Raw genomic sequence first — 57,671 nt, 5'->3', positions numbered from 1 at the left:
GACGGCGCCGCCGAGGCGGACGAGCTCGAGACGCACGGGACCGCGTGGGGCGCGGCGATCTCGTCCTTCTGCTTCTTCGCGTCGGGCGCGGTGGTGCCGGTGCTGCCCTACCTGTTCGGTCTCGACGGACTCGTCGCGGTGGTCGTCGCGACCGCCCTGGTCGGGCTCGCGCTGCTGGTGACGGGCGCCGTCGTCGGCCTGCTGTCCGGGACCTCACCGCTCACCAGAGCGCTGCGCCAGATCGCCATCGGCCTCGGCGCGGCGGGCGTCACCTACGTGCTCGGGCTCGTCTTCGGGGCTACGGTCGGCTGATCCAGACAGTTCACCCGCAGGTTCGTGACCCGGCTGGACCATGCCGATTGGCGCGAGATCGGTGAGATGACGCGAGTTTCCGACATGTCGCGGTTCTGAGCACAAAATCTTTGATCCGCAAACCGCAGGTGTGCGGTTGCCGATCTCCGTGACCCCGAGCAGATTAAATGTGAATGCATGTCTGCTGGCGGCCCGCTTCGGGCCGGAGAGCGGGAGACCGATGTCGAAGGACGCGCTGACGAGCACGGGGGGCCACCTCCGTCGCGCCGTCGCGCGCGCCGTCGGATCCGTCGCCCTCGGTGCAGCAGGTCTCGCCCTCGGGGTCACGCTCGCGGCCCCCTCGGGCGCCGCGGAGCGCGACCTGCTCGGCTCTGCCCTCAGCGGCTCGGTGGAGGCGACGGCGCAGACCGTCACGCGAACCACGGACACCCTCGGGCTGACCAGGCCTGCGGCAGATCCCGCAGATGCGGCCGATCAGGTCACCGGTCGCCCGGCGGCAGCGGAGCCGCCTGAGCTGGAGCCGCTTGCTCCCGCGACCAGAAAGGCCACTGAGCCTGCGCCGCAACGCGCACCCGCTGCGCCGTCCGCCGAGCCGGCCGGGAAGGTGGACGGGCCGGCTACCGGAACGGTCGAGGGCACGCTGACGCCGATCACTGACGGTCTGCTGAAGCCGGTCACCGAGCAGGTCCGCACGGGGGTGACCGAGCCGGTGGGCGAGGCCGTCGCGCAGCTCACGGAGAAGCCCGTCGGGCACGCCGCCGAGATCGTCGAGCAGGTCTCCGACCCGGTCCTCAAGCCCGTCGCCGAGCAGGTCGGTGAGGTCGTCGAACCGGTGACCGGTTCCCAGGGCGGGCTGTTGACGCCGGCGACGGACCTGGTCCGACAGGTCACCTCTCCGCTCGCCCCTGTGTCCGACGGCCTGCTGAAGCCGGTCGTGGGCGCCGTCTCTCCGGTGACCGACGTCGTGGGCGATGTGACGACCCCGATCGTGCGGGCGCTCGAACCCGTGACCGCTCCTGTGACGGAGACGGTCCCGCCCGTCGTGCTGCCCGTCGGCGAGGTACTCACTCCGGTCATCGAGCCGCTCCCTCCGGTGCCCGGCGTCCTGGTGCCGGAGCCTTCCACCCAGCCCGCGGTGCCGGGCGGCGTCAGCACGGTGGTCCCGGTCGAGCAGGTCGCCGGCGCCGAGCCGACGTACCCGCCAGCGCTGCGGGCTCCCGGTGACGTCGCGGTCATGGTCCGGGCCTCGACCGGAGTCCAGCACGCGACGCTCGACCCGATGCGGATGAGCGTTCCCCGGGGCGCCACCGCGGCGGACACCACGCTCGCCCTGCGTGTCGCGACGGCGGGTGTCGTCCGAGCGGGTGGCGCGGGCCCCCTCGGCGCGGGCTTCCCGTTCGCCGCCGGGGGCGCGGGAAACGCGGTCGTCGCGGGTGCCGGCGGACTCCTGGGTGGCGGTGCGCCGCAGCTGAAGGTGCTGGGCGGCGAGGTTCTCGCGGTGCTCTCGGCCCTGCTCCTCTTCCGGGCGCGCTCCTGGCGCGTGGCGACCGACGAGTCGCGCGGCAAGCTGTCGAGCAGCTATACGGATATACCTGTCTCTCCTGCCTGACCTGGCTGGGCCGCGCCTTCGCGTGCGGCACCTCCCGACGGCGAATCTGCCGTCGGCTCCACGCCAGGCAAGGAGAGAGTCATGGACAGAAACATCCGGCGAGTGCTGTACACGGCACTTGTCGCGGGTGGCCTCGTGGTCGTCGGCGCCTCCTCCGCGTACGCCGCAGGGGACGGGCTGTCGGATCCGGTCGTGGCCGCGGTGGTCGACGGGACGCTGGGTGGCGACGGCCTGGTCGACGACCTGCTGACGGGTGGCCTGCCGGGCGGCGCCGAGGGGCTGCTGCCGGAGGGCCCTGACACAGGTCAGCCGGGCACGGATGAGCCGGGTACCGACCCCGGCACCGATGGCCCCGGGACCATCGACCCTCCTGGAACGGAGGAGCCGGGAACGGAGGAGCCTGGAACGGAGGAGCCTGGAACGGGCGAGCCTGGAACGGGCGAGCCGGGGACGGGCGAGCCGGGGACGGGCGAGCCGGGGACGGGCGAGCCGGGAGCCGACGCTCCTGGAGCTGACCGACCCGGAACGGGTCGCCCCGGGAGCGGTGGCCCCGGAGCGGACCATGGAACTGATCGTCCAGGTACCGGCGGTCATGATGCCGGACCTCGTACGGAGCGTCCCGGCACGGGCAAGCCTGGGACCGACGGACCTGACATCACGGAGCCGCACACCACGGAGCCGCGCACCGCGCAGCCACGCACCACTGAGCCGCACACCGGGTACTCCGGTGGCGAGCTGCCCAGCGGGGGAGCGGCCGGGCCGATCGTCGTCGGCCCTGGTTCAGGTGGCTCCAGCACCGGCACCCCGAGCACCGACGACTCTGGGCCGAGAGCCCAGGAGGACCACGGCAGGCCCGCTGCTACGCCTGGTCCGGGCGAGTCCCTCCCCGCCGGGGGAGTCGACCTCGCGTGGGGCGGCAAGGCCGGTCCTGTCCTGACGTCCAGCAGCGGGACCATGCTGGCGGGCGGCCTGGACGAAGACCTGCGTGGCACATCGACCGAGCCCGAGGCGGAGGCGGAGCCGGCACAGCAGGTGCCCGACGCATCCCTCGCCGAGACGGGCCACATGATCACGGGGCAGCTCTCGCTGATCTCGCTCCTTCTGGGGCTGGGGATCGCGGCGCTCCGAATGCGTCGCCGGTAGAGCGTGGCTCGACCACGCTCTACCGGTCGGCAATCGATCCGGGTTCGGCCTTCGTCCGTGAGCCATCAAGGTGGCTCACGAACGAAGACCGACCCAGGCCCGGGTCGGTAGGTTCGAGGGTCGGGGCGCCGCTGGGGGGCGCCCCGGCCCGCGGACCAGGACAGTACAGAGCGGGGCTCAGGACATCGGGGGGTGTCCTGAGCCCCCGCTCTGGCGTGCACGGGAGGGGCATCTCACTCCGACGCACCCGGCCGTACACCGGACGAGGCCTACGATCGGGGCACCATGCGCCATCTGCTCGCCGACATCACCCCGCTGAGGGTGTCACCGGACTACCGGCGTCTGTGGATCGGGCTGTCGATCTCGAACATCGGCACCCAGGTGACCATCGTGGCGGTGGGCCTGCAGATCTACGCCCTGACCGGATCCACCCTCGCGGTAGGTCTGCTGGGCCTGTTCTCGCTGGTCCCGCTCGTAGCGCTCGGCCTGTACGGCGGGGCGCTCGTGGACCACTACGACCGGCGCAAGGTCTCGCTCCTGTCCTCGTCGGTCCTGTGGGTCGTCGTGGCGGCCATCGCGGCGCAGGCCTGGTTCGAGGTCGAGTCGGTGGACCTGCTGTACGGGCTGGTCGCCCTGCAGAGCGCGGCGTTCGCCATCAACAACCCGGCCCGGTCGGCGATCATCCCGCGCCTGCTCCCCAAGGAGCTCCTGCCGGCGGCCAACGCGCTGGCGACGCTCTCCATGAACGTCGCGCTGACCGGAGGGCCGCTGATCGGCGCCGTGCTGGTGGCCCAGCTCGACTATGCCTGGGCCTACACGCTGGACATGGTGCTGTTCCTCGCGGCGCTCTGGTCGGTGTTCCGGCTGCCGCCGGTGCCGCCGGAGCGTGACGCCGCCGTCGGCGTCGTGCTGAACAGCCGGGGCCGCGTGCGGGCCGTCGGGCTGCGGTCGGTCCTGGACGGCCTGCGTTACCTCGCCACCCAGCCCAACGTGCGCACCACGTTCCTCGTCGACATCTGCGCCATGGTCCTGTCCTTCCCGCGCGTCCTGTGGCCAGCTGCCGGCGTCGTCTACCTCGGCGGCGGCGAGACGACGACGGGTGTGCTCGCCGCGGCGTTCGCGGTCGGCGGCGTCCTCGCGAGCGTGTTCTCCGGCGGGCTGACGCGCATGCGCATGCAGGGGCAGGTGATCATCTGGGCGATCACGGCGTGGGGTGCGTCGATCGCCGCCTTCGGGCTCGTCCTCGTGCTCGTGGGCCGAGGCTCACCGGACGGGGTGATCGTCTGGGCCGTCGTGGCGGCGGGGATCGCGCTCGCGTTCGCTGGCGGGTCCGACAGCATCTCCTCGGTGTTCCGGCAGAGCATCCTGCAGACCGCGACGCCGGACCATATGCGCGGGCGTCTGCAGGGCGTGTTCATCGTGGTGGTCGCCGGCGGGCCGCGCCTCGGGGAGATGGTCCTCGGCGTCGAGGCGACGTGGTTCGGCGAGGGCTGGGCTGCCGTCGTCGGCGGCCTCACGTGCCTGGTGCTGCTCTGGCTGGTGGTCCGCCTGACCCCTGACTTCTGGCGCTACGACGCCCGCCACCCGACCCCCTGACCGTTGAGTGCCGGGCATCTGTTGGCTCAAAAACGTTCGGAGCCGACGGATACCCAGCACTCGACGGTTCGGGAAGTGGGTCAGTTCTTCCCGGCTGCCCCCGGGGCCTCGGTGGGGGCGGCGCCGTTGGTGGGGCCGGCCAGGTTCGAGATGAGCTGGTTGATGTCCACGCCGGTGAGCTGCTTGATGACGCCCTGGCCTTCGCCGATCACGGACGCCACGTTCTTGGTGATGGCGGAGGCGCCGTCGGTCGAGATCACGGTCATGCCCTGGATCGAGGCCATGGGCTCGGCGGCGGCGCGGACGATGTCGGGCATCCGCTCGATGAGCTCCTGCACCAGGGCTGCCTCACCGTACTTGCGCAGTGCCTCGGCCTTGGCGTCGATGGCGGTGGCCTCGGCGAGGCCCTCGGCCTCGACGGCGATGGCGCGCGCCCGGCCCTCGGCCTCGACACCGGCGGCGAGGGCGACCTGCCGGTCGCGCTCGGCTTCACCGGCGCGGCGCACCGACTCGGCGGACGCCTCGGCGTCCTGCAGAGCTGCCGTCTTGTTCGCCTGGGCGATGGTGGTGCGCTTGTACGCCTCGGCCTCCGTGGCCGCGTTCTCGGCGTCACGGCGGGCGTTGGCGCCCTGCACCTCTGCGTAGGCCTGAGCCTCGGCCGGCTTGCGGACCTCGATGTCGAGGCGCTCCTGCTCCACGCGCGCCTTCTCGGCCATGGCCTCGCGCTCCTGCTGGGCCACGAGCCGGTCCTGCTCGGCACGGGCGAGCTGGCCGGCGGCGTCGGCCTCGGCGTTCGCCTTGTCCGTCACGGCCTTGATGGTGGCCTTCTTGAGGTCGAGCGCCTTCTTGCGCTCTGCGATCTGCTCGGCTGCCTCGATCACGGCGAACTCGGAGGCACGGTTGGCCTCCGCCTCGGAGACCTCGGCGAGCTGCCGGGCGTTGGCGGCCTCGGCGCGGCCGAGGTTCGCGAGGTAGTCCGATCCCGGGGTCGAGATGTCGGAGATGTTGAGCAGGTCGACCTGGAGGCCCTGCTCGGAGAGGTCGGTCTTCGTGGACTGGACCACGCGGTCGGAGAGGCCCTTGCGGTCCGAGATGATCTGCTCGATCGTCATGTCGCCGACGATCGACCGCAGCGAGCCCTCGAGGGACTCCTTGATGATCTCGGTCAGCAGGTGCTGCTGCGACAGGAAGCGCTGGGCCGCCCGCCGGACGCCCTCCTCGTCACCGCGCACCTTGAAGTTGATCGACGCCTTGATCGCGATCTTGATGCGGTTCTTGTCGACACCCTCGACGGTGATGCCGATCTGGCGCTGCTCCAGAGAGATCGCGAAGCCCTGCTGCAGCACCGGCCACACGAATGCCCGGCCGCCCACGACGACGCGCTGGCTCGCCAGCTGGGCCTCGGACTTCCCGGCGCCACGGCCCACGATGATCAGGGCCTCGTTCGGCGGTACGCGCCGGATGCGGCTCGCGACGAACGCGAGGACGAGGAAGATCGCGAGCACGCCTGCTACTACGGCGATGACGCCCACTAGTTGACCTGTCAGTTCCATGCCGGCTCCTGGGGTTTGGGGTGGCCAGGCACGCGGATGGTCCCGGCCGGATATGTGGTTGTGCGGGGAGAGGGGGACTGCTGGTGCCCGGGACTCAGCGCGGCACGGGCTCGACCTTGACGCGCGCGCCGTGCTGCTCGACGACGACGATCCGCGTGCCGTGCTCGATGGGCTCGTCGGAGAAGGCCAGCCGGGTCTCGAGCTCCGTGACGGCATCGAGAGAGACCTCGCCGTGGCCACGGTCGACGTCGGACGTGACGGAGCCCTGAGCGCCCACGAGCGACACGGGGGCGCCGTCGTCACCCGCCTTGAGGCGCTTGAGCAGCACGTTGACGAGGACGATCACCAGGATCGCGACGACGAGCCCCGCCGGGTAGGCGACCCACGGCTCGAGGCCGGAGGAGAGCACGACCATGCCGGTCGCGCCGAACAGCATCCCTCCAGCGCCCAGCGAGGTGCCCGAGAGGGCGCCGTCTGCCAGGTCCAGGAAGTCGCCGAACACGAGCGAGGCGACGGCGATCGCGAGCCCGAGAAGACCGATGATGATGAAGACGAGCATCCCGGTTCCGTTCGTGAAGATTTGGAAAAGTCGGATGCAACGTATCAGGCGGGCGCTTGCCATCTGGGCGTCAAGAGGGTGAAGTGCGGCGCGCCCGTCAACGCCCCGCCGACTGGCGCCGGAGCGTGCGGCTCGCGGCCAGGGTCAGCAGGGTGGCGAACCACGCAGCTCCCACGGTGACGAGGAAGCCCGCGTCCGCCCCCGCGGCCTCCACGCGTGCCCCGGCGAGCCATGCGCCGAGGGAGGCTCCGATGCCGATCGAGGTGCCTACCCACGTGAGGGCCTCGGTGAGCTGGTGCTTACCGACCATGTCCTGCACCAGGCCGTTCCCGGTGATGATGGTGGGCGCTGCCGCCAGCCCGGCCACGAACAGCACGACTGCGAGGGTCCAGAGCGAGCTCGCGAGGAAGTACAGGGACATCCCCGGGCCGAGCGCCGCCATCCCGATCACGAACCGACGCGCCGCAGGGCTGGTGAAGTGCCTGGCACCGTAGGTGAGTCCGGCGAGCATCGAGCCGAGCGCGAAGATCGCGAGCACGACGCCGGCCATCCCCTTGTTGCCCAGCTCCTCTGCGAACGCCACGGTAGCGACCTCCATGGAGCCGAAGATCATGCCCATCGCGACGAAGACGAGCACCATCACCGGCATGCCGGGCGTGAGCACGACGGGGCGGCTGCGCACCTCGGCGTCGGGCACCACGACGGGCGGTTCCGTGGCGCGTTGCACCAGGAACAGCAGGCCGCCCACCACGGCCACCGCCAGGGCGAGGACCAGGGCCGACGGCGGCGCGACCGCCGTCGCGAGCACCGTGGCGAGCACCGGGCCGACGATGTAGACCAGCTCGTCGATCGACGACTCCAGCGAGTAGGCGGTGTGCAGACGGCGCGGGTCGTCGAGCGCATGGTTCCAGCGTGCGCGGACCATGGAGCCGTACGAGCCCTGGCTACCGCCGGCGAGCACGGCGAACGGCCACAGCACCCACTCGGGAGCGCCCAGCACGGCGGCGGTGACGAGCCCGCCCAGGCCGACGGCGGACACGGCGAGTGCGGGCAGCAGCACCGTCCGCTGGCCACGGCGGTCCACCCAGCGCGCGATCTGTGGGGCGATGAAGGCCTGCGCGAGCCCCAGCACCGCAGCCACCCGGCCTGCCATGGCGTAGCTGTCGTAGAGGCCCTGCACCATGAGCACGGCGCCGATGCCGACCATCGACATGGGCAGACGGGCGAGCGAGCCGGCCGCGGAGAACCTGAGCGCTCCAGGGGTGCGCAGGACCGCTGCGTACGGGTTGGAGCGGGGTGGAGCCGCGGTCTCTGGCACGGCTCGAGTGTCCCACCGGCCACTGACACGCTCGTGCTGTTTTATCGCAGGCGTCGGGCCGGCCACCGAGGGCGGGTGGCGTGCGGCCGCCTCCAGGGCACACGATTGTCGGCATGACCGACGAACCGCAGGTGACAGTGGCCGACAACCCCGAGAAGTCCCGCTTCGAGGTGAGCATCGACGGCACCCTGGCCGGCTTCGCCGCCTACGAGGTCGATTCGGGGACCGTCACCTTCGTGCACACGAGGGTGTTCGAGGAGTACGAGGGTCAGGGCCTGGCGGGCCGGCTCGCGAAGGAGTCGCTCGCCATGGTGCGCGCGGCGGGCGGCACCGTCGTGCCGGAGTGCTCCTACATCCGTGCGTACGTGCGGAAGCACGCGCCCGAGTACGACGACCTGCTCCGGGACGGCCCCGAGGAGTGAGCCCGCGGGCGCCGGCTACCCCGCGTCCGCACCGAGCAGCCGGAGCACGCGACGGGCGGCGTACAGCCCGCCCAGCCCGTGCACCCCGGGTCCTGGCGGCGTCGACGACGAGCAGAGCAGGACGTTCGGCGCTCCGGTCGCGTAGGGGTCCCGGTACCGCGCGGGGCCGGACAGGAGGCGCGGGATCGTGAGCGCGCCGCCGAGGATGTCGCCGTCGACCAGGGCCGCGTTGTGGCCGGACATCCGCGCGGCCGGCACGCAGCGTGCGGCGACGACGACATCCCGGAACCCGGGGGCGAACCGCTCGATCTGGCGGATCACCGCCTCTGTGACGTCCACGTCGGAACCGGCCGGCACGTGGGCGTAGGCCCAGAGGGGGCGCAGGCCACCGACCTCCCTGCCGGGATCGCTCACTGCTGGGTCCGAGACCAGGCACACGGGCCGTGCGGCGTGCCGTCCGGCGGCGACGTCACGTTCGGCGGTTGCGGTCTCGGCCCTGGTCCCGCCGACGTGCACGGTCCCGGCGCGTCCGACGTCGGGCACGGTCCAGGGGATTGGACCCGACAGCACGAGGTCCACCTTGGCGGCGGCGTTGCCGTGCCGGAACCCCATGAGCCGACGACGCACGCGGGCCGGCAGCTCGTCGCCGAGGACCTGCGCGACGACGCCGGGCGGCGTCGCGAAGACGTACGCCCGGGCCGGTGGCAGGTCCGCACGGGTGCGCACGGGATGGCCGGTCACGAGGGTGCCACCGTGCCGCTCCAGGTCACGGATCAGCGCCTCCGTGAGGGCTCCGGAGCCGCCCCGTGGAACGGCCCAGCCGCCCGGGGAGTGTGCGAGGGCAGCGAGCACGAGAGCCACCGCGGCCGCGGGGACCGATGGCAGCGGGGCGATGGCGTGCGTGGCCACGCCGGAGAGCAGAGCGGGCGCCACGTCACCACGGAACCTGGCTCCCCACGCCGGTGTGCCCTGCTCCAGCACGCCCAGGGCGAGCCGGGTGAGCAGCGGCAGGTCGCGCGGGTGTACGTCCCCCGGCACGCGCTGCAGGTCACCGAGCCCCAGCTCGACCAGGCGGTCCCACCGTCGAGCGAGCTCGCCCAGCAGGCGTTCCCATGCCGGACCGTCCGCGCCGAGGCAGGCCACCGTGGCGGAGAGCGACCGGTGGGCGATCCCCGCCCGGCCGCCGGGCAGCGGCTGGGCGTAGGACACGTCGGGCGTCAGCAGCTCCACACCGAGCGACGCCAGGTCCAGCCCGCGAAAGAAGGGCGAGGCGGCCGCCATCGGGTGCACGGCCGAGCAGATGTCGTGCACGACGCCGGGTGCGAGGCCCAGGTCGAGCGTCCGGGCTCCGCCGCCGGCGGTCCCCTGCTCCTCCAGCACGGTGACGGGGACGCCGGCGCGGGCGAACGTGACCGCCGCCGCCAGCCCGTTGGGCCCGGAACCGACCACGACGACGCCGTCGCTCATCCGTGTGCCACCGGTACGTCCCGGGTGCTCGCCGGCCCGGCTCCGGGTGCGGCCCCGGCCCCGGGCCCAGCGCGAGGGCCCGTCCTGGCTGCTCGACGCAGGACGATCCTGTCCCGCAGCGCCGCCCACCCGGTCGGTACCCCGGTGGCGAGAGTGACGGCCCACACGGTGAGCCACCACGGTGCGTAGTCGAGCCCCAGGCACACCCAGATGGACAGGTGCATGGCGGTCACGGCACCGGCGAACACCAGCCGGGTCGACCGCCAGCACAGGAGGAGCGGTGCGCCGAGCTCCAGGGCCAGCGCACCGCCGGCGAGCAGCCGAGGTAGCACAGGGGTCTCGGCCAGCGCGCGCACGAGCTCGGGGCTCACCGGTGACGAGTCGGCGCCCTGCAGGAGCACCCATGACATGTTGTCGGAGAATACCCAGGCCAGGCCGCTGTGCCGCAGCTTCTGCAGGCCGGTCAGGAAGTAGACGCAGCCGACCACCGCGAGCGCGGCCCGTGGCGTCCATCCCCACGTGATCGCGCGGGCGGCCCTGTCCACATTGCCGGCGGCAGGCCGGTTCGAGCGGTTCGGTGCGCGCGCGAACAGGACGGGAAAGGTCGCGGTGAGCAGCAGGAGGTCGTTGTGGTGGAACTTTCCCGACGCGCCCCAGAGCCCGGCGAGGACCAGGAGCGAGAGCCACGAGAGGACGAGGCCGGCTCGGGGAGCTCGGCGGACCACCACGAGCGCCACGCCGGCGAGCCCGACGACCTGGATCGCGACGAGCACCGACGGGGGCAGGCGCGGCAGCCAGCCCAGGATCCAGAGGTGTGAGGTGAGCTCGACGGGGCGCTCCGCGACGAGGCTCCAGTCGTGCGCCAGCAGGCGGAGCGCGATGATCAGGGCAAGGGCCACCCGGAGCAGGGCCACGGGGCCGGGGCGGCCGGGGGCGACGACGGCGGCGTCGAACCTGCGGCCCAGCCATCCGGCCAGCCTGAGCGTGGCGCGGACGAGGTGGCTCACAGGACCTCGTTCCACACCGTGGTCAGGGCGGTCTCGGTCGTCACGTGCGTGACCGGGTCGACGGCGCGGTCCACCTTGTCGATGCGGACCCGCACCACGTCGGCGCCGTCGATGTTGCAGTCGGCGAACCACGTGCCGAGCATGACGTCTCGGGTCCTGGTGTCGACGTCGGGCAGCCTGGGTACGAACCGCATGGTCTCCCGCAGCACGGGATGGTCGACGCAGCTCACCGCCTGCTCCGTGCCGTCGCCGTAGCTCACCATCAGCCGCTGGCTCGAGGTCGCGTCGCTACGGACGGTGCTGAACAGGCGGTAGGCCGAGAACGGCCAGAAGTCGACGCCGACGAGGGCTACCACCAGCAGCAGCGCCGGCGCGCCGTAGGCGACGCCGCGCGCGAGGTGCCGGGCTCGGGTGACCGGGTTCATCATCTGTTCTGTCACGCGCTGTTCACGCGCGACCGTTCGCAAAGGTTGTTGGTGAGGAGGCGTGAAAATAAACTCCACAATCTCGATCGCACTGCAAACTTCACATCCGGAGCGACATGTGCGAGAGTTTCCCCACGGCGTCGCCCGGTGGCATTGTTCGTCACCGCACTGTTCCGGACCGGCGCCGGCCAACGTAGCAGCTTGCCGCAGCACACCGCACGAACACAACAGAGAGCACCACGGCACCAACCCCCAGCAGCCAGTACCGGAGGTCAAGCACGTGAGGCAGCCCGCCAGCCATGAGGCGACACCCACGCCCGCCTATGCGCGCACCACGTCGCACCCGCCGGCCAAGCTGTCCGGGCTGACGTCGGGGTTCGGCCGCCGTGAGTTCCTCACGATGGCGACGGCGGGCACTGCCGCGGCGGCGATCAGCATCACGATCGCTGCCCTCGACCCGGCGACGGCGCTCGGCGCTCCGGCCATGACGGGGAACGCCACGCCGCAGCCGTCGTCGGCCGCGGACCTCAAGCGCGAGCTGCGAGCCATGTGGATCGCCTCCGTGGTCAACATCGACTGGCCCTCGACGAGCGGCCTCGACGCGGACACCCAGAAGGCCGAGTTCCTGCACTGGCTCGACGTGGCGGAGGAGAACCGGCTGAACGCCGTGTTCGTACAGGTGCGGCCGACAGCCGACGCCTTCTACGAGAGCCCGTACGAGCCGTGGTCCCAGTACCTCACGGGCACGCAGGGGCAGGACCCGGGCTACGACCCGCTCGGGTTCATGGTGGAGGAGGCGCACAAGCGCAACATCGAGCTGCACGCCTGGTTCAACCCGTACCGCGTGTCGATGCAGACCGACCCGGCGCAGCTCGTCGCTGACCACCCGGCGCGGCAGCACCCGGACTGGGTGTGGGCGTACGGCGGCAAGCTCTACTTCGACCCGGGCATCCCCGAGGCGCAGGAGCACATCCAGCAGGCGATCCTGCACGCCGTCGAGAACTACGACATCGACGGTGTGCACTTCGACGACTACTTCTACCCGTACCCGGTGGCCGGCCAGGTGCTGCCCGACGCGGGAACCTACGAACAGTACGGTGCCGACTTCGACACGATCGAGGACTGGCGGCGGGGGAACGTCGACCGCTTCGTCGAGACGATGAGCGAGCGGATCAAGGCGACGAAGCCCTGGGTGAAGTTCGGGATCAGCCCGTTCGGCATCTGGCGCAACTCCAGCACCGACCCTCTGGGCTCGGACACCGGCGGCTCGGAGTCGTTCGACGACCAGTTCGCCGACACCCGCAAGTGGGTGCTCGAGGGCTGGCTCGACTACATCAACCCGCAGATCTACTGGCAGATCGGGCTCACGGTCGCCGACTACGCGGTCCTCGTCCCGTGGTGGGCAGAGGTCGCGGCGCAGTCCGGCACGCAGCTCTACGTCGGTGAGGCCCTGTACAAGATGACGAGCGGGGTCTTCACCGACCCGGAGGAGCTCACGAACCACCTCGACCTGTGCCGTGAGGTCAGCCGCGACGTCGGCCCGGTCCACGGCAACGTCTACTACTCCGCGAAGCACATACCCGTCGACGCGCAGGGCGGCATGTCGAAGGTCGTCGAGGACCACTACCAGTACCCGGCGCTGATGCCGCCGATGCCGCACCTGCCGGCCGAACCCGTGGTCACCCCGGTCCTCGCGAACGCCCGCCGGGTGCGTGGCGGCGTCCGCCTCCACGTGGCGGACATCGGCACCAAGGCCGCGAGGGCGACGTCGTTCGCGGTGTACCGCGTGCCCGGCGCCGCGCGCTTCGTGGACACGAACGACCCGGCGAACCTCGTGGGGACCTTCCGCTCAGCGGGCGGGCGCGTCCAGTCGTGGCTCGATACCTCGGCTGAAGCGGGCACGGACTACACCTACGTCGTCACCGCGCTGGACCGGGTCTGGAACGAGACCGACCCGAGCCAGCCCCGCACCACCAGGTAGCGCGTCGGGGCGGGCCCAGGGCGGTTCAGCGCTCGACGGGCAGTCCTGCACCCTGCCAGGCGACGATCCCGCCGTCGAGGTTCGTCGCCTCGAAGCCCACCGCCTCGTTGAGCCACTGCGCCGCGCGTGCCGAACGGCCGCCGGAGTGGCACATGACCAGGACCTGCGAGTCGGCGTCCAGCTCGCCGTACCGCGCGGGGAGGTCGCTCAGCGGGATGTGCACGGCGCCGGGGGCGTGGCCGGAGTCCCACTCGTCCTGCTCGCGCACGTCCAGCAGGGTGGACTCGTCGGGAACGGGGGAGGTCGGGTCGAGCTCGCTGGGGTGGACCGTGGGGACCTCTGGCAGCATCGGCGGGAACACGCCTCCAGCCTACGACGGCGACCCGAGGTCCCGATCGCGACGGACGTGCCCGGTAATCACGACGGACGTGCCCGGTACCTGGCAGTATCACCTGCATGGATGCGCGTGCCGGTACCCCCGCCCAGCCCAGCGACCTGATCGACGTCGACCAGGTGGTCGGCGCCTACTACGACCTCTCGCCCGACCCGGACGACCCTGGCCAGCAGGTCGCGTTCGGTACCTCCGGCCACCGCGGGTCGAGCCTCGACCACGCCTTCAACGAGGCCCACATCGTCGCGATCACCGCCGCGATCGTGGAGTACCGGCGTGGTCAGGGCACTGACGGCCCGTTGTTCATCGGCCGGGACACGCACGCGCTGTCCCGCCCGGCCTGGCAGACGGCGCTGGAGGTGCTCGCAGCGGCCGACGTCGACGTCATGGTCGACGCCCGCGACTCCTGGACGCCGACCCCCGCCGTCAGTCAGTCGATCCTGCTGCACAACCAGACGCGGTTCGCCGAGGGGACGCCCGGCCTGGCCGCGCCCGGTGCCGGGCTGGCGGACGGGATAGTCGTCACGCCGTCGCACAACCCGCCGCGCGACGGCGGGTTCAAGTACAACCCGCCGCATGGTGGCCCCGCCGACTCCGCCGCGACCGGGTGGATCGCCGACCGGGCTAACGAGATCCTGCGCACCGGCGTCGGGCAGGTGAAGCGGGTGCCCCTTGACACCGCGCTGGGTTCCGACCGGACGCACCGCCACGACTTCCTGTCCTCCTATGTGGACGACCTCGGCGGCGTGCTGGACCTCGAGATCATCCGCGCGTCAGGCGTGCGGATCGGCGCCGACCCCCTGGGCGGGGCGTCGGTCGAGTACTGGGGCGAGATCGCTGACCGGTACGGCCTCGACCTCACCGTGGTGAACCCGCGGGTCGACCCGCGGTGGGCGTTCATGACGCTCGACTGGGACGGCAAGATCCGCATGGACTGCAGCTCGCCGTACGCGATGGCGTCGCTGGTGCAGCGGATGACCGGTGGCGTGGACGGCTCGACGGGGCAGGCGCCCTTCGACATCGCGAGTGGCAACGACGCAGACTCGGACCGGCACGGCATCGTCACCGCCGACGGCCTCATGAACCCCAACCACTTCCTCGCGGTGGCCATCGAGTACCTGTACGGCGGGAACCGGCCGAGCTGGCCCACCGGTGCCGCGATCGGCAAGACGCTCGTGTCGTCAGCGCTCATCGACCGGGTGGCCGGAGGACTGGACCGACGCCTCCTGGAGGTGCCGGTCGGCTTCAAGTGGTTCGTCCCGGGCCTGCTCTCCGGCGAGATCGGGTTCGGCGGCGAGGAGTCGGCGGGGGCGTCGTTCCTGCGCAAGGACGGCCGTGTGTGGTCGACGGACAAGGACGGGATCCTGCTCGCGCTGCTCGCCTCCGAGGTCACGGCGACCACGGGCAGGACGCCGTCCGAGCACCACGCCTCGCAGGTCGAGCGTTACGGGGAGAGCTGGTACGCCCGGGTCGACGCGGCGGCCACCCGGGAGCAGAAGGCCCGGCTCGGCGCGCTGTCGCCGTCGGACGTCACGTCGACCACGCTCGCCGGACAGGAGATCACGGCGAAGCTCACCGAGGCCCCGGGCAACGGGGCGAAGATCGGCGGGCTCAAGGTCACGACGGCGGACGCGTGGTTCGCCGCGCGGCCGAGCGGCACCGAGGACGTCTACAAGATCTATGCGGAGTCGTTCGTGTCCGCCGAGCACCTCACCGAGGTGCAGGAGGCCGCGAAGGCACTGGTCGACGACGCCCTCGCCTAAACGTTTCGCGTGCTTCCGCCGGCAGCGGCGTTCTTCCTAGCGTCACGCGGGTACACCTCGGCCGGTCCGGCCGGGGTGAACCCGACCGAACGGAGAGCGCCATGCCTCGCGTACGACGTCGTACCCGGACGGCGGCCCTGGCCGCAGCCCTCGCCCTCATGACCACCGGCGCCATCGCGGTGTCGCAGACCGCTACGGCGGGAGTGACCAGCCTGAGCGCTGCGGAGGCCGCTGCGCCGGACCTCTACGTGGACCCCACCACGCAGGCGTACGCGGCCTGGGAGGCGGCGAGCGGCCAGGACAAGGACCTGCTCGCGAAGATCGCCCTGACCCCGCAGTCGTACTGGGTGGGCAACTGGGCGGACGCCGACCACTCACGTGAGGAGGTGGCGGACTACACCGGCCGTGCCGCGGCCGCCGGGCAGACCGGCGTCCTGACGGTGTACGCGATCCCCGGCCGCGACTGCGGCAACCACTCAGGGGGCGGAGTGCCCGAGAGCGAGTACGCGCGGTGGGTCGACACGGTGGCGACCGGCATCGAGGGCAACCCCGTCGTGATCCTCGAGCCCGATGCGCTGGCCCAGCTCGGTGACTGCGACGGGCAGGGCGACCGTGTCGGCTACCTGCGGTACGCGGCAGCAGCCCTGACCGACGCCGGCGCGCGCGTCTACATCGACGCGGGGCACTCCGGGTGGCTGAGTGCGAGCGACGCCGCACGGCGGCTGCAGCTGATCGGGTTCACGGACGCCGTAGGGTTCGCGCTCAACACCTCGAACTACCAGACGACAGCGGACACCCAGGCGTATGCCGAGCAGGTGTCGTCGCAGGTGAACGGGCGGCCGTACGTGATCGACACGTCGCGCAACGGCAACGGCTCCAACGGGGAGTGGTGCAACCCGCGCGGACGCGCGCTGGGCGAGCAGCCGCGGCTCGTCGACGACGCGACGTCGCTCGACGCGCTGCTGTGGGTCAAGCTCCCCGGCGAGTCGGACGGCGCGTGCAACGGCGGCCCCGCGGCCGGCCAGTGGTGGCAGGAGATCGCCCTGGAGCTGGCGGCCAACGCGAGCTGGTGAGGCTCAGTCGGCGGTCGTCACCAGGAGGTTGACGAGCTCGCTCAGGACGGCGGTGTCGGGTGCGGCATCGCCGTCCTCGGCCGTCGGGCGTGCGACCACGGCGGCCCGGGCGGACGACTCGTAGATGCTGAGCAGGAGATCGACCGCCGTCCGCTGATCGACGGTGAACCGCAGGCCCAGGTCGGCGAGGATCCGCTCGATAGCGGCCCCGACCTCGGTGCGGAGCATCTCCTCCTGCGCCAGGAACGGCCGCCCGACGGCAGGGTCGCGCATCGCGAGCAGCTCCAGCTCCGCGCGCATCAGCGACCACTGCCGCGCGTCCCCCGGGTCGGTCACCACCACCGAGAGGATGGTGCGGATCGCGTCCTGGTCCACGCAGCCGCCCCGGACGATGTCCGGCTCGAGCTCCTTGCCGATCGACTCCAGCGAGGCGAGCTGCTGGCGCATCGCCCGTTCGGCGAGCGCGAGGAACAGCTCCTCCTTGCTGCTGAAGTTCGAGTAGAAGGCACCGCGGGTGAACCCGGCGGCCTCGCAGACAGCCTCGATGGAGGCGCCGCGGATGCCGTGGTTCGCGAAGACGGTGAAGGCGGCGTCGAGCAGGCGCTCGCGGGTTCGTTCACGTCGGGGGGTCAGCGCCGTGGCGAGCGCACGTTCGACGGACGACCCGGAGCCGACGTCGGTGGTGGGCTCAGAGGTCACGGCAACTCCTTGGGGTGTCAAGGGGCCAGTCTATCAATACGCCCGTGTATTGGATGCACTCGTGTATCGGATACAGTGGTGCATCGACCAGCCCGTCGTTCCCCGCCACGTCCAGGAGCCTGCGTGTCCTCCGTTCTCTATTCACTCGGCCGCTGGGCCGTCCGTGCCCGTCGGCTCGTCGTAGCCGGATGTGTCGTGGTGCTCGTCCTCGTGGGCGGTGCGGCCGGCCTGCTGCAACAAGGCCTCAGCAACGAGGTAACCATTCCCGGCACGGAGTCCCAGGAGGCACTCGACCGCCTGGCAACGACATTCCCGCAGGTCAGTGGCGCCTCTGCCCAGGTGATCGTGGTCGCGCCCGAGGGTGAGTCCATCGAGGACGAGCCCATGCGCTCGGCCATCACCGACGGCGTCGAGGCCATCGGCGACGTCTCGCAGGTCGCCGCGGTCACCTCGCCCTTCGACGAGCTGATGCCGGCTTCGGTGTCCGACGACGAGCGCGCGACGCTCCTCACGATCCAGCTCGACGGCGACCAGGGGTCCGTCACTGACGCGACCAAGGACGCGCTGGGCGAAGAGGCGGACGCGCTCGCGCGGGCTCTGCCCGATGGTGCGGAAGCGCAGCTGGGTGGCCAGCTCTTCTCGTCGGAGCTCCCCGAGATGACGCTCACCGAGGGCATCGGCCTGCTGGTTGCGCTCGTGGTGCTGGTCCTGACACTCGGCTCGCTCGTGGGTGCCGGCCTGCCGCTGCTCAATGCGCTGCTCAGCGTCGGAGCGTCGATGGGGCTCCTGTTCGCGGCCACCGCGCTCGGTCCGATCAACTCGACGACCCCGTTGCTGGCGGTGATGCTCGGCCTGGCGGTCGGTATCGACTACGCCCTGTTCATCGTGTCCAGGCACCGAGAGCAGCTCGCCAAGGGGCTCGCGGTCGACGAGTCGATCGCGCGGGCGACCGGGACGGCCGGTTCCGCGGTCGTGTTCGCAGGTCTCACCGTGATGATCGCGTTGGTCGGCCTGGGCGTGGCGGGCATTCCGTTCCTCACCACCATGGGCGTGGCGGCGGCGGTGACGGTGGGTATCACCGTGCTGGTGTCGCTCACGCTGCTGCCGGCGCTGCTCGGGTTCGCGGGGGAGCGGCTGCGGCCCAAGCCTTCGCGGCGGGCCCGGCGCACGGCCGCCAGGACGGCCAGCGCCGCCAGGGCTGCTGCCACGTCCTCCGAGGCGACCCGTCCGCGTGCGCTGCAGCCCGCGGACGGGGCGGACACCGCCACGACGCTGCCCGAGCAGAAGCCGAACCGGTTCTTCACCGGCTGGATCCGGGCCGTGACCAAGATTCCGGCGCTGACCGTCGCGCTGGTCGTCGTCGCCATGGGGGCGCTGAGCTACCCCGCCCTGGACCTTCGTCTCGCTCTCCCGGACGCGGGCGTGATGGCCGAGGACGAACCGGCACGCGTCACGTACGACCTGGTCTCGGAGCACTTCGGTGACGGCTTCAACGGCCCGCTGATCGTGACCGGTTCCATCGTGACCAGCACCGACCCGGTCGCGCTCATGAACGAGATCGGGGAAGAGATCGACGGCATGCCGGGTGTCGCGGACGTGCCGCTCTCGACTCCGAACGAGACGGCGGACACCGGCATCATCCAGGTGATCCCCGAGGGCGGCCCGACGTCCGCCCAGACGGAGGACCTGGTGCGCGAGATCCGCGCGCAGCACGACCACTTCCTCGACGAGTACGGCGTGGACCTCTCCGTCACCGGTTTCACGGCCGTCGGCATCGATGTCTCGGACCAGCTCGGCGACGCGCTGCTGCCGTTCGCCCTCGTCGTGGTGGGCCTGTCGCTGATCCTGCTGACCATGGTGTTCCGCTCGATCGCGGTGCCGATCAAGGCGACGGTGGGCTACCTGTTCTCCGTCGGCGCGGCCTTCGGCGTGGTCTCGCTCGTGTTCGAGCACGGCGTCTTCGCTGAGGCGCTCAACGTGTCCCGCACCGGTCCGGTCATCAGCTTCATGCCGATCGTGCTCATGGGCATCCTGTTCGGGCTCGCCATGGACTACCAGGTCTTCCTCGTGTCCCGCATGCGCGAGGACTACGTGCACGGCGGCAGTGCCAAGCACGCCATCACCACCGGATTCCAAGGCTCGGCCAAGGTCGTCACGGCCGCGGCGATCATCATGATCGCGGTCTTCGTGGCGTTCGTGCCGCACGGCGACATGAACCTGAAGCCGATCGCGCTCGGCCTTGCCGTCGGTGTGGCCGTGGACGCGTTCATCGTCCGCATGATCTTTGTCCCGGCGGTGCTCGCGCTGCTGGGTGAGAAGGCCTGGTACATGCCGAAGTGGCTCGACAGGCTGCTGCCCTCGTTCGACGTCGAGGGTGAGGGGCTGGCCCGCGAGCTGTCGCTCAGGGACTGGCCGGAGCCCGGTGCGACCGACGCGGTGGCCACCGGCGACCTCGAGGTGCGCGGCCGGTCCGGCCTCATCGTCGGTCCGGTGAGCGTCCGGGTCCCTGACGGCGGCACGCTGCTCGTGCGCGGTGACGCTACTGCGCCGGTCAGCGCGTTCCTGCTGGCCGTCGCCGGCCGGCTCAAGCCGTCCGGAGGTGTCGCGAAGACGGCGGGCCTGGTACTGCCCGAACGCGCGTCGGCAGTGCGGCACGAGGTCGCGGTCGTGGATGCGGCGGCCGAGGGCGGGCATCCCGCCGAGGCGGTCCGCCGGGCCCTGCGCGACAAGCCACGCGTCCTCGTCGTGGACGCCACCGAGACGGTGGGCGACCTGACTGCGCGCGCCGAGCTGGCACAGGCGGTGGCCGGTGCGCAGCACGCCGGTGTCGCGGTGCTGCTCGGCTCGACGGGCTCCGCGGCGACCGACCTGGCGCCGTCCGGGACCCCGGTGCTCGACGTCGGCCCGGCCGCTCGCGCCGAACGCCGCAGTACAGAACTTGACCACCCAGCGAACGTGACCGAGCAGGAGGTGCGGGCATGAGCACCGCAACAAGATGGCTGCGGCCCGAGCCGTTTCGCAACCCATGGCGCGCCGTGGCGGTGGCGCTTCTTCCGCTGATGATCCTGGGGCTGCTGATCTCCGCCCTGTGGAACCCGCAGGACCGGCTCGACACCGTCAAGGCGGCGATCGTCAACCTCGACGAGCCGGTCAAGGTCGGCGGCCAGACCGTTCCGCTCGGCCGTCAGCTCGCCGCAGGCCTGGTGAGCGGCGGCGAGACGGCGGACGCCGAGGCGGGCGAGGCTGCGGCGGTGCCCGCGTCCGACGCGAGCTACGACTGGCAGATCACCGACGAGGCGGGTGCGGCCGACGGCCTCGCCGACGGTACGTACGCCGCAGTCGTCACCATCCCCGAGGGCTTCTCCGCCGCTGCGACCTCGTTCGGCGGCGACGACCCGGCGAAGGCGCGGCAGGCCACCATCGACGTCGCGACGCCGGCCAACGGCCGTGTGCTCGACGACGCCCTCGCGCAGGTGGTGGCACAGACCGCTACCGGCGTGCTCGGCAGCACCCTGACCGAGACCTACGTGGACAACGTCCTCGTCGGCTTCTCCACCCTCTCGGAGGAGCTGGGCAAGGCCGCCGACGGCGCGGACCAGCTCGCCGACGGGGCGACGGAGGCAGGCAAGGGTGCCGAGGAGCTGGCCGACGGGGCCCACCAGACCTCTGCCGGCGTGGCCGGTGTGGGCGACGGCGTGTCGAGTCTCGCCGGCGGTGCCGGCGAATGGGCCTCCGGTGCGGGCCAGTGGGCTGCGGGTGCTGACCAGGCCGCAGCGGGTGTTGGCCGGCTGGCCGACGGAGCGGGGCAGTCGGCAGCGGGTGCCGCCGACCTGGCGTCGGGCGCTGATGAGCTCGCGACCGGTACGGCGGGGATCGCCGACGGCGTGAAGGGCCTGGCAGGCGGTCTCGCGGAGACGTCGGCCTCGCTGGAGGGCACCCGCGAGACCCCTGGGCCAGCGGCGGCCGCTACGCAGCTCGCGACCGGCGCTGCCGGGGTGTCGGACGGGGTTGCCCAGCTGGTCGCGCAGCTCAAGGACACCTGTTCAGCGCTCGGTCCGGTCGCGCCTCCGGACATGTGCGGGCCCGAACAGATCCAGCAGCTGGAACAGCTGCAGGCCGGCGCGGCGCGGGTCGCGGGCGGGACTTCGGGGCTCGCCGGAACACCGGGTGCTGAGCCGACCGGTCTCTACGGGCTGCAGGCCGGGATCGCTGGTCTCGCCCAGGGTGCGAACGAGCTTTCGGGGGGTGCGGAGCAGGTGTCGGGCGGCGTTTCGGAGCTGGCCGACGGAGCACACCAGCTCTCGGGCGGGCTCGCGGAGCTGCAGACCGGTGCTGACCAGGCTGCGGCAGGCGTGTCCGAGCTGTCCACCGGCGCACGCGAGCTGTCCGGCGGAGCCGGCGGCATCGCGTCCGGTGCCACCGAGATTGCCAGCGGCGTCGGTGAGCTGGAGACCGGCACCAGCCAGATCGCTACCGGCGTGGACGGCCTGGCCGACGGCGTCGGCGAGCTGGCCGGCGGTGCGGAGGACCTCTCGGACGGCCTGGGGCAGGCCACCGAGGAGATCCCGTCGTACACGGAGCAGGAGCGTAAGTCGCTCGCTTCCGTGGCGGCCGACCCGGTCGCCACCGATGGTGCGGTCACCGACCTGGACACCGGCGCGACGGGCCCGATGTTCGCGGTCCTGGCGCTCTGGCTCGGTGCGCTCGCCCTGATGATCGTGTTCACTCCCGTCCCGCTGCACGCCCGCGGTTCGACCAGGGGAGCCCTGCGGCTCACGCTCGAGACGCTCGCGATCCCCGCGGTGGTCGGTCTGGTCACCGGCCTCGGGACCGGTGCGGTGCTGGCCGGTATCGAAGACCTCGACCTCGGCGGATGGATCGCGACCATGGGCTTCGGAGCACTGGTCTCGGTCGCCTTCGTGGCGGTCAACCAGGCGCTGGCCGCCGCGTTCGGCCATGTCGGCCGCGGGATCAGCCTGCTGATCGCGGTGCTCGTCATCGCGACGGGCGTGGTGTCGACGGTGCCGGCCCTGCTCGAGGGCCTCGCGGCGTTCCTGCCGGTCGGCGCGGGCCTCGATGGCCTAGTGGGTCTCATCGAGCCGGGCGTGGGTGGTGTGGGGATGGCGATCGCCGCGGCCGTCCTGTGGTGCCTGGCCGGGCTCGCCGTGACGACGGCCATGGTGGCGCGACGGCGCACGGTCCGGGTCCGGGAGCTGCTCCGGACGGCCTGATCCGCTCTGTGGTCCCAGGCGCGGATGAGATCGGCCCGTTGCCCTGAGATCGGTCCATCAGGAGACCGATCTCAGGGCAACGGGCCGAAGTCGTAGGGCCCGGTCCGTCGTCCGGCCGGGCTCTCGTCACCTCACCGGCGTCAGACCTGGCGCAGGCGGCCCGCCGTGTCCGGCCAGGGGACGAGCACCCGCTTCGTGGGGGCCAGCGACTTGGACAGGAACGCGTCGCGCAGCACGATGCCGTCGGGCGCGAGCTCGATGACCGCCAGCTCAGGACCCGCGCCGTCGAGCACCCAGTGCTCCGCCAGCTCACGCAGACCGCGTTCGAGCACCAGTTCTTCGGCCACGTGATAGTCGTGCGCATCGCCGACGGCATGGCCGAGGCGGTTGCGCGGGATCACGTCGGCGTAGTCGGCGGTCAGCGGCTCGAGGTAGCCAACGGTCTCGCCGTCCTCGCGCGTGACGGCGAGCCAGGTGTCGATGGGGGCGGTCTCCGGCGTCGTCATGGCCTGACCATAGGGCCGACCGCTGCGGGCGGGCCTCCTGTTTTTGACCATGTACCTGCTGCCAGTTCGGGCCGGAAGCTGGCAGCAGATGCATCGGCGGCGTCAGTCGAAGTACGCCGGCACGTCGACGGCGCCGCCCTCCTCGGCGAACTCCGCGTGGACGGCGGCGCGCAGGTCGGGGTCGTACAGGTAGTCCAGGGCCGTCGACGCGAGCCCGGCCGCGCTGTCGACGGCAGCGGCCACGGCCGCCGGGGTCGCCGCGGCGGCCGCGAACTCAGCGGTGTGCAGCGCGACGTCCGGGTCCGAGACCCGTACGAGCGGGTGGATGCCGGGGATGCGGAACGAGAAGTTGCCGAAGTCGGTGGACGCCGCGAGAGTCTCCGACAGCACGCCGGCAGGCAGGGGGTCGCGCCCACGACGGCGCTGGGCCGCCACCCAGCGGTCGGTGAGCACCCGGTTGCCGCGCACCGGCAGGCTCGGGTGGGCGCCGTCGTCCCAGGTGATCTCGACGTCGGTGCCGGTCATGCGGGCCGCGCCGTGCGCGATGTCGTCGAGGCGACGCGACAGGTCACGCAGGGTGTCCACGTACTTGGACCGCGCGTACAGGTGCACGACGGCTCGCTCGGTGATGATGCTCGGCCGCGTGCCGCCCTCCGCGATCGTGGCGTGCACCCGGTCCACCGGCGGCATCTGCTGCCGCAGCAGGCCGATGCCCTGATAGGCCAGGCTGGCGGCGTCGAGCGCGTTGCGGCCCATGTACGGCTGGGCTGAGGCGTGCGCGGGGCGCCCGGTGAACGTCCAGGTCAGGAGTCGACGACCGAGCCAGACCTGGTCGGCGACGTCGAGCCCGTACGGGTGCATCATGATCGCCGCATCGATGCCCTCGAGCGCTCCGTTGCGGGCGAGGACCTCCTTGCCGCTGTGGCCCTCCTCAGCGGGAGTGCCGAGCAGCACCACGCGGCCGGCCGGGGCGTCGGCGGAGGCCATGACCTCGCGCAGGGCGAGGAAGGCGCCGACCCCCGACGCCGCGATGACGTTGTGGCCGCAGGCATGCCCGATCCCGGGCAGCGCGTCGTACTCGGCGCAGATGGCGATGGTGGGACCAGCGGGGTCGCCCGCCTCGGCCCGGAACGCCGTCGGTACCCCGTGGACACCGGCCTCCGCCTCGACGCCGTGCCGGGCCAGCACCTCGACCAGCGTCGCCACGCTCCGGTGCTCCTCGAAAGCCGGCTCGGGGTGCTCGTGCAGCCGCCGGACGATCTCCGCGAGCTCCGGCTCGAGCAGCCCGGCCGCCTTCTCGACCGCGGCGACCACGGCGGCGGGCGCGCCGCCGTCGGGCAGAGCCGTTCCAGGGTGACCGATGTCGCCCGGCCCACCCGCGGAGGTCGCGCCGGCCAGCGACTCCCGCCGGCCGGCGGTCTCGGCGACGAGGTGGTCGAGGTATGCGGTGCTTGGCGGGGTGACGCGGCTCATACGGTCCATCGTATGGAGGCCGTGCCGAGTCAGGCTTCCAGGTAGTCCTTCACCAGCTGCTCCGCCAGCCCCGTGTACGTGTCCGGGGTCAGGGCGGCGAGGCGGGCTGCGACGTCGTCGGGCAGGCCGAGGCCGGCCACGAACTCGCGCATGCGCACGCCGTCCACGCGCTGGCCGCGCGTGAGGTCCTTGAGGCGCTCGTAGGGGTTCTCCATGCCGGGCACGCCCGCGACCGAGGCCGCGCGCATCGCGGACTGGACGGGCTCGCCCAGCACCTCCCAGTTGGCGTCGAGGTCCTCGCGCAGCAGCGTCTCGTTGACGGCGAGCCGGTCCAGACCGCGCGCCACGTTGTCGATGGCGAGCAGGCTGTGGCCGAACGCCGGGCCGATGTTCCGCTGCGTCGTCGAGTCGGTGAGGTCGCGCTGCAGGCGGCTCGTCACGAGCGTCGCCGAGAGCGTGTCCAGGAGCGAGCACGAGATCTCGAGGTTGGCCTCGGCGTTCTCGAACCGGATGGGGTTCACCTTGTGCGGCATCGTGGAGGAGCCGGTGGCCCCCTCGACCGGGATCTGCGTGAAGAAGCCGAGCGAGATGTAGGTCCACACGTCGGTCGCGAGGTTGTGCAGGATCCGGTTGAAGCGGGCGACGTCGGCGTAGACCTCGGCCTGCCAGTCGTGCGACTCGATCTGCGTGGTCAGCGGGTTCCAGTCCAGCCCGAGACCCTCGACGAACGCCTTTGACACGGCGGGCCAGTCGGCCCCGGGGACCGCGACCGTGTGCGCGCCGTAGGTGCCGGTGGCGCCGTTCAGCTTGCCCAGGAACTCGGCGCCCTCGATGCGCCGCAGCTGCCGGCGCAGGCGGTGCGCGAGCACGGCGAGCTCCTTGCCCAGCGTGGTCGGCGTCGCGGGCTGGCCGTGCGTGCGGCTGAGCAACGGCACCGCAGCGTGCTCGCGCGCCATGCCCGCGAGCTGGTCGACGACGGCGGTCGCGGCCGGGAGCCACGCGTCCCGGACCGCACCCCGGACCATCAGCGCGTACGACAGGTTGTTGATGTCCTCGCTGGTGCAGGCGAAGTGCACCAGCTCGCTCGCTGCGGGGAGGCTGGTGGTGCCGAGCGCCTCCGGCGATGCGGCGATGCGGCGCTTGATGAAGTACTCGACCGCCTTGACGTCGTGCACCGTCTCACGCTCGATCTCGGCCAGCTCGGCGATCTCGTCCGCGCCGAACGCCGCGGGGATCGCGCGGAGGTAGTCGATCTCCCGCGACGACAGCGTGGGGGCGCCGGGGACCACGGGCGACGGGCTGCCTGACGTGCCGTTGCACAGCGTGATCAGCCACTCCACCTCGACGTGGATGCGCTCGCGGTTCAGTGCGGCCTCGCTCAGGTGGTCCACGAGCGGGGCGACGGCCTTGCGGTACCGGCCGTCGAGCGGCCCGAGCGCGATGGCCGGGCTCACCTCCGCCAGCGTGACGCGGGTGACAGGGCTGGCAGGGCTGGCGGCGGGCGCGGTCGTCTCAGGCACGTGCTCCAGTCTCCCACGCCGTCCTGGCCGTGCCGCAGCGGAGAACTGTTGTCATGTGATACATGTTACGTTACGCTCGTCCCGTCACATTGTTAGCGCTCACATCAATGGGAGGAACAACAGATGACAGATCACAACGGCGTGATCCGGTTCGTGCGCCGAGGTCCACTCCTTGTCGGTGCCGCGTTGGCGACATCGGCGTCGCTGACACTCTCGGCAGGTGCCCAGGGCGCCATCCCCGAGACGACGGACGGTACGGGTGGGCTCGAGCGCCCGTTCGCCATGCCGGGCTACACGGAGCGCGACGACAACGGCGCGCTGTTCGTCGGGGAGGGCGAGAGCAGGTTCACCATGCGGGTGAACCTGCTGACGAGCGGCGGCCGCCTCGTCCGGGAGAACCAGGGGCTGATCCCGTACGTCGCGGACGTCGGCCCGGCGACCGTCGACGGTTCCTACTACGAGGTCGAGGTCGGCAGCGACGACCGGAAGATCACCCCCGAGCAGCTCGGGGCCCTGCGGGAGATCCTCGACCGCCCCGACGACTGGTCCGCCGACCAGGTGGCTGAGGCGCGCGAGCTGCTCCCGGTGATGGAGGAGCGCTACGAACAGACGCAGCGCGACATGCAGACGATCCGGATCCGGTTCGCGCGCACGGCACCCAACGTCCTGGTGGGCGCGGTGACGGCGTCGGCCGACGACACGACGGTCTTCCTTGAGGCCGCGCCGCCGTGGGACGAGCCAGGGACCTACCAGGTCACGGACCAGGGGATCCGTGCGAGCGGCGCCGGCGTGGAGGATCCGGAGGAGACCGGTCACTTCGCGCTCACCCCGAGCGTGCGGCCGGACAGCGGCGCGTCGTACGCGTCGGAGGACGACCTGGTCGCGGCGATGGAAGGCGAGCAGGGAGCCCCTGGCCAGGCGGCCGCCGCCCTGCGCTACACGCTGGACGCGAACGAGACCGTGACGTTCACGTCGACCGTGTCCGGAGCCCCGGTGGAGGCCGGGTCCGCCGAGAGCGGCGAGCGCGAGATCCTCGCGATCCTCGACCGCGCGGAGGCGCGCGCGGACGCGGGCACCCTCAGCGGTGAGGGACCGGCAGGCAGGGCGGCGACGGTGATGCGCTCCGCCATCGCCCTCAACGCCAACTACGACGAGACGTTCCAGCGGAGCTTCCTCGTCTGGGGCTGGGGTCGTGGTGGCGCCGAGAACGACACCATCTTCACCGGCTGGGACTCGGCGTGGGACGCCATCATCGCGCTCACGGTCGATCCAGGGCTGGCCCGTGAGCACGAGCGGGACCTGTTCGACGCCGGCGGGCCCCGCTACGACCAGCTCCACTCCGGACCGATGCACGCGTACGCGGTCAAGCGGATCCATGCGGCGACCGGGGACCGGGAGCTCGTCGAGCAGGCCTACCCCGCCCTCGTGGACTTCTTCGACAAGCTGCCCGAGTGGGACGTGAACGGTGACGGGCTCCTCGAAGCTCCGTACGATGCCGACGCGAGCAAGGTCGGGAACCACCTTGGACTCGACGACCTACCGGTCTACCAGGCCGCCAACCGCATCCCGAAGAACGGCGGGAGCGGCGACGAGCGCGACAACACCGACCTCACCGACGTAGCGCTGACTTCCTACTACGCGCTCATGGCGGAGTCGCTGGCCGAGCTCGCCGACGTGCTCGACCGGCCGGCGGACGAAGAGCGCTTCCGCGCGGTCCTCGGCACGGTGAAGGAAGTCGTCAACGAGAGGCTGTGGAACGACGAGGAGGGTATGTACCTCGACCGGCACCTCGACGGGACCTGGGGCAAGGTCGTCACGCCCACGGTCTTCTACCCGCTCTTCGGCGGAGTGGCGACGCCGGAGCGGGCACAGCGGACCGTCGAGGAGAACCTGCTCGACCCGGAGAAGTTCGGCGGCGAGTACGGCATCCCGAGCATCAGCCGGTCCGACCCCGAGTACTGCGCGAACGGCCTGGACCGTCCGAACGACTCGCAGCACTACCGGTACTACCTCGCGTGGGGCGACGAGAACTCCTGCGAGCAGTGGCGCGGTGCGGTGTGGCCGCCGATGAACGCGACCGTGTACGACGGCGTCAAGCGGTACGGGCTCGACGCCGCCGCGGGTGAGCTCGCGTCGAAGAGCACGCGGATGTGGCTCGACAGCTGGGACAAGAACAGCTGGTTCCCCGAGTACTTCGATCCCGAGCCGGGCCAGGTGATCAGCGCGTCGGCGGTCGACAGCGCGTGGCGCTACTACACGTGGTCGAACGTGATGCCGTTGATGGCGGTGCACGAGCTGGTCGCGGAGGATCCGTGGGGCGAGCCGGGATCAGTCACGTTCGGGTCGTGGGACCTGTCGGGCCGGAACGCAGTTGACGACGTCCGCGTGCACGGGCACCGGTACGCCGCAACGGTCAGCCCCGAGCGCACCGAGCTGCGACAGGACGGCCGCAGGGTGTTCCAGGCCGTCGGCGGGCGGGTCGTGGTGCGTGACTTCACGTGGTCCGCCGACGGCGCCTGCTTCGAGATCAACGCAGAGGACCAGGTTCGCCTCCAGGTCTTCCCCGAGCGTGGCGCCGCGCACCGGACCACCGTCGAGGCAGGTCGCACCGAGATGTGTCTGTAGCAGGTACCGACGCCCTGCCCCTGCCCCTGGACCGTGGTCCGGGGGCAGGGCATCGGCCGTCGTGCCAGTGCCTCCGTCGCGCGAACGACCCTCCCGACCGCGTTCAGCGGGTGCGAGCCCGACCACACCTCCGATCTCCGGTCACTTGTGAACAGGTGGCTCGGCCGGCCCGACGCGAGGCCCGGCCGCTCCGTAACGTCGGCGGAAGAGCCGACCGGCTCGATGCACGTGGGGGCGGGGAGCGTCGATGTACGGAGCGTGTCCATGAACGACGGGCGGTCACCCGTGCCGGACCACGACAGGTGGGAAGCCGGCCCGACGTCGGCGCTCGCCGAGGCGGTCGGGCTGGTGGAGCAAGCGACCGACCGGATGCGAGCCTCCGGTGACGTCGAATGGGAGGCCAGGGCGGCGGAGCTGTACCGCGCAGCGGTCGCCGAGACGCTGCAGGTACTCGTCCAGGCCGGAGAGCTGCTCGACGCGACGGTGCAGCAGGCGCGCGCGTGCCAGGCGATGAGCTCCGGGCACTCCGACAGGCCGGGGCAGGCACGGAGCGCTGCCGTTCCGTACCCGGACGGTGGCCGGCCGTGGTGAGCCCCCCGGACGCGCCGCTCGCGCCGGTGGACACCGTCACCGTGTATGGCGGGGTGGGCCCGTCGGCCGTCGACCTGGACTCCGTGCGTCGGGCGGCGGCGCTCGCAACCGGTGCCGCCGACGACCTGCGGGCGGCGGCCGTGCGCTGCCTGGGGGTCAGCGGCGACCTCGTCGTGCCCGGAGCGGGTGTCGTCGAGGCGACCTGGCGGCTACCCGTCGAGGCGGTGGCAGAGGCGATGGCCCGTGCTCGCGCGCTCGAAGCCGCTGCTCAGGACGCCGCACGCTGCCTCGTCGCGTCCGCCGAACGGTGCGACCTGCTGGGCTGGCGCCTGCTCCGGGCGGCCGGCCTGTACCTCGAGGCGGAGTCGACGGCGCAGCGGGTCGTCGGTGCGCTGGTTACCGCGGGATCCTTCGGTGTAGGTGCGGCGTTCGGTGGCCTGGGCTGGGCGGGCCTCGCAGGTGCCGGTGTCGTGGGCGGTGCGGCAATGGCGGGGTACGTCGCCGGCGGAGTCCTCTCGGGTGGCGCCTCGTGGGCGGTCACCGGGCAGCTCGGGACCACGGCGACGAGGGGCCTCGCCCCGTTCTCTGACGAGGCCTTCACCGGTCTGGGCAGCGGCGTCGCGCTGGCCCGGCCCGGACTCGCGCAGGGGCGCTCCGGCGTCGGGGGCGGGGCCGGAGCGCTGGCGCACGTGGCCCGTGAGCTGCCGGTGCTCGGGAACGACGACCAGGGGGTGCGGATCACACGGCTCGGCGCCGAGGACTTCGCGGACGGTGCGGTACCGGCGTGGTCCGACACCGGGGCGCGGTCGGTACAGGAGGCACTGGGCCGGATCGACAGCCTCTACCCCGAGCACGGCGGCGCGCCGGCGGGCACTGTGGCGGTCCAGAAGGTGACCGGGTCCGACGGCGCGGTGTCCTGGACGGTGCTGATCCCCGGTACCCAGTCGGCGTTCCCGGCGGAGCACCCCTTGGACGGTCGGACCGACGTCGAGCTCGTAGCGGGCCAGCCGGACGGCGCGACCGCTGCTGTCGAGCGTGCGCTCGCGGACTCCAGCGTCGGGCCTGGTGAGCCGGTCACCTTCGTCGGGCACAGCCTGGGCGGGATCGCCGCGGCCGCTCTGGTGTCCCGGGCGGGCTTCGCGGAGCGCTACCGGGTCGGCGGGCTCGTCACCGCTGGGTCACCGACTGGTTCGCTCGCCACACCGACCGGTGTCCCGGTGCTGCACCTGGAGACGCCGGAGGAGATCGTCTCGCACGCCGACGGCCGGTCCGCGTCGGAGAACCCCCGCACGCCGGACCGGGTGACGGTGGTCCGGTCGCTGCGGGACTCGACCTCCGCTGCCGACCGCGCGGCGTCGGGCAGCGTGGTGCAGGCGCACGCCGTCACCACGCACGTGCGCACGCTCGACCTCGCGATAGGTCTCGGCGACCCCCGGGTCACCGAGGTGACAGACCGGATCGGCCCGCGGCTGGACGGAGAGGCGGTGAGCACCACGTTCTATCGCGCAGAGCGGGCCGGCACCTGACCTTGTTCGGTCCGTGCCTCCGGTCAGTCCGAGATCCTCTTGGGCAGGATCGCCAGCAGGATGGTCTGCACCACCGAGATCACGAGCGCCGCGAGTACGAACCACCAGAAGCCGCCGGTCACCTCGAGGCCCCAGTTGGGCTGGTCCGAGAACCAGGACTGGTTGGTGATGAGCGTCGTTATCCACAGCATGAGCGTGTTCACCAGCAACGACACGAGGCCGAGCGTGAGGATGTAGAGCGGGAGCGAGATGAGCTGGACGATCGGCTTCACGATCATGTGGACCAGGCCGTAGACGACCGCGACCACCACGGCAGCGAGGATCGTGCCGAGGGTGGTGCCGTCGCTGACGACGTCCATGTGGGAGCCGAGGATCAGGGCTGACAGCCCGATCGCGAGTGCGGTGATGAGGATGCGCGCCACGAGCTTCATCTGGTCATCGTGGCATGCTGACCCTCGTGGATGACGCATTCGTACCGCTCCGGCCTGCCGTGTCGGCACTGCCCGCCTACGTACCTGGCGCGCGCGCCGGGTCGAGCGCCCCGGCGTGGAAGCTCTCGTCGAACGAGAACCCCTACGCGCCGCTGCCGTCGGTCCAGGCCGCGATCACGCGTGCCGCGGCCGAGGTCAACCGGTATCCCGACCTCTACGCCGACGAGCTCGTCGGCCGGCTTGCCGCGCACAGCGGTGTGGCAGCCGGGAGCGTGGTGGTCGGCAACGGCTCGGTGGCGCTGCTGTCGCACGTCCTGAGCGCGGTCGTCGACCACGGGGACGAGATCGTGTTCCCGTGGCGCTCGTTCGAGGCCTACCCCATCGCGGCGGCGGTGTCCGGCGGCAGGGCCGTCACCGTGCCGCTCGAGGAGGGCACCGGCCGGCTCGACCTGCCCGCGATGGCGGCGGCGATCACGCCGCGTACCCGTGCGGTGCTGGTCTGTACGCCCAACAACCCGACCGGCCCCGCCGTGCACGTGGGAGAGCTCGAGACGTTCCTGGCCGCGGTGCCGAAGGATGTGCTCGTCGTGCTGGACGAGGCATACCTCGAGTTCGTGCGGGACCCGGAGGCGCCGAACGGTATCGACATGTTCACCCGCCACTCGAACGTGCTGCTGCTGCGCACGCTGTCCAAGGCGCACGGCCTGGCGGGACTCCGCATCGGCTACGCGATCGCCGAGCCACGCCTCACCGCGGGGATCCGCAGCGTGTCCACGCCGTTCGGCGTCTCGATCGTCGCGCAGGCGGCCGCGCTGGCGACGCTGGAACCGGAGGCACAGAGCCAGCTGACGGAGCGCGTCGAGGCGCTGGTCGGCGAGCGCACCCGCGTTGTCGAGAGCCTGCGTGACCAGGGCTGGGTGCTGGCGGAGACCCACGCGAACTTCGTGTGGTTCGACCTGGGCGAGCGGACCATGGATCGCGCCGCCGCGGCGAAGGCGGCCGGCGTCCTGGTGCGCCCGTTCGCCGGTCACGGGATTCGCGTGAGCATCGGTGACCCCGAGGCGAACGACGCGTTCCTGCAGGTCGCTGCGAACTGGCGCTGACACTCCGAGTGGTCGGCAGGACGTCAGGTGATCGGCAGCCAGAGCTGCCGATCACCTGACGTTCTACCGACCACCCAGCTGGCCCACCCGGCCCAGCCCACCCGGCTCCCGGACGCGTCCCGGGCCGAGACGCAGGCGCCGCGCGGTGGGTGTGAAGGGCCGGTCGCCGAGACTCCGTCGCGCGGCTTGGTGGAACCCGACAAACAGTCGCCCGAGAGATTGGGCGACATCGCGGCAGACCAACCTACGGTTCCGTAGCCTACGCTTGCGTAGGCTACGACAGCGTAGGTTGCGGATCGGCTAAATTTCCGGCTGGACCCGTGCCAGGATGGAAAGGTCCCCGGAACGGGCCGGGCGTCTCCGCAACAGCGGGCGCTCGCGTCCGCAGTTGAAGGAGGAAGCGTGACTACGACCAACGGCTCCAACGAGGCGATCCCGACGTTGCAGCTACTCGATCCCCAAGGGAACCGCGTCACGACGCGCGGCACCAAGGGGTACCGTGACCGAGCCGCTGCCCTGACCGCGGAAGACCTCCGTGGCATGTACCGCGACATGGTCCTCACTCGCCGTTTCGACGACGAGGCAACCTCGCTCCAGCGACAGGGCGAGCTCGCCCTGTTCGCGCCGGCTCGTGGCCAGGAGGCCGCGCAGGTCGGCAGCGCCCACGCCCTGCGACCGCAGGACTACGTCTTCCCGTCGTACCGGGAGCACGGTGTCCTGCAGGTCCGAGGTCTGGACCCTGTCGATCGGCTGCGGTTCTTCCGCGGTTCCGACCACGGTGGATGGAACCCGAACGAGAGCAACACGGCCGTCTACACCATCGTCATCGGCGCGCACACCCTGCACGCCACCGGTTACGCCATGGGCGTCCAGCGTGACGGCACCCCGCACGACAAGCACGACGGCACCGCGGTGATCACCTACTTCGGCGACGGCGCCACCTCGCAGGGCGACGTCAACGAGTCCATGGTCTTCGCCGCGGTGAACGAGGCGCCGGTCGTGTTCTTCCTGCAGAACAACCAGTGGGCCATCTCCGAGCCGACCACCCGGCAGGCGAAGACCCCGCTGTACAAGCGGGGTGAGGCCTTCGGGCTGCCCAGCCTGCGGGTGGACGGCAACGACGTCCTCGCCGTGTACGCCGCGACGCAGGAGGCGCTCGAGCGGGCCCGTCTGGGCAAGGGCCCCAGCTTCATCGAGGCGTTCACCTACCGCATGGGCGCCCACACGACGTCGGACGACCCGACCAGGTACCGCACCTCCGACGAGGAGGAGCAGTGGCGACGTCGTGACCCGATCGACCGCCTCGCCGCGCTGCTGCGGGCAGAGAACGCGCTCGACGAGGACTTCGAGGCCGAGATCAAGGCAGAGGGTGACGAGCTGGGCGCAGCGCTGCGCACCGGTGTCCGTGCCCTCGACGGCGGCTCGGCCGTTGAGAGCACGTTCGACGACGTGTACGCGACGCCCCACGGCGTCGTCGCCGCCGAACGTGCCTGGTACGAGGCCTACGACGCCGGTGACCCGCCGGCCTCGCAGTATGCGATCGCGGACTCAGCGCAGGGAGGCGCACGATGACAACCATGGCGGAACGTACGCACACCACATCCAGCGACGCCCCCGACGCGGCGTCCGGCACCAAGACGCTCACGCTCGGCAAGGCCATCAACGAGGGCATGCGTGCCGCGATGCGGCATGACGACAAGGTCATGCTCATGGGTGAGGACATCGGCCCGCTGGGCGGCGTCTTCCGCGTGACCGACGGCCTCCAGGCGGAGTTCGGCGAGCAGCGGGTGGTGGACACGCCGCTGGCGGAGTCCGGCATCGTCGGCACCGCCATCGGCCTGGCCATGCGCGGTTACCGGCCGGTCTGCGAGATCCAGTTCGACGGGTTCATCTTCCCGGCGTTCAACCAGATCACCACCCAGCTCTCCAAGATCCACAACCGCACGCGCGGCGCGATCCAGATGCCCGTCGTGATCCGCGTCCCGTACGGCGGCGGCATCGGCGGCGTCGAGCACCACGGGGAGAGCCCGGAGGCGCTGTTCGCGCACACCGCGGGCCTGCGCGTGGTCTCGCCGAGCAACCCGCAGGACGCCTACACGATGATCCAGGAGGCCATCGCCTCCCCGGACCCGGTGCTGTACTTCGAGCCGAAGAGCCGCTACTGGGGCAAGGGCTCGGTCGACCTGGACACGGCCATCGGCACGGACACGCTCAACGCGGCACACGTGGTCCGCCAGGGCACCGACGTCACGCTCGTCGCGTACGGGCCGTCCGTCGCGACCGCGATCAAGACCGCCGACGCGCTCGCAGAGGAGGGCCGCTCCGCGGAGGTGCTCGACCTGCGCGCCATCTCGCCGATCGACACCGCCGCCGTGGTGGCGAGCGTCCGCAAGACCGGGCGCTGCATCGTGATCCACGAGGCGCCCGTGTTCTTCGGGGCCGGCGCAGAGATCGCGGCTCGGGTCACCGAGGAGTGCTTCTACGCTCTCGAGGCGCCCGTGCTCCGCGTGGGTGGCTTCCACACCCCGTACCCGGTGGCGAAGCACGAGCACGAGTACCTGCCGAGCGTGGATCGCGTGCTCGACGCCGTCGACCGTGCCTTCGCGCACTGAGCCGCGAGCGACGAATGAACGAGCCACGGACGAGTTGTACGGATCAGCCGAGAGTGAGCCGAGAGTGAGCTTGAAGAACCAGAGGTTCCCGCTCCCAGACGTCGGAGAGGGCCTCACCGAGGCCGAGATCGTCGAGTGGCAGGTCGCCGTCGGCGACACGGTCGAGGTGAACCAGACGATCGTCGAGATCGAGACCGCTAAGTCGCTCGTCGACCTGCCGTCACCGTGGACCGGGACGGTCGCCGCCCTGCTCGTCCAGGCGGGCACCACCGTCGACGTCGGCACCCCGATCATCGAGATCACCGTGTCCGACGGCGCCGGTGGTCCGGCCGGGTCGACCCCGAACGGCACCGCCTCGGCGGCAGGTCCGGACGCCGGTTCCGGCGGTGCCCCCGCAGAGGGCGCTCAGGACGAGAGCTCCGGGTCGGTGCTCGTCGGCTACGGCACGGCTGAGGCGAAGGCGAGCGGACGGCGTCGGCGGCACCAGGTGGCCTCGGCTGCCGCGCCGACGTCGGCTCCGACCGTACCGGTGGCCGAGCCTGCTCCGGCGGCCGGGTCTGTCGGGCCTGCCGGGTCCGGCGGGGCCGCTGCCACGGCAGTCGCCACCAAGGCCCCCGCAGCACCCGCCCAGGCGCCTGCCCCGGCCGCCGCCCCGGCGTCGGACACCGGTACCACCACGGCCGCGCGGGCTCGCGTACTGGCGAAGCCGCCGGTCCGCAAGCTCGCCAAGGACCTGGGAGTGGACCTGGCGGGTGTGCACGCGTCGGGTCCTGGCGGCATCGTGACGCGCGAGGACGTGGTCTCCCACGCCGAGCGCTCGTCGGTGCGGACGCTGACCCACTACCCGGACGACGAGCCGTGGCTCGCCTCGGGCGTGGTCTCGCCGGACGGGCGCCAGACGCGCGTCCCGGTGCGGTCGGTGCGCAAGCGCACCGCCGAGGCCATGGTGGCCAGCGCGTTCACGGCACCGCACGTGACCGTGCTGCACTCCGTGGACGTCACCAAGACGATGAAGCTCGTGGCGAACCTCAGGGAGGACCGCGACTTCGCGGACGTCAAGGTGACGCCGCTGCTCATCGCAGCCAAGGCGATCCTGCTCGCGGTGAAGCGGCACCCGCAGATCAACGCCTCGTGGGACGACGCGGCGCAGGAGATCGTCTACAAGCACTACGTGAACCTTGGCATCGCCGCGGCGACGCCCCGGGGGCTCGTGGTGCCGAACATCAAGGACGCGCACACGCTCGACCTGCTCGGCCTCGCGAAGGCGCTCGCCGGGCTGACGGCGACCGCACGGGCCGGGCGCACGTCCGTCACGGACATGTCCGACGGCACCATCACGATCACCAACCTGGGCGTCTTCGGCATCGACACGGGTACGCCCATCCTCAACCCGGGAGAGGCGGGGATACTCGCCTTCGGCGCGATCCGCAAGCAGCCCTGGGTGCACAAGGGCAAGGTGAAGCCGCGGTGGGTCACGCAGCTGAGCTTCAGCTTCGACCACAGGCTGGCCGACGGCGAGCTGGGTGCGAGGTTCATCAAGGACGTCGCGCGCGTGCTCGAAGAGCCGGCGCACGGCCTCGTCTGGGGCTGATGCAGAACGTGTCAGGCCCCCAGGTCACCTCGGTGACCTGGGGGCCTGACCTGTCCTGCTACCGGGGCAGTGCGCTCGTCCGGATCCGTCTGGGAGATCCTCGGTGCGGAGAGCGCACTGCTCCGGCGTCTCACGGCGACCGGAGCCGGTCGCCGTGCCTCGGGCAACGCCTCGTGGGGCACGCGGCTCACGCCACGCGCATGCCCCCGATGGACCGCGGCCGACCGCGACGGCGCTTGCGGCTCCGCACGGTGCCGTCCACGACGATCTCACCGCCCCAGACGCCCCACGGCTCGCGGCGCGCGAGGGCGCCCGCGAGGCACTGTGCCTTGAGCGGGCAGACGGCGCATGCGCGCTTCGCCTCCTCCAGGTCCGCGGGATGTTCCGCGAACCAGAGCTCGGGCTGGTCCGAGCACGGCACGGAGTCGTCGGTCTCGGTGATGATGTTCGCGAGGTCCACACTGGTCACAACGCAGAAGAGGGTCGAAGGGTTGGGTTTGGTTCATATTCGGGCCGAACTTTTCCTCGACTTCGTCGAAATGCCCGTTACCGAGGTGCTTGCAGAGTGGTCAACCGGACACCAGCGGACGGTCAGTGCCGCTTCGGAGCCCGCCTAGGCTGGACGGTGTGACCCCGACCGGCGCCCGGAACAGCACCAGCAGAACCGCACGGACGAGCACCGCGAGCGGTCCGGCCAGCCCGTCGTGGCTCGCCGCCGCCCTGCCTGCCGCCGCCCTGGTGGCGCTGGCAGCCCTCTTCGCGGCCGGCACGTTCTCGGGCGCCTTCACCGCGTTCGCCAACTTCGCCGACCCGGGTGCCCTCGTGCGCTGGGGCATGCCCGTCGCGACGGTGGTCACCGAGCTGTCCGTCGCCGTGACCATCGGCTCCCTCGCGCTGGCGGCCTGCGTGCTGCCCCGCGGGCCGCTCGTCGACCGGGCCCTCGGGGTCGCCGGCGTCTCCGCCGGCCTCTGGACGCTCGCAGGGCTGGTGCAGCTCGTGCTGCGGTTCTCGTGGTCCACGTACCTGCCGCTGGACGCACAGGGCTTCGGCCCCGCGCTGATGGAGTACATCTCGACCATCCCCGTCGGGCGCACCTACCTGGCCATCGTGATCATCGCTGCAGTCACGGCTGCCGTCGCGCTGCTGGTCCGTGGCCAGGCAGGCGCACTGTGCACCATCGCGCTGCCGCTGGCCGCCCTTGCCATGCAGTCCTCTACCGGCCACGCCGCCGGCGCCGCCAGCCACGACGTCGCGGTCTCCGCGCTGTTCCTGCACCTCGGCGGCGCTGCCCTCTGGATCGGCGGGCTGGGTGCCATCGTCTTCGTCGGCGTCCGGCACGCCGCCACCGCCGACATCATCCGGCGCTACTCCGAGATCGCGTTCTGGTGCTTCGTCGCCGTGGCGATCTCGGGCCTGGTCAGCGCGTGGGTCCGGATCGGCTCGCTGGACGGGCTGAGCACCGACTACGGGATCCTCCTGGTGGTCAAGGTCGTGCTGCTGATCGTCCTGGGCGGCCTGGGCTGGCTGCACCGCAGCACCGTCGTCGCCCGGCTCACCGCGGGGACCGCCACCAGGAACGCGGCGATCGGCCTGTTCTGGCGGCTCGCCGCCGTGGAGATCGGGGTGATGGGCGCGGTGTCCGGCGTGGCGGTCGCGCTCGGCTCCACGGCACCGCCCGTGCCCGACGAGGCGATCGTCGACCCCACCCCGGCCGAGCTCGTCACCGGTCACCCCCTGCCGCCCGAGCCCACGGTGCTCCGCTGGCTCACCGAGTTCCAGTGGGACGTCCTGCTCGCGTTCGCCTGCGCGGCCGCTGTGCTCGTCTACGTGCGGTGGACGCTGCGGCTGCGGCAGCGGGGGGACGGGTGGCCCGTCGGCCGCACCGTCTCCTGGTGTCTCGGCATGGTGGTCCTCTTCTGGGCCACCAACGGCGGCGCGGCCGCCTACGGGCACGTCCTGTTCAGCGCCCACATGGTGCAGCACATGGTCCTGGCGATGGTGGTGCCCCTGTTCCTCGTCCTTGCGGCGCCCGTCACCCTGCTCATGCGGGCCGTCCCGGCACGCAAGGACGGCTCACGCGGTCCGCGCGAGTGGGTGCTGGTCCTCGTGCACTCCACCGTGGGCCGGTTCATGGCGAACCCCGTGGTCGCCGCCGTCCTGTTCGCCGGCGGGATGATCGTCTTCTACTTCACGCCCCTGTTCTCGTTCGCCATGTCCACCTACGCGGGGCACGTGTGGATGGTCGCCCACTTCACGCTCGTCGGGTACCTCTTCGCGAACGCCTTGATCGGCATCGACCCCGGTCCCGCCCGGCCCAGCTACCCCCTGCGGCTCGTGCTGCTGTTCGCGACCATGGCGTTCCACGCGTTCTTCGGCGTGACGCTCATGTCGGGTACCGCGCTCCTCCTGCCCGACTGGTTCGGCCTCATGGGCAGGGAATGGGGGCCGAGCGCCATCGAGGACCAGCAGAAGGGCGGGGGCGTCGCGTGGGGCATCGGCGAGCTGCCGACGCTGCTGCTGGCCGTCGGTGTGGCGTTCTCCTGGGCCCGCTCCGACGCTCGCGAGGCCAAGCGGACCGACCGCAAGGCGGAACGGGACGGCGACACGGAGCTCGAGGCCTACAACGAGATGCTGGCCGAGAAGGCCGCCCGGGCAAACCGCACCGACCCCTGACCCCGCTCCTTGTCGTGGGCGTGATAGACGTGTCCCCGTGAGCGAATCTCTGCAGACCCCGTTCCACGACCTCGACCACTACGTCGCGATCCCGCGCCTCACCGGCCTCACGGCCAGCCAGGACGGCACCCGCCTCGTCGCAGGAGTCCAGACGCTCGACGACGAGCGCACCGGCTACCGCACGGCGCTGTGGGAGGTGGACCCTGCGGGTGAGGCCCCCGCCCGGCGCCTCACCCGCTCGACGAAGGGCGAGTCGTCCGCCGTCTTCACCCGCTCCGGCGACCTCCTGTTCACCTCGGCCCGGCCCGACCCGGACGGGGCCCCTGCAGGCTCGGCGACCGAACCGACGTCTGCCCTCTGGCTCCTGCCCGCGCACGGCGGTGAGGCCCGTGTGATCGCGGTCCCGCCCGGCGGCGTCTTCGGCGCACTCACCGCGCGCGACGCCGACACCGTGAGCGTCGCCGCCGCCGTCCTGCCCTCTGCGAAGGACCTGACGCAGGACACCGAGCTGCGCAAGGCTCGCAAGGACCAAAAGGTCTCCGCGATCCTGCACACCGGCTACCCCGTCCGGCTCTGGGACCACGACCTCGGGCCCGACCAGACCCGACGCTTCGCGGGCGACCTCGCGGCGCTCGCCGACGAGCCGGCGTCGCCACTGCCCAGTGACCCGGTCGCCGAGGGCGAGATCCCGGATGGGGAGCCCCCGTCGTCGGGCAAGCACCTCGATCTGCGCGACCTCACGGGCGCCGGCCGGCACCTCGAGGAGCACTCGGCGGACCTGTCCGCCGACGGCACCACGCTCGTGGCGACCTGGGCCGTGCCGGACGCTGGCGCCGCCATCCGCACCACCCTCGTCGTCGTCGACACGGACACGGGCGACCGCCGGGTGCTCGTGGACGACCCGGACGCCGACGCCGCCGGCCCCCGCATCTCGCCCGACGGCGCCTGGGTCGCCTACGTGACCGAGTCCATCTCGTCCCCGGACGAGGCCCCGGTGACCCGCCTGGCCCTCGTGCCGACCGACGGCTCGGCGGAGCCCGTGGTCCTCGCCGACGACTGGGACCGCTGGCCGGGCCGTCCCACCTGGCTCCCGGACGGCGGCGGCCTCCTGGTCCAGGCCGACGACGACGGCCGCGGCCCGGTCTTCCTGCTCACGTTCTCCGGGGCGCTGCCGGGCAGCGACGTCGTCGTCGAGAAGCTGACCGCCGACGACGCGGTCTTCTCCGACCTCTCCGTCACGCCCGACGGTGCCACGGTCTTCGCGCTGCGCACCTCCTACGCGGCCCCGGCCGAGCCCGTGCGGATCGACCTGGCGGCCTTCCTCGCCTCCGGCGCGCCCGGGGGGCGGACGCCGCTCGCGGCGACCCTCCTGCGCTCGCCGGTGCCGGCCCCCGCGCTGCCGGGCCGGCTCACCGAGATCGAGACCACGGCGGAGGACGGTTCCCGCGTGCGCGCCTGGCTGGCGCTGCCCGCCGACGCAGGGCCCGAGGCCAAGGCGCCGCTCCTGCTCTGGATCCACGGCGGCCCGCTCGGCTCCTGGAACGCCTGGAGCTGGCGCTGGAACCCGTGGCTGATGGTCGCCAAGGGATACGCGGTGCTGCTGCCCGACCCGGCGCTGTCGACCGGGTACGGCCAGGAGTTCGTCCAGCGCGGCTGGGGTGCCTGGGGCGGTGCGCCGTTCACCGACCTCATGGCGATCACCGACGCCGCAGAGGCGCTGCCCGAGATCGACGAGACCCGGACGGCGGCCATGGGCGGCTCGTTCGGCGGCTACATGGCCAACTGGGTGGCCGGCCACACGGACCGCTTCAAGGCGGTGGTGACCCACGCGAGCCTGTGGGCGCTGGACCAGTTCGGCCCCACCACCGACGCGAGCTTCTACTGGGCCCGCGAGATGACGCCGGAGATGGCGCTCGAGAACAGCCCGCACCTGGCCGTGGGCGAGATCCGGACCCCGATGCTCGTGATCCACGGCGACAAGGACTATCGCGTCCCGATCGGCGAGGGCCTGCGCCTGTGGTTCGAGCTGCTGACCAAGTCCGGCCTCCCGGCGTCCGACGACGGCGAGACCGTGCACCGGTTCCTGTACTTCCCGGACGAGAACCACTGGATCCTCACGCCGCAGAACGCCAAGGTCTGGTACCAGGTGGTGTCGGCGTTCCTCGCGGAGCAGGTGCTCGGCGAGAGACCGGAGCTGCCGACGACCCTCGGCTGAGCCGGGGCGCGACCGAGGCGGGGCTCAGGCCGCGACGGGCAGACATGCTGGGGCAGAGCGCCGTTCAGGCGCTCTGCCTCGGTGCTGCTCTCTGCCTCGGTGCTGCTCTCAACCCGCCCGGACCGCGCCGAGGACGCGCACGCGCACTGCGACGTCGTCGATCTCCTCGGGCACCTTGTCCACGAGGCCGGGGTCCGTCACGTTGACCTGGAGCACCCAGCTTCCGCCGGGGCCCGTCACCTGCTCCACCGAGATCTCCTCGGCGAGCACCTCGACCGGCGATCCACCGGACGTGTCGGGCTCCGCATGCTTGCGCGCCGGGTACTCGCGCGGGGGCCGCCCGAGGGACGTCGTGTACTCAGGGGCGACGCCAACTCCGATCACACCGTCGAGCCCAGTCACTTTCTGCCGCAATGCGGCTTTTGCCGACCGAGCTTCGTCGAGTGTTGCCATCCCGATCACCTCCTGATCATCCATTGTGTCCCCCGTGTCTACCCCTCGCACTGGGTTCGGAAGCGGCCGAACGACTCCCGGGGCAGCCGGCGGCGACTCCGCAGGTCAGCGGGTTTGGGGCGTGCGACATGCCGCAGGGACACGCCCAGGCTCCCGGCCGCCGGGCACGACACGCCCGGCACTGGAAACGCTGGTGCGCACACCGAACGTCACTCGAATTGGTACATACGGCGTCCGAATCACTGGACACCGCCCGGGAACGGGCGCTGACCGCTCTCGGACGGGTCGTACCTCACCCGAACGGGTGCGCCGGCTCACCGGCCAGCTCGATCTTGAGGATCTCGAGCACCTGGTCGATCGGGTTGGCATAGGTGAGCCCCTTGCCGCTGCGCCCGCCGGACTCCGACCCGGCGAACAGGAGGCCGAGCGCCACGCCGTCCTCCCGGTATACGAGCGCACCCGAGTCGCCGCCCCGCGAGAACGGCCCGTCGTCCAGACTCTCGATCTCGATCTGGTCGTCGAAGTTGAGCGCCCCGAGATCCTCGTAGCCCACTACGACGTCGTCGAGCTCGATGGCGGTGACCCGCCCGCGCGTGATCGACGTCGTGCGGCCTACCTTGCCGACGATCTCACCGCCGAGGGCGCGCGCGGTCTTCACCACGCGCCCCACGGGGTACTCGAAGTCGACCGGGACCCGGTCGAGGCGCGCGATCGCGGCGTCCGTATACGCCGGCTCGACGGTCGTCAGGTCTACCACCTGCGTCAGCTCGCCGATCCGGTCGCCGGGCGCGAGCCCGCCGTCGGCAGGTCCGGGCTGCAGGACGACGTCGCCGGGCCGGGCCTGCCGGGAGCCGGCCAGGACGTGGTAGTTCGAGAGCGCGTACAGCTCACCGCCCCTGGAACCGTTGCTGCCGCCGTCCCGCCCTCCGGGGCCGGTACGGGTCACGAATGCGCCGAGCGTGCCCGCCGTGACGCCCACGTGGCCGATGGAGATGCCCGGCCGCAGCGGACGGCGCCGGTCCGTGTCGCCGTCGGCCTGCGACGTCGGTGCGGGCGGGCGCGGTCCCAGCTCGCTCACGGGACGGATGCGCCCGGTGCGCCGGACGTCGACGTCGGGCCCGACCTCCGCTGAGACCTTGCGCACTATCGAGCGGGCCCTCGGCACCCCCAGCCGGTAGCGGACGGCGATGCCGAAGCCGCCCTCCGCCTGCGGCACGAGGCCGAGGGCGAGGGTAGGGGCGCGTACGAGGTCTGCTGCCTCCAGCACCGTCTGCCGGCCCAGCGACCGCGGTGTTGTTGCCACGACTCCGTGCTTCTCGGCGAGCTCTCGGGCGAAGGCTGCGAGCTGCTCCTTCATCTTCCTGGCCTGGTCGCGGTCCATGCCCTGATCCTCTCCTCACCCACCAACACCACACGGCACACAGTTGGCGACACGCCGATCTCTGAGCAAAGTCATCCTAAAGGCGGATTCCGCCCTGCCAGGTTTGCGCGGTACGTTCCTCTGCTACACCCAACCATGGCCGGGTGAAAGTCAGGAAGACCTGAGATGTCACAAAACATCATCGGCTGCCTCCTGAATCGTTGGCGGCGTTCGCATCGGACGCCGGTGGACACGGAACGGCGAGAATGATCGGGACGATGGATGAGACGCGGAGCGTGCGGGTAACCCGCGCCGACGTGCGCGAGGCCCTCATGTGGGCACTCGAGCGGGATCGCGCCGCACTGCTCGCGCACCGGGCGGCCGTGCACTCCAACAAGAGCGACCTCACGCGCCGTCGGGCCGACAAGGCACTGGTCGAGCAGTGGCGTGCCCGCGAGCCGGACGCGGGGCAGGGCAGCGCACCCGGGGAGTGACAATGGGCCGGTGAGCACCACCGCCCAGAACCTCCCGCGGGTCCGCGCGTCCGAGCTCGTCGGGCGCGGCTGGCTGAACACCGGCGGACGCAGCGTCACGCTCGCCGACCTTCGCGGCAAGGCCGTGGTCCTGGATTTCTGGACCTTCTGCTGCATCAACTGTCTGCACGTCCTCGACGAGCTGCGTGAGGTCGAGGAGCAGCACCGCGACGAGCTCGTGATCATCGGCGTCCACTCGCCCAAGTTCGAGCACGAGGCCGACCCCGACGCCCTCGCCGCGGCCGTCGAGCGGTACGAGGTGCGACACGCGGTCCTGGACGACCCGGAGCTGGTCACCTGGGGCGCGTACACCGCGCGGGCCTGGCCCACGCTCGTGGTCATCGACCCCGAGGGGTACATCGTGGCCCAGATGGCGGGTGAGGGTCACGGCTCGGCGATCGCGGCGCTGGTGAGCGACCTCGTCGCTGAGCACGCCGCGAAGGGCACCCTGCACCGCGGTTCCGGTCCGTACGTGCCACCCGCCCCGGCGTCGGGCACGCTGCGGTTCCCCGCCAAGGCCCTCGCCCTGCCGAACGGCAACCTCCTGGTCGCGGACGCCGGGCACCACTCCCTCGCCGAGCTGGAGCCCGACGGCGAGACGCTCGTGCGGCGGATCGGCTCGGGGGAGCGCGGGCTGGTGGACGGCGGGCCGGGTGAGGCGCGGTTCAGCGAGCCGAACGGGCTGTGCCTGGTGCCGGACGACCTCACGGCGAGCCTCGGCTACGACGTGGTGGTCGCCGACACGGTCAACCACGCCCTGCGCGGTGTGCGTCTCGCGGACGGTGCCGTCCTCACCGTTGCGGGCACGGGCCGGCAGTTCATGGTCGGCGGGCAGGAGAACGTCTGCGGGCGTGCCGGCGAGCCGGCGAGCGCGTACGAGCCGGGCACCACCGTCGCGCCGCTCGACCTGCGCCTGAGCTCCCCGTGGGACGTCGCGTGGTCGCCCGTCCGAGGCGCGTTCGTCGTCGCCATGGCCGGCAACCACACCCTGTGGGAAGTCGACCTGCTGCAGGGTTCGGCCAACCTGCTCGCCGGCACCATGAACGAGGGCCTGGAGGACGGTCCCGGCGAGAGTGCCTGGTTCGCCCAGACCTCCGGCATCGTGCCGTCCGCCGACGCAGAGGGGCGTCCGGACGGGCACCTGTGGATCGCGGACTCCGAGACCTCTTCCCTGCGCCGCGTCGAGCTGTCCGACGGCGTCGACGGTGCGCCCGCCGCGACCGTGCGGACGGCGGTCGGCCAGGGCCTGTTCGACTTCGGCCACCGCGACGGTGCCGCCGACCAGGCGCTGCTGCAGCACCCGCTGGGCGTGGCCACGCTGCCCGACGGCTCCGTCGTCGTCGCCGACACGTACAACGGCGCGGTGCGCCGGTACGACCCTGCGACCGCCGAGGTGACCACTCTGGCCAGGGACCTGGCGGAGCCGTCGGACGTGCTCGTCGAGATCGCGGACGGAGGGGTGCGCCTGCTCGTCGTGGAGTCGGCGGCCCACCGGATCACCCGGGTCGCGCTCCCCGCGAGCCTGGCGGGCGAGGTGCTCGACGGCGGTGCGCACCGGGTCGCCCGGCCCGCCACCGACGTCGGTGCGGGGACGCTCCGGCTCGACGTGCCGTTCGCGCCGGCGTCGGGCCAGAAGCTCGACGACCGCTGGGGTCCGTCGACGTCGCTCCAGGTCAGCGCTACCCCGCCGGAGCTGCTGCTCTCGGGGGCGGGGAACGGGACCGACTTGTTCCGGGCCCTCGTGATCAACCCAGAGGTGACCGAGGGCGTGCTGCACGTGACCGCGAAGGCGGCGTCGTGCGACGAGGTGCCCCTGCTGCCGAACGGCGAGCCGGACCCCGACGTGTTCCCCGCGTGCCACCTCGCGCAGCAGGACTGGGGCGTACCGGTTCGCGTGGTGCCTGCCGGCGACAGCGAGCTCACCCTCCCGCTCCGCGGCTGACGGCTCAGACGGCTCAGACGGCTCAGACGGCCAGAATCTCGGGTAGCTCGGTCAGCGAGTCGATGACCGTCGCCCGCCCGGCCCCCGGCCGGAGCGCGTGCAGGTAGCCCCACGGGCCACGGCGGAGCAGGATCGGGCGCATCCCCGCCTCGGCGGCGGGCAGCACGTCGTTGTCGAGCCGGTCGCCGACGTAGGCGATCTCCTCAGGCATGACTCCGGACAGCTCCGCGACCCGGGCGAAGAACCCGGGCTCGGGCTTCTGGACGCCCCACTCGTCCGAGGTGCGGATCGCGCTCGCCGGCAGGTCCATCGCCTCCAGCGAGGCACGGGCCTCGGGCGGCTGGTTCCCCGCGATGACGACGTCGAAGCCCGCCTCGCGCAGTGCCGCCAGGGCGGGCCGGACGTCGGCATACAGGTCGTCCGCGTCGAACCCGTTGCGCAGGCCGACCGGGTCGTCCTTGGCCCACCGGGCGATCTCGGCCTCGACGTCCAGGCCCGGACGCACCATCTCGAACGCGTCCCGGTGCGACAGGTCGAGCGCGGCGCAGCCGCCGAGCAGGCCGAGGAACGTGAGCGGGGGGACCCCGAGCCGCTCGGCCCAGCGGAGCCAGATCCGGGACTCGTCGATGAGTGTCTCTCCGACGTCGAACACCACGGTGCGCACCATGGGCAAGACCCTAGAGCGTGGACCGGCTGCCGCGACGAACCCGACGAGATGCGTGCGACACGCCGGTGATCGCGTGCCGTGCGTTGGGATCGTTCCGGTCGGACCGGAGCTTCACGCCAGGTGGAACAGCGGGTCCCCGGCCTGGACCAGGGTGCCCGGACGGGCCAGCTCCTCGAGCCCGAGCGGGGCGAGGTCCAAGGCGACGACCGGCACCAGGGGGGAGCGGCCGCCGTCGGACACCTCGGTAGGGGACCAGGCGATGAGCGCCTGGCCGGCCGTGACGGTCGCGCCCTCGGCGACGAGCAGCGTGAACCCCTGGCCCTTCAGCTGGACCGTGTCGATGCCGAGGTGCACCAGGACGCCCCTACCGCCGGCCGGGGGAGGACTCGCTGCGGGGTCCCCGAGGGCCGCCAGGTCCAGGCCTCGGCCCCGTTCCCTGGAGGCGTCCGGACCTGGCTGGTCGACGGGGGGCACCAGCAGCACGAACGCGTGCGGGTGGAGCTTCACGACCACACCCGCGCACGGTGCGACGACGCGTCCGCCCAGCTCAGGGTCGGGATCGATGGCGAGCCCCGGGCCGACGATGCTCTCCGCGAAGACAGGATCGGGCACATCGCGCATCGCGACCACCCGTCCGACGACGGGTGATCCGACGATCAGGGCCTCGGCCATGGGGTCATCCTGTCAGACGGCAGACTTCTCCGGGAGCGGACCCTCCGAGGGCGGTCCTTGCCGAGAGCGGACCTCGGCCGAGGGGCCAGGACCGAGCCTCGCCCGGCGGGGCGCTCGCGTGTAACGTTCCGAGCGCACTCGACGACGAGCCTTTGGGGGAGCGTACGGATGACGAGCGAGAGGCTCACAGGGGTCCCGGCCAGCCCGGGCAGCGCGGTGGGAGTGGTGGTCCGGATGCCGGCCCGCGTGCCAGAGCCCGGGACGAATCGCCTGTCGGGTTCGGCCGACGAAGCCGTCCTCGCCGTCGAGGAGGCCGCCGCCCGGGTGGAGGCCGACCTGGCGGAGCGTGCGGGTCGCGCGGCGGGCACCGCGGCCGACGTGCTCGCGGTCACCGCAGCCATGGCCGCTGACCCGACTCTCGCCGCGGGCGCCGCGCGGCGGGTCCGTGAGGACCGCCTCACCCCGGAACGCGCGGTGTGGGACGCGGCAGGGTCGGTGGCGACACAGCTGGAAGCACTCGGCCCGCCCATGTCGGAGCGGGCCCGCGACGTCAGGGACGTGCGCGACCGCATAGTCGCCGCGCTGACGGGCGCTGCCCCGCCCGGGGTACCCGATCCGGGGCACCCGTTCGTCCTGGTCGCGAGCGATCTCGCACCGGCCGACACCGCGATGCTCGATCCAGCGGTGGTGACAGCGGTCGTCACGGCGCGCGGCGGTCCCACGTCGCACATGGCGATCCTCGCCCGCGCCCTCGGTATCCCGGCCGTGGTGGCGCTGCCCAGCGCGAGCGACCTGGCCGACGGCGAGGAGGTGGTCGTCGACGGCACCCTCGGTACGGTCCTTCGCGGCCCCACCACTGCCGACATCGAGGGCGGCCGACGCCGGACCACCGCCGCCAGCTTCGACGGCCGGGGCGCCACCCGCGACGGGTTCGAGGTGGAGCTCGTGGCGAACGTCGCGGACCCCGCGGCGGCAGAGGTGGCCGCGGCCGCCGGCGCACGGGGGGTCGGCCTGTTCCGCACCGAGTTCTGCTTCCTCGGGCGAGGCGAGGAGCCCACCGTGGAGGAGCAGGTGACCGCCTACCGTGCGGTCCTCTCCCACTTCCCGGGCCGGCGGGTCGTCGTACGGACGCTCGACGCCGGCGCGGACAAGCCGCTGCGGTTCCTCACGCCGGAGCACGAGGACAACCCGGCGCTCGGCGTGCGCGGGTTGCGCACCGCCGTCGCACACCCGGACGTGCTGGACCGTCAGCTGGACGCGATAGCGCAGGCTGCCGCCGCTGAGCCGGCCGAGGTCTGGGTGATGGCGCCGATGGTCGCCACCGTGGACGAGGCCCGTGACTTCGCGGCCGCCTGTGCCGCGCACGGTCTGGCCCGGTCGGGCGTGATGATCGAGACGCCGGCCGCCGCGCTACAGGCCCGGCATGTCCTGGCGGAGGTCTCGTTCGCCAGTCTCGGCACCAACGACCTCACGCAGTACACGATGGCGGCCGACCGGGACCTGGCCGGTGTCGCCGCCCTGTCGACCCCGTGGCAGCCCGCTGTACTGGAGCTCGTCCGGGTGGCGTGTGAGGGCGGCGCGGTGCATGGTGCTCCCGTGGGCGTATGTGGCGAGGCGGCGGCGGACCCGCTGCTCGCTCCCGTGCTGGTGGGGTTGGGCGTAACGTCACTGTCTATGACACCCCGCGCGCTGGCCGACGTCGCGAGCACCCTGGCAGGAGTGTCTCGCGACGAGTGCGTGGAGCTGGCGCGGACAGTGCTCGAGTGCCCGACGGCACAGGCAGCTCGGGACGTCGTACGGGGACGTCTGCTCACGTGAACCCCATCTGAACTCCCCGGTCACATCACAGTCACGTAGGCGCTCTAAGGTGGCCCGCATGCCCGAACCGATCTGGACCGAACCACAGGAGCCGGCCGCACCCGACGTGCAGGTCACGCTCTCGACGGCATCAGTCTTCCCACGCCGCACGCCGCTGGCCTTCGATGCGGCGGCGGAGCTGGGCTATGACGGCGTCGAGGTCATGGTCTGGTCCGAGGAGGTCACCCGGAACCCGCGCTCCCTCGCCAAGCTGGCTGCCGACACGGGCATGCCGGTGCGCTCGGTGCACGCGCCGACGCTGCTGGTGAGCCAGCGGGTCTGGGGCCGGTCGCCGGTGGCGAAGCTCGAACGGACCGCTGAGATGGCGCTCGAGCTCGGTGCGGGCACTGTCGTGGTGCACCCGCCGTTCCGCTGGCAGTACAAGTACGCGCGGCAGTTCCAGGACCAGGTGCGCGCGCTGAGCGAGACGTCGGGCGTCACGATCGCCGTCGAGAACATGTACCCGTGGCGGGGCGGCAAGCGCGAGTTCCAGGCGTACCTGCCCGGTTGGGACCCCGCTGAGCACGACTACGACGCCGTCACCCTCGACCTCTCGCACGCGAGCGTGGCGCAGCAGGACGCCCTGACTCTGCTGCACACGTTCGGTGACCGCCTGCGGCACGTGCACCTGGCGGACGGCAACCACGGCGCGCGGGACGAGCACCTCGTGCCCGGCCGGGGCAGCATGCAGGCCGAGAAGGTGCTCCAGGAGCTGGTGGCGCGTCGCTGGAGCGGTGACGTCTGCGTGGAGATCTCGACCCGCGCGGCGCGCACGGCAGCAGAGCGGCATGACGACCTGGCCGCCTCGCTCCAGTTCGCGCGGGCCTACCTGTCGCCGACGCCGCAGGAGTTCCATACCCCGCCTGGAGTGCGCCACCGCCCCCACGACGCGTGGTGACGAGTGACGCTGCTCTCGAATGGGTCCGATCCGGGCCTCGACGTGGCTAGACTGGGTCCCTGTCGAGAACGTACGGCGCGGCGATCCGCCGCTGGGACCAAGGAGGTGGCGCGCATGACCCGCAGCGAGCCTCCGAGTAGTCCGAACCGCAGCTGAGCTGACGGTTCCCCGCCCGCGTGTCCGCGGGCTCTCGCGCACCGGTGCGCTCCGCCCCTTTCCCCTCGGGCGTGAGGTCCACCGGTCGTTCGGCCGTCTCTGCTGCGGTGTCCGTTCGCAGTCCGTTTCCTGCGCTCGACCCCAGGAGTTCCCCATGGCCACGTTCCTGCCCTCCCGTCCTTCTCGTCCGCTGCTGGGCGCCCGGCGCCAGCGCCGCGCCGTCGACGTCGTGCCCGACGTCGCCCCGCGCCCCGCCGAGCCGGCGCCCCGCTCTTCGGTGGTCGCTGCCGCGATCTACACCGACGGCGTTCGCACCGCCGCCTACGACAACCTCGCGGAGACGTTCAGCGCGCTCCGTTCGCGGCCAGGTGGCATGGCCTGGATCGGGCTGGAGCGGCCCGACGAGCGCGAGCTGACGTCGCTCGCCCGCGAGTTCGACCTGCACCCGCTCGCCATCGAGGACGCCATCCAGGCGCACCAGCGCCCCAAGATCGAGCGGTACGGCGACACCCTGTTCGTGGTGCTCCGCGCCGCGCGGTACCTGGACGACGCCGAGGAGGTCGAGTTCGGCGAGCTGCACGTCTTCGTGGGACCCGACTTCGTGGTGACCGTGCGCCACGGCGCCTCGCCTGACCTGGCAGCGGTGCGCAGCCGCCTGGAGTCGGACCGCGAGATGCTCTCGCGCGGGCCGGAGGCCGTCCTGTACGCGATCCTCGACAGCGTCGTGGACGGGTACGCGCCGGTCGTCGCGGGCCTGGACCATGACATCGACGAGATCGAGTCCGACGTCTGGGGCGGAGCCCCCGACGTGTCGCGGCGCATCTACGAGCTGTCCCGCGAGGTCATCGACTTCCAGCGGGCGGTGCGGCCGGAGCAGAGCCTCTGCGCGTCGCTCGCCAAGGGCGCCGACAAGTACGGCGTGGACCCGGAGCTCCAGACCTACCTGCGCGACGTCGCCGACCACCTCACCGAGGCCGCCGACCGCATCGAGGTCTTCCGGGCCGCGCTGCGCGACATCCTCACCGTGGCCGCCACCCTCGTCGCGCAGCGGCAGAACGAGGAGATGAAGCACCTGTCGGAGGTCAGCATCCGCCAGGGCGAGGAGGTCAAGAAGATCTCGGGCTGGGCGGCGATCCTGTTCGCGCCGACCCTCGTCGGCACGGTCTACGGCATGAACTTCGAGGCCATGCCGGAGCTCGACTGGGTGTACGGCTACCCGGCCGCTCTGGTCGCGATGCTGGCCGTGAGCGTGGGCCTGTTCGGCGTCTTCCGCTGGAAGCGCTGGATCTGACCGGACTCCCGCACGGCCACGACCCTGCCAGAGGGTCAGGCCGGGACCGGAGTCCTGGCCCCTACCGCGCGCAGCACGAACGACTCAGCGGCGCGGATGGTGCGCTCGCGGGCGACGGGCTCGTCAGGGATGAGCCGGCCGGACAAGCAGGCGTTGACGAGGTGCACCGTCGGTTCGATGTCCTGGGGCGGGAACGTCTCGGCATCGATGCCGGCGGCGAGGATGCGGCGGAGGATCGCCTCGACGATGTCGGCGTGCTCGCGCAGGCGCCGCTGTGTGGCACGCGACAGGACCGTCCGTAGGTCCGGGCCGGGGGCGAGGTGGAAGACGCGAGTGAGCTGGGCCTGCTGGCGGATGTAGGTACGCAGCTGCTCCACGGGGTCGTCCACGCCGTCGAGCGCGCGCTCCAGCGTGTGGGCGTACTGCTCGGTCTCGTGCGTGATGAAGCCGAGGAGCAGCGCTTCCTTGTCGTGGAAGTGGTTGTAGACAGCGGTCCGGCCGACGTGCGCCGCTGCGGCGATGTCGGCCAGGGTGATGGTGTCGAACCCGCGCTCCGCCATGAGCGTGGACAGAGCGGTGAAGAGCTTGTGCCTGGTCATCTGCCGGTGCTCGTGCAGACTCTTCCCGATGATCTTGGGCATGCTGACATCATAGGCACGCGCCGTCAGGTAACCGGAACTCCGGATCGGGGCACCGGGCGGTACCTGAAGCGTCATTTCCTGCGCATCTCGCACCTAGACCCTTAATGCCTATGTAAGTTCATAGGCATTAAGGTGAGGCGCTGTCGAAATTGCTGTCGCTCGGCGCCCTAACGCTGTGCGGGTGCTGTCACGAGCACGTTTCCTCTCCGTAACATGCCTGCATCATCGCTGAAAGTGACCGGCAGTAAAGTGCCCCGCATGACATTTCTGGCGGGTGTGATTCCAGCGGAACACGCCTCGGGTCACATTCTGATCCTGCCCAGTACGAACGGCCCCGTCACCGTCAGCGAGCTCGCTGCCGCGTGGTTCTCGGACATCGAATGGCTCCGAGAACCGTCCCGCACCTCGGGCGCGCGCCGGGTCGCCGGTGCCCGGTTCCGGGGTATGGCGCAGCCGGACACGATCGTCCCCGGTGTCATGCGCCTGGGGGAGGAGCACGTGGCAACCGGTCCGTTCGAGGTCGGCGAGGTGCACCTCGCCGAGCTCAAGGTCTCCGCGACGAAGGCCGAGGCGTACGCGGTGACGCGGTCGGACGGGCTGCGGGACGTCCGCGGCGCCGCCCCGTCGTCCTACGACGACCGCGACGGTATCGCTCGCACCTTCCCGCATGCGCTGCCGCAGGGCGAGGAGCTGCGCATCGTGCAGTGGATGGTCGCGGCGGCGCGCAAGTCGGGTGGTGCCGTGCTCGCGGACGGCAGGCAGGTGCTGCTCCCGGACGCAGCCGGATCGGTGAACCTGGCGCTCTACGCCGCACATCCGCTCATGTCGGGCGACGTGCTGCCGATGCTGCGGTCACTCATCGCCACCGCCGACGTCTCCGCCGAGCAGACCACGCCCGACGGGTCGCCGCGCTACACCCTCGCAGGCAGCACCGCGTACGACGGAGCGATAGTGGTCGACGTGGAGCGCGTCGACCGGGTGCCGCGCGCCCTGGGCACGCTCGACTGGCGGAGCTACGGACCGTTCGCGTACCGCATCGGCTGGCTGCCGGCCGACCCGTACGAGCTCGAGCTGGAGCACGTGCCCGGGCTGCATGCCATCGCCCGGGCTCGCATGCGCGTCTCGCTGGCCCGTCTCGCGGTGGCGCTCCAGAGCCGCATCGGAGGGGTCCTCGTGGACGACGGGGGCTTCATCGCCGCCCCGGAGGAGCTGGACGGGCGCAACGACCCGACCGGAGGTGGCGCTCCGGGGTCTCGGGCCTGGGTGTGACCGCCCTTTAGTTATCCACAGATTTTATCCACAGCCCTGTGTGCGGTGTGGTAAATCCAGGCCCGTTCCTGTGGATAAAACTGTGAGCGAAGGAAGGGTGAAAATCCCGAGGGCGCAGCGCTTGCCGCGCGTGCGCCACGCGGATAGAAACGTGGGCAATGGTTCGACGATTCGGGTGCGGATACGGTGGCTGCAGCAGTGCCGACCGGCCCGGGCATCGGACACATGGTTGACCGGAGAACGACAGGACGTCCCGTACCGCGGTACGGGCTGTGGATGACGTCACAGGTGCCTGTACGGGGCCGGAAGACCGCCCGCGTCCGAAGCGTCCGTGCAGAACAGACCTGGCGATCCGGATCTGACGGGCGTATCGGGGTCGTGACGTCAGCACGGCGCTCTGGTCCCGCTGTCTGCGGCCACGGGTGCGCGGTTCACGCCAGGGCTCCCGGCCTGCCCCGGGGGCCCTGGCCTTGCGCCCAGGTCCCGGACCGGACCTAGGCTCAGCGCATGAGCAACCTCGAGACCCGGCCGGCCGAGCAGGTCTGCGCTGCGGGTGAGCAGAGTGCTGGTATCGAGCTCCTCACCCCGCGCGACGTGCCGCTCGGTGGGCCACGGGCGATGAACGTGCGGCGCACCATCCCGCAGCGCGCCCGGTCCCTCGTGGGGGCGTGGTGCTTCAGCGACCACTACGGGCCCGACGACGTCTCGTCCAGCGACGGCATGCAGGTGCCGCCGCACCCGCACACCGGGCTCCAGACGGTGAGCTGGCTCTTCGAGGGCGAGATCCTGCACCGCGACTCCGTGGGTTCGCTCCAGACGGTCCGCCCGGGCGAGCTCAACCTCATGACGGCGGGCGTCGGCATCTCGCACTCGGAGGAGTCCCCCGCGCGGGGGCGTCCGGCCCTGCTGCACGGCGTGCAGCTGTGGACGGCGCTGCCCGGCTCGGCGCTCGGCGTCGACCCGCACTTCGAGCACCACGGCGATCTCCCGGTCGCACGGCACGACGGTGCTGTCGTCCGGGTGTTCATCGGGCGCCTCGCGGTGGGTGGCCAGGTGCTCGACTCGCCCGCGACGACGTACACACCGCTCGTGGGAGCGCAGATCGACCTGGAGCCCGGCGCGGCCGTCCGGCTCGACGTCGACCCGGCGCACGAGCACGCCCTGCTCGTGGACACGGGTGACGTGACGTTCGAGGAGAGCGGGGTGCCGCCGGCGAGCCTCGGCTACACGGCGCCGGGGCGACCCTCGCTCGTGGTGCGCGCGTCCGCCGGCGCGCCGGCTCGGGCGGTCCTGATCGGCGGCCTGCCGTTCGCCGAGGACGTCATCATGTGGTGGAACTTCATGGGCCGCACGCACGAGGACATCGTCAGGGCTCGCGATGACTGGATGGCGCTGGTCGCAGAGCTGGATCCTCCGACAGCCTCAGGGCGGCACCCTGAGACAGGCTCAGGACGACGTGCCGGGGCGACCGTGTACGCCGACGGCGCCGCCGACCGCCGGTTCGGCCAGGTGCGCGGCTATCCGAGCGGGCCGCTGCGCGCACCCGCACTGCCGGACCTCCGCCTCAAGCCGAGGGCGCGGCCCGGCCGGAGCTGACCGGCCGCATCAGCGGCGGGTGCAGCACGGCCGCCGTCGGGTCGACGCCGGCGGCGAGCCGGTAGAGCTCTGCCGGCCGGCCAGGGCCGCCTCCACCCAGGCGGCCGGTCGGTTCCAGGAAACCTGGCGTGCCCGTCGCCTTGCGGTGGAAGTTGCGCGCATCCAGCCGCGTGCCCCAGACCGCCTCGTACACGCCGCGCAGCTCCGCCACCGGGAACTCGGGCGGACAGAATGCCGCCCCGAGAGGCGAGTACTCGATCTTGGCGCGGGCTCGCTCGATGCCGTCGGCCAGGATGTGGTCGTGGTCGAAGGCGAGCCCTCCGGCGTTCCCGTCGACCGGGACCCAGCGCGCCTCGGCGGCGTCGCCGCCGGCCGCTGGTAGCCCGAACGCGGGCGCGAGCAGCAGGTAGGTCACGGAGAGCACAGGGCCGCGGGGGTCCCGGCCGAGCGGGCCGTAGGTCCGCAGCTGTTCCAGGTGCCATGGGCCCGCACCGGTCGCGCCGGTCGGCACCGTGAGCCCTGTCTCCTCCTCGAGCTCTCGCCCTGCCGCCTGCTCGAGGGTCTCTCCGGGCAGCACGAATCCGCCCGGCAGCGCGGCCTGGCCACGGAACGGCTCGAGGAGCCGGTCGACCACCAGCGCGTGCAGGGCTCCTTCGCGCACGGTGAGGGCCACGACGTCGACGGTGACAGGGAAGGAACCTGCCGTGTCGGGTACGGCTGGTCGGGTGCGTGCGGTGTCGGCCATGGCATCGACGGTACATTCTCGTCAGCTTGACGAAAAGCGGGCTCGGTATATATCGTCATAGTGACGACAAACCGGAGGAGACGTCGACGATGGCAACGATCAAGCACTACCCCTGGGTCCGGCAGTTCCTGGGCTCCGCGAGCGAGTACGTGGTGCACCTCAGCAACGGCAGCGTCCGGCACGAGGGCGTGGGCCAAGCCTTCTGGTTCCGCCCTGACATCTCGGTGCTCAGTGAGGTGCCTGCCACCGACCAGGAGCTCCCGGTCCTGTTCCACGCCATCACACGGGACCAGCAGGACGTCAGCGTGCAGACGAGCGTCACCTATCGGTTCGGTGACCCGGTCCTGGCGTCTCGACGCCTCGACTTCGGGATCTTTCCCGTCACGCAGGCGGGTCAGGAGGCGAGCGGCCGCCAGCAGGTGGGCGCCATCGTCGGCCAGCTCGCACAGAGCCTTACCGTCGACCTGATCGCGACCCTTGACCTGGCTGAGGCGCTGGAGTCCGGCATCGGGCGGGTGCGGACGGCGCTCGGCGCACTCGGCGACGACCCTCGCCTCGCCGCGACGGGAATCGAGGTGCTGGGCGTGCGGGTGCTGGCCGTCCGGCCGGAGGGCGACGTCGAGAAGGCCCTGCGCACGCCCGTCCGTGAGCGGCTGCAGTCCGAGGCCGACCGGGCGACCTACGAGCGGCGCGCCGTCGCCGTCGAGCGGGAGCGCAAGATCGCGGAGAACGAGCTCGCGAGCCAGATCGAGCTCGCCTCTCGACGCGAACAGCTCGTCGCACAGGAGGGCGCGAACCAGCGCCGCGAGGCCGAAGAGACCGCGGCGGCCGCCCTCGTGTCAGCGAAGTCCGACGCCGAGCGGCACGAGATCGCCGCGACCGCAGAGGCAGCCGCCGTACGGCAGCTCGGTGAGGCGGCGGCCGCCAAGGAAGCGGCGCTCATGGAGGTCTACGCCAACGTCGGGCGCGACGTGCTCACGGCGCTCGCCCTGCGCGACGCCGCCCCGCGCCTGCCGAACATCGGCTCGCTGACCGTCACGCCCGACCTGGTGAGCGGTCTCCTGGGCGCGCTGACCAACCGGACCGGCGAGTCGACGTCGGACGCCGCGCCGGCCGCTGGGCGCTGACATGGCGCTCCGCACCCGCGCGGTGCTGGTGCACCGTCGAACCGAGCTCGACGAGCTGCTCGACCGGCACGCCACCCGCGGCCAGGCGGCGTTCTTCCTCCGCACCCGCGGACGCACCCTTGCGGACGTCGAGGCCCGGCACGACGCCGTGGCCTCGGCCCGCCGGGCGGTCGCGGCGAGCGTGCCGTCCAGCTGGGCACTCGCCGAGGTGGAGCGCGCCGACCTGGACCGCTTCCTCTTCGCGCCCGAGGACGTCGTCGTCGTGGTGGGCCAGGACGGCCTGGTCGCGAATGCGGCCAAGTACCTGGACCGGCAGCTCGTGGTCGGTGTGAACCCGGAGCCAGGGACCAACCTCGGCGTCCTGGTGCGGCATGACGCCGACGGCGCCGCGCGGATCATCGGCAACCTTGCCACGACCGTTCGTGGTGCGGGCGAGGCGGCGTTCGCCGCAGTGCGCTGCGACGAGCTCACCATGGTGCACGCACGGCTCGACGACGGTCAGGAGCTCCGTGCCGTCAACGAGCTGTTTCTCGGGCACCCCAGCCACCAGTCCGCACGCTATGTGCTGGCCGCCGACGGCGAGTCGGAGCGGCAGTCGTCGTCGGGCCTGATCGTCAGCACGGGTACCGGTGCCACCGGATGGAGCGCCTCGATCGCGCACGACCGAGGCGGGCGCGGCCTGCCCGGGCGGACGGACCCGGCGCTCGCCTGGTTCGTCCGTGAGGCGTGGCCGTCGCCGGTCACCGGCGTCTCGATGACCGAGGGCCTGCTCGGCGGCGACGGCGAGCTCGTGGTGACCGTCCAGTCCGACCGGCTCGTAGTGTTCGGGGACGGCATGGAGTCCGACCGGCTCGAGGTGTCCTGGGGCCAGGAGGTCCGGATCGGGATGGCAGAGCGGCGGCTCCGGCTCGTGTGACCGGGCCGGCTCAGGCTCTACTGGTTGCGGCTGAGCCGGCGGTTTCGCTCCGGGCGCGTGCCTCGTTCCTCGGCCCGCACCCTGCGCTGCACCTCCGGCTCAGGCTCTACTGGTTGCGGCTGAGCCTGCGGTT

At 71.8% G+C, this 57,671-nt stretch carries 47 protein-coding genes (1 of these 47 running past the window's edge); 28 read left to right on the top strand and 19 right to left on the bottom strand.

The annotated features are described in order from the left end of the window. From APR04_RS23935 to APR04_RS23920, 4 genes are all read left to right on the top strand, one after another. Positions 1-312, top strand: partial view of a VIT1/CCC1 transporter family protein gene (locus APR04_RS23935; RefSeq protein ID WP_372496168.1) — the 3' portion only. 849 nt of this gene lie to the left of the window's left edge; the window shows 312 of its 1,161 coding nt (coding positions 850-1,161); its start codon lies beyond the left edge, outside the window; the stop codon is at positions 310-312. A gap of 220 nt (positions 313-532) precedes the next feature. Next, positions 533-1,921: a hypothetical protein gene (locus APR04_RS23930; RefSeq protein ID WP_253875214.1), complete on the top strand. Its 1,389-nt coding sequence runs from the start codon at positions 533-535 to the stop codon at positions 1,919-1,921. Positions 1,922-2,002: 81 nt separating this feature from the next. Further along, a complete protein-coding gene (locus APR04_RS23925; RefSeq protein WP_253875212.1) occupies positions 2,003-3,064 on the top strand; it encodes a hypothetical protein in 1,062 nt (353 codons plus the stop codon). Positions 3,065-3,349: 285 nt separating this feature from the next. Next, positions 3,350-4,660, top strand: a complete 1,311-nt coding sequence (locus APR04_RS23920; RefSeq protein ID WP_253875209.1) for an MFS transporter — start codon at positions 3,350-3,352, stop codon at positions 4,658-4,660. 80 nt (positions 4,661-4,740) lie between these two features. Here the strand turns inward: APR04_RS23920 and APR04_RS23915 are convergent, their stop codons facing one another. The 3 genes from APR04_RS23915 to APR04_RS23905 form a co-directional block, all read right to left on the bottom strand. Next, positions 4,741-6,213 (bottom strand): flotillin family protein, encoded by a 1,473-nt coding sequence (locus APR04_RS23915; protein ID WP_253875207.1) that lies wholly within the window; start codon positions 6,211-6,213, stop codon positions 4,741-4,743. 94 nt (positions 6,214-6,307) lie between these two features. Beyond that, positions 6,308-6,772, bottom strand: a complete 465-nt coding sequence (locus APR04_RS23910; protein ID WP_253875206.1) for an NfeD family protein — start codon at positions 6,770-6,772, stop codon at positions 6,308-6,310. Between the two features lie 97 nt (positions 6,773-6,869). Continuing rightward, on the bottom strand, positions 6,870-8,090 hold the full coding sequence (locus APR04_RS23905; protein ID WP_253875204.1) for an MFS transporter: 1,221 nt from the start codon (positions 8,088-8,090) through the stop codon (positions 6,870-6,872). A 113-nt stretch (positions 8,091-8,203) separates the two neighbouring features. Here APR04_RS23905 and APR04_RS23900 point away from each other — a divergent pair, with 113 nt between their 5' ends. Continuing rightward, complete coding sequence (locus APR04_RS23900; protein WP_253875195.1) at positions 8,204-8,512, top strand: GNAT family N-acetyltransferase; 309 nt, start codon at positions 8,204-8,206, stop codon at positions 8,510-8,512. Positions 8,513-8,527: 15 nt separating this feature from the next. Here the strand turns inward: APR04_RS23900 and APR04_RS23895 are convergent, their stop codons facing one another. Genes APR04_RS23895 through APR04_RS23885 form a run of 3 tightly spaced genes read right to left on the bottom strand, consistent with a single transcriptional unit; the run spans position 8,528 to position 11,426 of the window. Further along, entirely contained in the window at positions 8,528-9,979 is a 1,452-nt protein-coding gene (locus APR04_RS23895) for a phytoene desaturase family protein (protein ID WP_253875193.1), read from the bottom strand. Continuing rightward, positions 9,976-10,986 carry an HTTM domain-containing protein gene (locus tag APR04_RS23890; protein WP_253875191.1) on the bottom strand — a complete coding sequence of 337 codons (1,011 nt, stop codon included), beginning with the start codon at positions 10,984-10,986 and terminating at the stop codon, positions 9,976-9,978. The genes APR04_RS23895 and APR04_RS23890 overlap by 4 nt, the downstream gene beginning before the upstream one ends. Further along, positions 10,983-11,426 (bottom strand): hypothetical protein, encoded by a 444-nt coding sequence (locus APR04_RS23885; RefSeq protein WP_253875189.1) that lies wholly within the window; start codon positions 11,424-11,426, stop codon positions 10,983-10,985. The genes APR04_RS23890 and APR04_RS23885 overlap by 4 nt, the downstream gene beginning before the upstream one ends. A gap of 265 nt (positions 11,427-11,691) precedes the next feature. Between APR04_RS23885 and APR04_RS23880 the strand changes: the two genes are divergently transcribed. Beyond that, positions 11,692-13,392: a glycoside hydrolase family 10-like protein gene (locus APR04_RS23880; protein WP_253875187.1), complete on the top strand. Its 1,701-nt coding sequence runs from the start codon at positions 11,692-11,694 to the stop codon at positions 13,390-13,392. Positions 13,393-13,417: 25 nt separating this feature from the next. Here the strand turns inward: APR04_RS23880 and APR04_RS23875 are convergent, their stop codons facing one another. Next, a complete protein-coding gene (locus APR04_RS23875) occupies positions 13,418-13,753 on the bottom strand; it encodes a rhodanese-like domain-containing protein (RefSeq protein ID WP_253875185.1) in 336 nt (111 codons plus the stop codon). A 95-nt stretch (positions 13,754-13,848) separates the two neighbouring features. Here APR04_RS23875 and pgm point away from each other — a divergent pair, with 95 nt between their 5' ends. Beyond that, positions 13,849-15,546 (top strand): phosphoglucomutase (alpha-D-glucose-1,6-bisphosphate-dependent), encoded by a 1,698-nt coding sequence (gene pgm, locus APR04_RS23870; protein ID WP_253875183.1) that lies wholly within the window; start codon positions 13,849-13,851, stop codon positions 15,544-15,546. 101 nt (positions 15,547-15,647) lie between these two features. Beyond that, positions 15,648-16,619 carry a glycoside hydrolase family 6 protein gene (locus tag APR04_RS23865; protein ID WP_253875181.1) on the top strand — a complete coding sequence of 324 codons (972 nt, stop codon included), beginning with the start codon at positions 15,648-15,650 and terminating at the stop codon, positions 16,617-16,619. 3 nt (positions 16,620-16,622) lie between these two features. On the opposite strand, the gene APR04_RS23860 is transcribed toward APR04_RS23865, so the two are convergent. Continuing rightward, positions 16,623-17,318, bottom strand: a complete 696-nt coding sequence (locus APR04_RS23860) for a TetR/AcrR family transcriptional regulator (protein WP_253875179.1) — start codon at positions 17,316-17,318, stop codon at positions 16,623-16,625. Between the two features lie 123 nt (positions 17,319-17,441). Here APR04_RS23860 and APR04_RS23855 point away from each other — a divergent pair, with 123 nt between their 5' ends. After that, entirely contained in the window at positions 17,442-20,300 is a 2,859-nt protein-coding gene (locus APR04_RS23855) for an MMPL family transporter (protein ID WP_253875177.1), read from the top strand. Further along, positions 20,297-22,549: a YhgE/Pip domain-containing protein gene (locus tag APR04_RS23850; protein WP_253875175.1), complete on the top strand. Its 2,253-nt coding sequence runs from the start codon at positions 20,297-20,299 to the stop codon at positions 22,547-22,549. Before APR04_RS23855 ends, APR04_RS23850 begins: the two co-directional genes overlap by 4 nt. 140 nt (positions 22,550-22,689) lie before the next feature. Here APR04_RS23850 and APR04_RS23845 read toward each other — a convergent pair whose 3' ends face one another. The 3 genes from APR04_RS23845 to purB form a co-directional block, all read right to left on the bottom strand. Next, positions 22,690-23,055, bottom strand: coding sequence for a serine/threonine protein phosphatase (locus APR04_RS23845; protein ID WP_253875173.1), 366 nt, complete (start codon positions 23,053-23,055; stop codon positions 22,690-22,692). A 102-nt stretch (positions 23,056-23,157) separates the two neighbouring features. Then, complete coding sequence (locus tag APR04_RS23840) at positions 23,158-24,537, bottom strand: M20 family metallopeptidase (protein WP_253875171.1); 1,380 nt, start codon at positions 24,535-24,537, stop codon at positions 23,158-23,160. A gap of 20 nt (positions 24,538-24,557) precedes the next feature. Beyond that, positions 24,558-26,057, bottom strand: coding sequence for an adenylosuccinate lyase (gene purB, locus APR04_RS23835; protein ID WP_253875307.1), 1,500 nt, complete (start codon positions 26,055-26,057; stop codon positions 24,558-24,560). A gap of 114 nt (positions 26,058-26,171) precedes the next feature. Between purB and APR04_RS23830 the strand changes: the two genes are divergently transcribed. The 3 genes from APR04_RS23830 (at position 26,172) to APR04_RS23820 (ending at position 30,790) form a co-directional block, all read left to right on the top strand. Next, on the top strand, positions 26,172-28,673 hold the full coding sequence (locus tag APR04_RS23830) for an amylo-alpha-1,6-glucosidase (protein WP_253875169.1): 2,502 nt from the start codon (positions 26,172-26,174) through the stop codon (positions 28,671-28,673). Between the two features lie 264 nt (positions 28,674-28,937). Further along, positions 28,938-29,264 carry a hypothetical protein gene (locus APR04_RS23825; protein ID WP_253875167.1) on the top strand — a complete coding sequence of 109 codons (327 nt, stop codon included), beginning with the start codon at positions 28,938-28,940 and terminating at the stop codon, positions 29,262-29,264. Next, positions 29,258-30,790 carry a lipase family protein gene (locus APR04_RS23820; RefSeq protein ID WP_253875165.1) on the top strand — a complete coding sequence of 511 codons (1,533 nt, stop codon included), beginning with the start codon at positions 29,258-29,260 and terminating at the stop codon, positions 30,788-30,790. Before APR04_RS23825 ends, APR04_RS23820 begins: the two co-directional genes overlap by 7 nt. A gap of 23 nt (positions 30,791-30,813) precedes the next feature. On the opposite strand, the gene APR04_RS23815 is transcribed toward APR04_RS23820, so the two are convergent. After that, positions 30,814-31,221, bottom strand: coding sequence for a phage holin family protein (locus tag APR04_RS23815; protein WP_253875163.1), 408 nt, complete (start codon positions 31,219-31,221; stop codon positions 30,814-30,816). A 14-nt stretch (positions 31,222-31,235) separates the two neighbouring features. Here APR04_RS23815 and hisC point away from each other — a divergent pair, with 14 nt between their 5' ends. The 4 genes from hisC to APR04_RS23795 all read left to right on the top strand — a co-directional run bounded on the left by hisC (position 31,236) and on the right by APR04_RS23795 (position 36,527). After that, on the top strand, positions 31,236-32,324 hold the full coding sequence (gene hisC / locus APR04_RS23810; protein ID WP_253875161.1) for a histidinol-phosphate transaminase: 1,089 nt from the start codon (positions 31,236-31,238) through the stop codon (positions 32,322-32,324). Between the two features lie 402 nt (positions 32,325-32,726). Then, positions 32,727-33,896, top strand: coding sequence for a pyruvate dehydrogenase (acetyl-transferring) E1 component subunit alpha (gene pdhA / locus APR04_RS23805; protein ID WP_253875159.1), 1,170 nt, complete (start codon positions 32,727-32,729; stop codon positions 33,894-33,896). A gap of 5 nt (positions 33,897-33,901) precedes the next feature. After that, positions 33,902-34,936 (top strand): alpha-ketoacid dehydrogenase subunit beta, encoded by a 1,035-nt coding sequence (locus tag APR04_RS23800; protein WP_253875157.1) that lies wholly within the window; start codon positions 33,902-33,904, stop codon positions 34,934-34,936. Between the two features lie 64 nt (positions 34,937-35,000). Beyond that, entirely contained in the window at positions 35,001-36,527 is a 1,527-nt protein-coding gene (locus APR04_RS23795) for a dihydrolipoamide acetyltransferase family protein (RefSeq protein WP_253875155.1), read from the top strand. A 187-nt stretch (positions 36,528-36,714) separates the two neighbouring features. On the opposite strand, the gene APR04_RS23790 is transcribed toward APR04_RS23795, so the two are convergent. Beyond that, complete coding sequence (locus APR04_RS23790) at positions 36,715-36,996, bottom strand: WhiB family transcriptional regulator (RefSeq protein WP_308292390.1); 282 nt, start codon at positions 36,994-36,996, stop codon at positions 36,715-36,717. Positions 36,997-37,154: 158 nt separating this feature from the next. Here APR04_RS23790 and APR04_RS23785 point away from each other — a divergent pair, with 158 nt between their 5' ends. Then, on the top strand, positions 37,155-39,200 hold the full coding sequence (locus tag APR04_RS23785; RefSeq protein WP_253875153.1) for a bifunctional copper resistance protein CopD/cytochrome c oxidase assembly protein: 2,046 nt from the start codon (positions 37,155-37,157) through the stop codon (positions 39,198-39,200). A 37-nt stretch (positions 39,201-39,237) separates the two neighbouring features. Then, complete coding sequence (locus tag APR04_RS23780; RefSeq protein WP_253875151.1) at positions 39,238-41,415, top strand: S9 family peptidase; 2,178 nt, start codon at positions 39,238-39,240, stop codon at positions 41,413-41,415. 108 nt (positions 41,416-41,523) lie between these two features. Here the strand turns inward: APR04_RS23780 and APR04_RS23775 are convergent, their stop codons facing one another. Both APR04_RS23775 and APR04_RS23770 read right to left on the bottom strand, forming a co-directional pair. Then, positions 41,524-41,868: a hypothetical protein gene (locus APR04_RS23775; protein ID WP_253875149.1), complete on the bottom strand. Its 345-nt coding sequence runs from the start codon at positions 41,866-41,868 to the stop codon at positions 41,524-41,526. A 292-nt stretch (positions 41,869-42,160) separates the two neighbouring features. Beyond that, complete coding sequence (locus tag APR04_RS23770) at positions 42,161-43,249, bottom strand: chymotrypsin family serine protease (protein ID WP_253875147.1); 1,089 nt, start codon at positions 43,247-43,249, stop codon at positions 42,161-42,163. Between the two features lie 257 nt (positions 43,250-43,506). On the opposite strand from APR04_RS23770, the gene APR04_RS23765 reads away from it, so the two are divergent. Both APR04_RS23765 and APR04_RS23760 read left to right on the top strand, forming a co-directional pair. Continuing rightward, on the top strand, positions 43,507-43,722 hold the full coding sequence (locus tag APR04_RS23765) for a hypothetical protein (protein ID WP_253875145.1): 216 nt from the start codon (positions 43,507-43,509) through the stop codon (positions 43,720-43,722). 10 nt (positions 43,723-43,732) lie between these two features. After that, complete coding sequence (locus tag APR04_RS23760; RefSeq protein ID WP_253875143.1) at positions 43,733-45,703, top strand: NHL domain-containing thioredoxin family protein; 1,971 nt, start codon at positions 43,733-43,735, stop codon at positions 45,701-45,703. A gap of 22 nt (positions 45,704-45,725) precedes the next feature. Here the strand turns inward: APR04_RS23760 and APR04_RS23755 are convergent, their stop codons facing one another. Further along, positions 45,726-46,370, bottom strand: coding sequence for an HAD family hydrolase (locus APR04_RS23755; protein WP_253875141.1), 645 nt, complete (start codon positions 46,368-46,370; stop codon positions 45,726-45,728). A gap of 111 nt (positions 46,371-46,481) precedes the next feature. Continuing rightward, a complete protein-coding gene (locus APR04_RS23750; RefSeq protein WP_301312923.1) occupies positions 46,482-47,042 on the bottom strand; it encodes a PTS sugar transporter subunit IIA in 561 nt (186 codons plus the stop codon). Between the two features lie 168 nt (positions 47,043-47,210). Here APR04_RS23750 and ptsP point away from each other — a divergent pair, with 168 nt between their 5' ends. The 3 genes from ptsP to APR04_RS23735 all read left to right on the top strand — a co-directional run bounded on the left by ptsP (position 47,211) and on the right by APR04_RS23735 (position 51,244). Continuing rightward, a complete protein-coding gene (ptsP, locus tag APR04_RS23745) occupies positions 47,211-48,860 on the top strand; it encodes a phosphoenolpyruvate--protein phosphotransferase (RefSeq protein WP_253875139.1) in 1,650 nt (549 codons plus the stop codon). 58 nt (positions 48,861-48,918) lie between these two features. Then, entirely contained in the window at positions 48,919-49,797 is an 879-nt protein-coding gene (locus APR04_RS23740; RefSeq protein WP_253875137.1) for a sugar phosphate isomerase/epimerase family protein, read from the top strand. A 310-nt stretch (positions 49,798-50,107) separates the two neighbouring features. Next, a complete protein-coding gene (locus tag APR04_RS23735) occupies positions 50,108-51,244 on the top strand; it encodes a magnesium and cobalt transport protein CorA (RefSeq protein WP_253875135.1) in 1,137 nt (378 codons plus the stop codon). A 35-nt stretch (positions 51,245-51,279) separates the two neighbouring features. Here APR04_RS23735 and APR04_RS23730 read toward each other — a convergent pair whose 3' ends face one another. Beyond that, positions 51,280-51,885, bottom strand: a complete 606-nt coding sequence (locus tag APR04_RS23730) for a TetR/AcrR family transcriptional regulator (protein WP_253875133.1) — start codon at positions 51,883-51,885, stop codon at positions 51,280-51,282. Positions 51,886-52,143: 258 nt separating this feature from the next. Between APR04_RS23730 and APR04_RS23725 the strand changes: the two genes are divergently transcribed. Both APR04_RS23725 and APR04_RS23720 read left to right on the top strand, forming a co-directional pair. Further along, positions 52,144-53,154, top strand: a complete 1,011-nt coding sequence (locus tag APR04_RS23725; RefSeq protein ID WP_253875131.1) for a hypothetical protein — start codon at positions 52,144-52,146, stop codon at positions 53,152-53,154. 507 nt (positions 53,155-53,661) lie between these two features. Beyond that, positions 53,662-54,750, top strand: a complete 1,089-nt coding sequence (locus APR04_RS23720) for a pirin family protein (protein ID WP_253875129.1) — start codon at positions 53,662-53,664, stop codon at positions 54,748-54,750. On the opposite strand, the gene APR04_RS23715 is transcribed toward APR04_RS23720, so the two are convergent. Next, the gene (locus APR04_RS23715; protein ID WP_253875127.1) at positions 54,719-55,495 is read right to left on the bottom strand and encodes an NUDIX hydrolase; all 777 of its coding nucleotides are present in this window, start codon (positions 55,493-55,495) and stop codon (positions 54,719-54,721) included. The two genes, APR04_RS23720 and APR04_RS23715, sit on opposite strands and share 32 nt — an antisense overlap. A gap of 89 nt (positions 55,496-55,584) precedes the next feature. On the opposite strand from APR04_RS23715, the gene APR04_RS23710 reads away from it, so the two are divergent. Both APR04_RS23710 and APR04_RS23705 read left to right on the top strand, forming a co-directional pair. Next, positions 55,585-56,622, top strand: a complete 1,038-nt coding sequence (locus APR04_RS23710; protein ID WP_253875125.1) for an SPFH domain-containing protein — start codon at positions 55,585-55,587, stop codon at positions 56,620-56,622. 1 nt (position 56,623) lies between these two features. Next, complete coding sequence (locus APR04_RS23705) at positions 56,624-57,538, top strand: NAD(+)/NADH kinase (protein ID WP_253875123.1); 915 nt, start codon at positions 56,624-56,626, stop codon at positions 57,536-57,538. Positions 57,539-57,671 lie beyond the last annotated feature (133 nt).

Source organism: Promicromonospora umidemergens (assembly GCF_024171995.1).
In the GTDB taxonomy this organism is placed as follows: Bacteria; Actinomycetota; Actinomycetes; order Actinomycetales; family Cellulomonadaceae; genus Promicromonospora; species Promicromonospora umidemergens.
Note: the sequence above shows the minus strand (reverse complement) of the source record. Positions and strands in the feature narration are given on the sequence as shown.

Bases quoted from the DNA above. Each gene is read 5' to 3' on its own strand.
- APR04_RS23930 (WP_253875214.1), top strand. From the start codon at position 533: ATGTCGAAGGACGCGCTGACGAGCACGGGGGGCCACCTCCGTCGCGCC.
- APR04_RS23925 (WP_253875212.1), top strand. From the start codon at position 2,003: ATGGACAGAAACATCCGGCGAGTGCTGTACACGGCACTTGTCGCGGGT.
- APR04_RS23920 (WP_253875209.1), top strand. From the start codon at position 3,350: ATGCGCCATCTGCTCGCCGACATCACCCCGCTGAGGGTGTCACCGGAC.
- APR04_RS23915 (WP_253875207.1), bottom strand. From the start codon at position 6,213: ATGGAACTGACAGGTCAACTAGTGGGCGTCATCGCCGTAGTAGCAGGC.
- APR04_RS23910 (WP_253875206.1), bottom strand. From the start codon at position 6,772: ATGCTCGTCTTCATCATCATCGGTCTTCTCGGGCTCGCGATCGCCGTC.
- APR04_RS23900 (WP_253875195.1), top strand. From the start codon at position 8,204: ATGACCGACGAACCGCAGGTGACAGTGGCCGACAACCCCGAGAAGTCC.
- APR04_RS23895 (WP_253875193.1), bottom strand. From the start codon at position 9,979: ATGAGCGACGGCGTCGTCGTGGTCGGTTCCGGGCCCAACGGGCTGGCG.
- pgm (WP_253875183.1), top strand. From the start codon at position 13,849: ATGGATGCGCGTGCCGGTACCCCCGCCCAGCCCAGCGACCTGATCGAC.
- APR04_RS23865 (WP_253875181.1), top strand. From the start codon at position 15,648: ATGCCTCGCGTACGACGTCGTACCCGGACGGCGGCCCTGGCCGCAGCC.
- APR04_RS23850 (WP_253875175.1), top strand. From the start codon at position 20,297: ATGAGCACCGCAACAAGATGGCTGCGGCCCGAGCCGTTTCGCAACCCA.
- APR04_RS23845 (WP_253875173.1), bottom strand. From the start codon at position 23,055: ATGACGACGCCGGAGACCGCCCCCATCGACACCTGGCTCGCCGTCACG.
- APR04_RS23840 (WP_253875171.1), bottom strand. From the start codon at position 24,537: ATGGACCGTATGAGCCGCGTCACCCCGCCAAGCACCGCATACCTCGAC.
- APR04_RS23830 (WP_253875169.1), top strand. From the start codon at position 26,172: ATGACAGATCACAACGGCGTGATCCGGTTCGTGCGCCGAGGTCCACTC.
- APR04_RS23825 (WP_253875167.1), top strand. From the start codon at position 28,938: ATGAACGACGGGCGGTCACCCGTGCCGGACCACGACAGGTGGGAAGCC.
- APR04_RS23815 (WP_253875163.1), bottom strand. From the start codon at position 31,221: ATGAAGCTCGTGGCGCGCATCCTCATCACCGCACTCGCGATCGGGCTG.
- hisC (WP_253875161.1), top strand. From the start codon at position 31,236: ATGCTGACCCTCGTGGATGACGCATTCGTACCGCTCCGGCCTGCCGTG.
- APR04_RS23800 (WP_253875157.1), top strand. From the start codon at position 33,902: ATGGCGGAACGTACGCACACCACATCCAGCGACGCCCCCGACGCGGCG.
- APR04_RS23775 (WP_253875149.1), bottom strand. From the start codon at position 41,868: ATGGCAACACTCGACGAAGCTCGGTCGGCAAAAGCCGCATTGCGGCAG.
- APR04_RS23770 (WP_253875147.1), bottom strand. From the start codon at position 43,249: ATGGACCGCGACCAGGCCAGGAAGATGAAGGAGCAGCTCGCAGCCTTC.
- APR04_RS23765 (WP_253875145.1), top strand. From the start codon at position 43,507: ATGGATGAGACGCGGAGCGTGCGGGTAACCCGCGCCGACGTGCGCGAG.
- APR04_RS23755 (WP_253875141.1), bottom strand. From the start codon at position 46,370: ATGGTGCGCACCGTGGTGTTCGACGTCGGAGAGACACTCATCGACGAG.
- APR04_RS23750 (WP_301312923.1), bottom strand. From the start codon at position 47,042: ATGGCCGAGGCCCTGATCGTCGGATCACCCGTCGTCGGACGGGTGGTC.
- ptsP (WP_253875139.1), top strand. From the start codon at position 47,211: ATGACGAGCGAGAGGCTCACAGGGGTCCCGGCCAGCCCGGGCAGCGCG.
- APR04_RS23740 (WP_253875137.1), top strand. From the start codon at position 48,919: ATGCCCGAACCGATCTGGACCGAACCACAGGAGCCGGCCGCACCCGAC.
- APR04_RS23735 (WP_253875135.1), top strand. From the start codon at position 50,108: ATGGCCACGTTCCTGCCCTCCCGTCCTTCTCGTCCGCTGCTGGGCGCC.
- APR04_RS23730 (WP_253875133.1), bottom strand. From the start codon at position 51,885: ATGCCCAAGATCATCGGGAAGAGTCTGCACGAGCACCGGCAGATGACC.
- APR04_RS23725 (WP_253875131.1), top strand. From the start codon at position 52,144: ATGACATTTCTGGCGGGTGTGATTCCAGCGGAACACGCCTCGGGTCAC.
- APR04_RS23720 (WP_253875129.1), top strand. From the start codon at position 53,662: ATGAGCAACCTCGAGACCCGGCCGGCCGAGCAGGTCTGCGCTGCGGGT.
- APR04_RS23715 (WP_253875127.1), bottom strand. From the start codon at position 55,495: ATGGCCGACACCGCACGCACCCGACCAGCCGTACCCGACACGGCAGGT.
- APR04_RS23710 (WP_253875125.1), top strand. From the start codon at position 55,585: ATGGCAACGATCAAGCACTACCCCTGGGTCCGGCAGTTCCTGGGCTCC.
- APR04_RS23705 (WP_253875123.1), top strand. From the start codon at position 56,624: ATGGCGCTCCGCACCCGCGCGGTGCTGGTGCACCGTCGAACCGAGCTC.